Genomic DNA, 57,671 nt, shown 5'->3' with positions numbered 1-57,671 from the left:
CCGCAGATGATACGATCGTTCCGCTTGCCGACCCAGTAAGCCTGGGAAGACATGACGATATGACGCACATCTTGCATCGTCCCTCCGTAAGAACAGATCTGTCCGCGTATGGGATGGATCGGTATGCGTATGCCGATCCAGCGTTCATACTGGCCGGACCAGGCGCCGGAGCAGACAACAAGCTTGTCGCATGCGACCGCATTGTCCAGCAGGCGCATCTTCACGGTTGCGCCTCCGCTATCATGAAGCTCCAAGCGTTCCAGCTCTCCCGCGTCTTGACGAATGTCGACGCCAAGCCGACGGCATGCCTTCAGCAGCGCTTCAACCAGCTTGGGAGCGTACACATGGCTTTCTTCCGGCGTATAGACCGCCGCGATCGCCTTGTCCGTCAGCTTGGGCTCCAGCTCCCGCAGGGCTCTCCCCGACACAAGCTCAGCCTCCGCTCCCCATTGATTGTGCATCCGGATGCGGGCTTGCAACGGAAGCAGGTCCGCCTCATGCTGGAACACATTCAGACTGCCGCTGCGCACCCATTCCACATCTGCCGCCGAGCATTGCTCCACATCGCGCACCCAATCGGGATACAAGCGCAAGCTTCGCACGCACAGCCGGAAGAAGTCGTCCGGCTGCTCCGTATTCTCGGAATAGGGGGCCAGCATGCCCGCTGCAGCACCTGACGCTTGCCCGCCGGGCACATACGGCTCCAGCAAGGTTACCTTGTAGCGGCGCCTTGCGGCTTCGAATGCGCAAGACAGCCCGATTATGCCTCCTCCGAGCACAATGACCGAAGCCGTCATGCCAATCCGCCTGCTGCGCCGCTTGCAGCTGCCGACTCATCCGCATGGCGGAACAGTGCGCCCGCTTCGTCGCTGCTGGCCGATGCGTAGCGCTTCTTCGGTATGCGTCCGGCATAGCGTGCCAGCATGCCCGCTTCGATCGCCAGCGAGAACGCTCTTGCCATCGCGACAGGGTCCTTCGCCTTCGCCACCGGCGTATTCGCCAAGATGGCTGAAGCTCCAAGCTCCATCGCCTCCGCAGCATCCTTCGGCGAACCGATTCCCGCGTCCACGATAACCGGAACCTGCGCTTCTTCCACGATCATGGACAGATTGTACGGATTAAGCAGTCCGAGCCCCGTTCCGATCGGTGAAGCCCCGGGCATGACGGCGGCGGCGCCGGCTTCCTCCAGCCGCTTGCACAGAATGACGTCGTCCGACGTATAGGGCAGTACGGTGAAGCCTTCCTCCGCCAGCCGTGAAGTTGCCCTCAGCGTCTCCAGCGGATCGGGCAGCAGCGTAAGCGGATGGCCGCTGATCTCCACCTTGATCCAATCGCCTAACCCCGCCGCTCTCGCCAGTCTGGCGATGCGGACGGCTTCTTCCGCAGTGCGCGCACCGGACGTATTGGGCAGATAGTGATAAGGCCTGTGAATCACATGCTGCAGGATGGAATCTTCCTCCACACTGTCCAGATCGACTCGCCTGACGGCGAATGTGATCACTTCCGCGCCTGACGCGTCAAGTGCCGCCTGCATGACAGCAGGACTGGGGAACCGCCCCGTTCCCAGCAGAAATCTGGAGGTCAGCTTCTTGCCGCCGATGACCAGCGGCGCCTCTTCCCAATTAGCATCCATTCCCATCGCCATTACCCTCCACCTACAAATTGCACCAGCTCGATCTCCGCTTCGGACGACAGCGCCGTATCGCGCCAAGCCTCCCGAGCGACAATGCTTCCGTTCAGCTCCACGACGATCCGCTTGTTCCCTTGACCCAGCTCTTCTATGAGATCTTCCATCGTCGAAGCCGACGAATGGACCATCTTGCCGTTCACCTTCAGCGCAAGACTTCCATCGCATCCCGGACCCGCGCCTTGATCGGCCGTCAATATTTTCTCCTTCATCGCCCGGCATACGGCAGCCGGGTCGTCGCTTCCGACGATGGCGGATACAGAGCAGATTCGGGTCGCTCCCGCCTTCAACACCGCATCTACATTACTTAGCGTAATCCCGCCGATCGCGACGAATGGAATCGCTATTCGGCTTGCCGCCTCGCGAACGTAAGAGGTCGTCACCGCTTGACGTCCCGGCTTCGTATCCGTCGGGAAGACGGGGCCGACGCCGATATAATCCGCTCCGTCCGCTTCCGCCGTCAGCGCTTGTTCCAGGTTATGGGTGGATTTCCCGATAATACGCTCTGGACCGAGCAGAGCTCTCGCCTCGGCCACCGTCATATCCTCTTGCCCCAGATGCACACCGTCGGCATCCGCCTGCAATGCGATATGAGGATAATCGTTAACGATAAGCGGAACCCCGTACGCCCGAGTCAGCTCCCTAAGCGCTATAGCCTGCTCCAGCACTTGCCGCTCCGATCCCGTCTTGTTGCGCAGCTGCACGATATCGGCTCCCCCGATCAGCGTCTGCTCCATGACGGCGATCATATCCCTGCCGGGATGATTGTTCTCGGCCGTTATCGCATAGAGCCGGAAGTCGCGCCAGTCTCCCTCCCTCATCTCTTCATCCCTCCAATGCTGTATTCCGTCACATAATGGCGGCATAAGTCTTCCGCTCCCGCAACGTCCGACGTTCCTTGCACCAGCACCCGGCCGTCCGGGAACAGCACCAGCCTTTCCCCCTGAGGCAGATAGGCCTTCACCAAGTACTTGTTCGCCTGCAGCCTGCACCCCCGCCGCTGCAAGGATTCTCTCAGCAGCGGCATATCCAGCTCCACGCCCAGCGTCACCTGAACGGAGTCGCGGCCGCACAGCACCGTTGCCGCAGGCTCCATGGCAGGCCCGCTCCCATATGTCTTCCCCCCTCCGATTCCCCGACGCTCTACTTCAGCGGCAACTCCGCAATGCGGGCATGAGGGCGTTCCGCCCGGAAGCCGGGATTCTCGAACGCGGTAGTCCCATAGGTCCGCGCTCAGCCATGTGCCCCTTACCGCTTCGCGGTTGCCCGTCAGCCACTTGACCGCCTCGATCGCCTGCAGCGACGCCACCCATTCCACCGCTGCCGCAAGCACGCCGACTGAGTCGCAGCTGTCTCCTTCAAGCGCAGAGGCTTCGCCGCCGATCAGGCAGCGAAGACACGCCGTCTCACCGGGAACCAGCACCGCGCTCATGCCTTGCGCTCCGACTACTCCGCCATACAGGAACGGAATGCCTTGCCGGAAGGCGGCGTCGCTGAGCAGCAGCCGCGTTGCCGCATTGTCCGTGCCGTCCAATATGAGCTGTACGCCGTCCGCGAACTTCTCCACATTATGCCGGCTCACGTCCGACACATGCGCATCGATGCGAATGGCGCTATTGATTCGCTGGAGCTTCTCGGCCGCCGCCGCTGCCTTGGGCAGCGCCTGTTCCGCATCCGCTTCGTCGAACAGCACCTGCCGCTGCAAGTTGCTGGGCTCCACGTAATCCCGATCGGCGATGACGATACGGCCGACGCCCGCCCGCGCCATATGCTGCGCAAGCGAAGCGCCAAGTGCGCCGCAGCCGACGATTAGCGCGGATGAGAAGTCCAGCGAGCGCTGGCCTTCGACGCCAATCGGCGCGAAGCGAATCTGTCTGGAATAGCGCTCCTTCCAGCCAGAACCGCCGGTCAGACTACCCATAGATTCGGCTCCCGGACGCTTTGAACACCTCCGACTTCTCCTTCATGCCTTCCTGGATCGCCTCGGTCGTCTCCAGTCCCTTCTGCGCCGCGTACTCGCGAATATCCTGTGTAATGCGCATGCTGCAGAATTTAGGACCGCACATGGAGCAGAAGTGTGCGGACTTCGCCGCTTCCGCAGGGAGCGTCTCATCGTGGTAGGACATTGCGCGCTCGGGGTCCAGCGACAGATGGAACTGATCGCGCCAGCGGAATTCGAATCTGGCCTTCGACAGCGCATCGTCCCGCAGCTTCGCTCTGGGATGGCCTTTCGCCAGATCGGCAGCGTGCGCGGCAATTTTGTAAGTAACGACCCCTTCCTTCACATCCTCCTTGTTCGGCAAGCCCAGATGCTCCTTCGGCGTCACGTAGCAGAGCATGGCCGTACCGAACCAGCCGATCATCGCCGCACCGATCGCGGAAGTAATATGATCATAGCCAGGCGCGATGTCCGTCGTGAGAGGGCCCAGCGTATAGAACGGCGCTTCGTCGCACACTTCCAGCTGACGGTCCATATTCTCCTTGATGAGATGCATGGGAACGTGGCCGGGGCCTTCGATCATTACCTGCACGTCATGCCGCCAAGCGATCTTCGTCAGCTCTCCCAGTGTCTCCAGCTCGGCGAATTGCGCTTCGTCGTTGGCGTCGGCGATGGAGCCGGGACGCAAGCCGTCGCCCAGCGAGAAGGAGACGTCATAGCGCTTCATAATCTCGCAGATGTCCTCGAAGTGCGTATAGAGGAAGTTCTCCTTGTGGTGGGCGAGACACCATGCCGCCATAATCGATCCGCCGCGGGACACGATACCCGTCACGCGCTTCGCTGTCAGCGGGATATACCGCAGCAAGACGCCGGCATGAATCGTGAAGTAGTCGACGCCCTGCTCCGCTTGCTCGATCAGCGTATCGCGGAATACTTCCCAGCTCAGCTCCTCCGCTTTGCCGTTCACCTTCTCCAGCGCTTGATAGATCGGCACCGTTCCGACCGGGACGGGAGAATTGCGAATAATCCACTCCCGCGTCGTATGTATGTTCTTGCCGGTGGACAAGTCCATAATCGTGTCCGCACCCCAGCGCGTTGCCCACGTCATCTTCTCCACTTCCTCCTCGATAGAGGAGGCGACGGCGGAATTGCCGATGTTCGCATTGATCTTCACATGGAAGTTCCTGCCGATGATCATCGGTTCAATCTCGGGATGATTAATGTTCGCCGGAATGATGGCTCTTCCCGCCGCCACCTCGTCCCTGACGAATTCCGGACTCATGCCTTCCCTGATCGCGATGAACTCCATCTCCGGCGTAACGACTCCATTGCGGGCATAATGAAGCTGCGTCACATTAGCTTCCCCCTTGGCGCGCAGCGGACGCTTCTGCACGTTCGGGAACAGCTCCGCTCCGCGAGTCTGCGCCTTCTCCTCCGTGGAGAAGCCGTTGTCTTCCGGTCGCACCTCGCGGCCATCGTACCGTTCCGCATCATCCCTTTCGGCAATCCACCGCTCTCTCAGCTTGGGCAGTCCTGCCCGCACATCCGGTTGATAAGCCTCGTCGGTATAAGGACCGCTGGAATCATAGACGCGCACCGGCTCGTTCGGGAGCTTCTCTCCGCCTCTTCCCTCGCTGTCCTCCAGGACAATCTCTCTCATCGGCACTTGAATGGACAGTGCGGAGCCTTCCACGTACACTTTGCAGCTGCCGGGCAACGGCGTTGTCAACATTGTCATAACAACAAAAAACCTCCCAATGGAATATTGGAATTCCACCTGGAGGCATACGCAGACATATGAGAAAGTAATAGGACGCTGCAGTGCAAAAAGCAGGCGCCCGGTACATCAATGCCGCGGACAAACGCTTGATTCACGGCGGAATTTCGGCGGCGCTTGTGCGGCCATGTCGAGCACGGCGCATAGATTCGCATCTGCAAACGTATAAGGCATACGCCGATTGGCGTATAGCCGTTGTCCCACTTTCCTACGCTGGCATGACCCAGATCAGGTTCAAAGGGACCAAAGCAATGCGCTTTATCTCAGCCTCGCGGCGCCCCTAGTGGATTTCCTTGTAAGACTATAACGCCGAACGGCGCTTGTTGTCAACCTCTTCCTGACACCTCTTCCTGACATGCCAGTTTCCGACGTGCGTTCACTGCAACACCGATCTGTTCCATACATGCTCCTTCGCGTTATGTGCCAAGCGGGCATCTTCCATGCAAGCCTGCTACAGCTGAATTCGCTTCTGGAACAACCCCGCCTGCCGCGCAGCTATGTAGATAATGACGACCAGCGGGCCGAGAAATACGCCGATAACTCCCACCAGCTTGAAGCCGACATATAGGCTGATAAGGGCGGGCAACGCGCCGATCCCTACCGCATCGCCCAATATTTTAGGCTCGATAATGCGACGGAAGACGGTTATGACGAGGAACAGCACGATCAGGCCGAAGCCGGTGAACATGTCGCCCGTTATGATGAGATAACTTCCCCAGGGCACCAGAACGGACCCCGTTCCCAATATCGGGAGGATGTCCACGATAATGATAAGGAAGGCGATAGCCATCGGATATTTAATATCCAGAATAAGCAAGCCGACGAATGAAATGATGTACGTTAATGCGCTTAAAATAAACTGCGAGCGCAGAAAGCCGAAAATCGACTTGCGCAAATTAACCAGCACTTGATCCACTTGCGGCCGGGAGTTCTCCTCGAACAGGGACAGCACGGAAGCCTTCAACGTATTCAGACTGAAGCTGAACATGTATACCGCGACAAGGAATACGATAAAGAAGATGAACATATTCGGCAGACCGGTGGCGAAGGCAAGAAGCGTCTTGGACAACGTACCGATGAGCTGCTCGATATACTTGGTCAAGCCAACCAGGAAGTCTTCGATCGTTGCAACCGCGTCCGGCGGAAGCGACTGGTACAAGCTTCTTCCATCCACCATCAGCTTGTCGATGAAATCATTGCCGTCGGTAAAATATTTCGGAACGCGATCCAGGAAAGCAATCAGTTCCGCAACGATTTTAATCCCAAGCAGCACGATCAGACCGAGAAAGCCCAGTGTAAACAGGGAACTGGAAATCGTTGAAGCAGCCAACCGGTTCATTTTAAATCTGTTCATCAGCAGCCCGCTCAGCGGCTCCAAAAAGATGGCGATAATTAATGCCAGCAGGAACGGCAATCCCACAGTAAACATTAAATACAACAACAGCAACCCAAGCCCGATAAATATAACCGATCGTATGGACACTCCAGTTCCCTCCTCTAGTCCAAGTGTATGTCAGGACTACTCTATTATTGCCTTTCTCTTTAGAAAATTGACATTCTTATAGTACATGTCCTTCACCAGCAGATTGGGACCGCAGCACGAGGCGGCGGGGCAATGGCAGTTCACGCTTCTTGCAAGGGGATGAGACAGCCATCGCTTGAACAGATCGTCCAGCTTCTCCTGCTTCATGTTGCCGAAGGAAGGCACGTCGGAGAAGTCAGTTACGAACACCTCTCCCGTAAACAAATTGACGTTAAGACGGTTCCGCCCGTCGGGATCGTTCCTTACCGTGACGTTCGGCTCCCCTGCAATGCGCTTCAGCAAGGCGCGCTCCGTCTCGTTCTCGCTGCAATGGTAGAACGGCAACGTTCCGAACAGCATCCATACCGACGGGTCCCGATGCTTCAGCAGCAGCGCGATAGCGTCCAGCATTTCATCCCTGGTGATGATCGGCAGATCCTTCGCGAACGAGCTGGGATACATGGGATGCACCTCATGCCTGGTGCAGCCCATCTCGACAATCAGTTGGTGAATTTCGTGAATGTTCCGGTGAGTGCGGTAGTTGATCATGGATTCTGCCGAGACGAGCACGCCTGCCTCGCTAAGCCTTCTCGCGTTGTCGATCATCGTCTCGTACAATTTGGCCGCAGCCTTCAGAGGCACCTCATGACCGGCCTTCGCGAAGCCGATCGCGTGGAATTGTTCCGCAGACGTATAATTGAATGAGATGTGCATGACGTCCAGATAGGGGGCTAATTGCTCATATCGGCTATAAGGCAAGGTGACATTGGAATTAATTTGCGAGCGAATGCCCCGCTTGCGGGCATATTGGAGCAGAGGCACCATATACTCTTTCACTGTCTTGTCCGAGAAGGATGGCTCTCCGCCCGTAATGCTGATCGTCTCCAGCGCCTCGACTTCATCCAGCCGTTGCAGCATCAGCTCCAGCGGCACCTTCTCCGGTTCCTTCAGGACCAGTGTATCTCCGACCGCGCAGTGCTCGCAACGCATGTTGCAGAGATTGGATACGGTCATCTCCACGCTTGTCAGCCGGTGTTCGCCGAATTTCGGAAGCGATCGGATGGGGTCCCAGGGATCGTAGTCCGGTGACAGCGGCATAATCGAAGCGTCATCTATTTGTTGCTTTTGCAATACTTTCATTGAATTCAGCACCTTACTTCTTGTTCTTCTAGCGCTCATCAGGCGCATCTTTTATTGTAATGTCAATGGCCGATATAAGCAAACAGAAGCCTCCAATTCCGCCTTGCGGCGGCTATCGGAGACTTCCCGGTCCATTATCTTATTGATCAGCAACTGTGTACAACTCATATGCCCGACACAAGCTGAACGCTGCCTCCTTCGTCGTTCACCCCGACGATCATAATCGTCAGCTGCTTGGACAAGTCAATCTCATAAGGAACGGATATCTCCTCGCCCGCTTCATTCGTCAGTATCCGGACGATCGGCCGATGGGGATAGCTGTGATTGAAATCGACAACAACGCCGCTCTCCCCCGTATCCAGCCTGACGGTGATGCCGATAGGATAGATGGCGACCTTATCGCGGAACAACTGCAGCATATGCTGCTCATATAATATGCCGGAGCCGGCATACAGCCGTTCCATCGCTTCGTGGGGCAGCATGGGGGCGCGATAGATGCGACTTGTCGTCATCGCATCATAGGAATCCACAATACCGATCCACTTCGCATAATCATGGATATCCGTTCCCTTCAAGCCGCGCGGATATCCGCTTCCATCCAGCCGTTCATGATGCTGCAAGGCGCAATGAGCCGCCAGCAGCGGCATATTCGGCTCATCCTTCAGCAATTCGAAGCCGATCATGGCATGCCGCTTCATCTTCTCATACTCTTCATTGGTGAGCGAGTCCGGCTTCTTGAGCACATTCATGGATATTTGGGTTTTGCCGATATCATGAAGGAGCGCTCCCATTCCCAGAGTCATCGTCTCTTCGCGGGAATAGCCGTTCGCCATCCCAAGCAACGTAGAGTAGACGCATACGTTCAAGGAATGCTGATACAGATAATGATCAACCGTGCCCATATTAATCAGCATAATCATCGCGTCGCTGTTGCCGGACAAATCGTCGATAATCCGATTCATCATGCCCTTGAACGGCTGGGCGATGTACGGGAAAGCGACCCCGCGCTTTCGCTTGGGGCGATCCATCATCTCCCGGAACCTCGTCTTGATCTCCTTCACAGATTCGCGGAAAGTCTCCTCCGAGATGAGCGAGGGCGGCATAATGCCTTCCGTTCGAGCGTCTTCTATGTATACATATTGCACACCGCATTGCTCAAGACGCGTAATGAGCCTCGCTGTAAGCTCCATATGATTCCCCAGAAGAACGACACCGTCCTCGGAGAATATTTTTTTGGCCAGCCTCATTCCAGGTACGCATTGCGAGATCGGTAGCAATCGCATTTTCTCGGTCCTTCCTTGCCCTAAGTTCTAATACTACGTTTATCGGAAAAACCAGCTCGTATAGTTAATTTACGTGAAAATGCACAAAATCGCAACCATTAAATCCTAATTTTTCGACAAAGTCCGTCATTTTCTTTCACGTGCTCGGTTATTCTATACTGGTTTCCAACGAAGCGCACGGCAATCCGTCCGCGCCTCCTCACGAAGAAGCTCGTGCTCCAGCACATCTCTTAGAAATTCCGGCAAATAAAACTGAAAGCTCTCCGCTTCGGCGAGCGTCTCATAACCGATCCGGAAGCTGAACATGTCAATCGTGCCGACCGTATACAGCCGTTCGTTGCAAAGCGGCTGCCCGTTCACCTCGACGCGAATCAGCTTCTGCATATCAGGCTTGCTGCCGTCAAAGGTGATCGCAACGCCGTCTACCGCCAGCGTACCCAGCACTTCCCCCCGAAAGCCGAAGCCCTTAATGTGCTTATCGGCATATTGCGGCAGAAGCGACTGTTCAAGCGCTGTACGCAGATGCTCTCCCCTTATCTTCATCAGGCAAGGATTGATGGGCGAAGGGCATAACGCATGCAGCTCGCCAGCCGTTACATCGCCCAGGGCAAGACCGCCCAGCAGTTGGCCTGCATTCACGAGGCCAATCTCCGCATCCGTCCATCTCCGCAGACCGGCAGCGAGCAGATTGCCGAGCGGCGATTCGACATCCGTCGACAAGGGCAACGGTTCCGCCAGGAAAGTAATGACACGGCTCATTCGCTTTTCGGCGACAGCTCTGTATTGGCTAATAATGGATGCCGCTTCACGCTGCTCTTCATATGCGGCAGTCGGAATGACCGATGCGTTGAATTGGGGACGTTCGCCTCCGCTTCCCCATACGATTTCGACGCGGCCTGCATACTCTCCGAACTTCCCTGCAGCGCAGATCGCCGTCTCTCCTACGTATAACGCCTCATGCAGCAGATGATGGGTATGCGCCCCCAGGATGAGATCAATGCCCTCAATCGAAGCCGCCATCTCCTTGTCCCGCGACAAGCCCAGATGGGACAGAACGACTACGATATCCGCCTCCTCCCTCAGCTTGGCGACTTGCTCCCGTATCGCCGCCAGAGGCTCGGTGACTTCCCAACCAAGCAGTTCATAGAACGCTGAAAAATTGGCCGTCGCTCCGACAATTCCGATTCGCTTGCCCTGCTTGGCAATGACCGCTCTTGGAAGCAGCCAGTCCGGCCGCTTGCCGTCATCTGACTTCAGCATATTCGCACATACGACGAGAAAGCCGGGATTCCCGCCGTAAAGCTCCTCCAGCACGTCCATGCGATAAGTAAGCCCTTCATTATTGCCCAGCGTTATCAGATCATAACGTGCTGCCTGCAGCAGCTTCCGATTCACGAATCCGTCGCTGCCTTCCGTCTCCAGCCGCGCGCGATCCATGTGATCCCCGCAATCTATCACGAGAACAGCGGCATCGCCCAGTCGCTGCCGTTCCTCATCTATAATGGAAGCGATCCGTGCCGCATTCTCGAGACGGCTATGAATGTCGTTGCTGTGCAGCAGCACGACGGATGCTGCCTCGGAGTTCATCATCAAGCGCTCGCCTCCCCTTCGCTATTCCAATGGCCGCTAGCCGCCTATTTGCGACATTCTTCGGCTTGTGGGCGTATGCGACTGCCCTTCGCCGGCCAGCTTCATGGCCATTTCGTGATTCTCAGGCTTGATCGCCATCGCCCGATAGAACAATTGCTTCATATCCTCTTCGCTGCCGAGCGCCTGCTTCACATTCAATTCGTCGACCCAATACAGGCATGGCTTCAGATGACCGTCTGCCGTCAGCCGCAATCGGTTGCAGCTCCGGCAGAATTGATCGCTGACGGGATGGATGAGACCGAATGAGCCCTGCGCCCCCTCCATCTGCCAATTCTCGGAAGGCCCGCTTCCTGTCACCCCGTCCTCCCTCGTCAACCTATATCCTTGCTGCCGGGCAATGTCCATCACCTTCTGTAGCGGCAAATAGTGCTTCTTCCACCCGTCGTCCGCATGCCCGATCGGCATGTATTCAATGAATCGCACATGAAGCGGCTTCTCGTAAGCCAGCTCCAGGAAAGCGGCAATCTCATCCTCGTTCAAGCCCTTAAGCAGGACGCAGTTCAGCTTAACGGGGTGAAATCCGGCATCGCAAGCCGATTCAATTCCTTCCAGCACCCGCTGAATTCCGCCGCTTCTGGCGATCAGGCGAAATCTCGCGGGGTCCAGCGTATCAAGGCTTATATTGACCCGGTTCAGACCGGCGGCCTTCAAGGCATGCGCTTCCTTGGCGAGAAATATCCCGTTCGTCGTCATCGCGATATCCGTTATGCCCGGTATCCGGGACAACCGCTGGATAAGCTCCGCCAGCCGCGGCCTGACCAGAGGCTCTCCTCCTGTAATTCGCAGCTTGCGGATGCCAAGCGACGCACCCGCACGGACAACCTTCTCAATGTCGTCATACGAAAGCAATTTGTCCGATTCCGTGAAGGACGCCCCTTCTTCCGGCATGCAATACAGACACCGCAAGTTGCATCGGTCCGTCACCGATATGCGCAGATAATGATGAGCGCGTCCGAATCGATCCGTTAGCTCCTGCATGCCGCTCACTTCCTTCACGTTATATTGGTGAGGATTTTCTTATTCACTATACAATGCATCATAACATTTTTTCGGCCTTTATGGTAATGTAGAGACATACTTGAACGCACTGAAGGGAGGCTGGGCACGTGACTTACGTGTGGACTGTCAAACTATTCGCAGGCTTGCCGGAGAGGCTGGGAGACAGCGTGATTAAGCTGGAATTGCAAGCCGGGGAAATGCATGCTGCCCGGCTAAAGCAATATATTGCCGAAGCTTATCCGGAGCATTCCGGACTCGTGAACATGTCGTTCATCGCCCGCAATCATGCCTATGCACCTGATCAGGAGCTGCTGCATTGGCAAGACGAGCTTGCGCTGCTTCCGCCCGTATCCGGGGGACAATCCGGAGAACGGGCGGCAACGAATGCGGACTTGGGAGGACGAGAGGAGCTATACGCCATAACGTCTCATCCCATTCATGCCGATGAGGTGCTTCGCAAAGTCGTTGCCAAAGAGCATGGCGCTACTCTTCTATTCATCGGCACAACCCGGGAATGGACCGGCGACAAGCGTACAGTGCTGCTGGAATACGAGGCCTACGAGCCGATGGCAATCGCGATGATGAAGCAGATCGGCGAGGAATTGCACGGCAAGTGGCCCGGCTCACACTGCGCGATCACACATCGCATCGGCCCTGTCGGCTTGGCTGAGACAAGCGTCGCTATCGCTGTATCTACCCCGCACCGGAACGATTGCTATGAAGCAAGCCGTTACGCCATTGAGCGCTTGAAGCAGATCGTACCTGTATGGAAGAAGGAAGTGTGGGCGGACGGTTCGGAATGGAAAGGGTATCAAGGGGAACGGTGGAACCCTGCAAGTCCGGTTCAGCTTTCGGAACGCAGTCGGACAGGAGATAGCTAGGAAAGGTGGAGCGGCCCATGAATAAACACAATGAATGGAATGAGCAGGATGAGCCGCAACCATCGTCGATTGCAGCGGCACCTGGTCCGGAGTCGCGCTACAGCCGTCAAATTCGCTTCCGGCCTATTGGCATGGAGGGACAAGCTGCTCTGTCGGCAGGGCGGGCGGCCGTCGTCGGCATGGGAGCGCTGGGCTGTATCATCGCGCAGCACCTGGTCAGGGCCGGTATCGGCTACATACGCATAATCGATCGGGACATTGTCGAGCGGAGCAATCTGCAGAGACAGTTGCTGTATAAAGAGCAAGATGCCGACAATGGTCTGCCCAAGGCGGAAGCTGCCGCCTCCAGATTGCGGGCGATGAACAGCTCCGTAGCTATTGAGCCCGTTATTGCGGACGTGTCCCCGTACAATACGGAGCGATGGCTATCCTCCGTTGATGTCGTCCTCGACGGCACGGACAACTTCTCGACGCGTTATCTGTTGAACGATTACTGCGTCAAGCATGCCATCCCCTGGATTTATGGAGGTGCCGTCGGTGCCTCGGGCATGACGATGAGCATTATCCCGTCGACCACCCCCTGCTACCGCTGCTTATTCCGCGACCCACCGTTGACGGGAACATCGGATTCCTGCGAGACGGCGGGCGTCATCTCTCCTGTTGTCGATGTGATCGGCTCTATCCAAGCGGCCGAGGCGATCAAGCTGCTCTCGGGACGTGCTTCGGCTATCAGCCGGTCACTCATGCAGGTCGATCTGTGGCATAATGTCTGGATGCCGCTGACGATACCGGAAGCGCCGGTTCCGGACTGCCCCTGCTGCGTCAAGAGATCGTTCACCTTCTTGAACGGGGATACGGCCGGCCAGCCGTCAACTGTCTTATGCGGCAGGAACGCCATACAAGTCGCTCCTCCGATGCCGCTCGAGCTGAATCTGGATGGAATAGCCGCCAAGCTGGCGCCGACGCACACGCTGCGGCAAAATGCTTATGTACTGAAGGTTCAGCTGGAGCAAGGCATTACTTTCGTGTTGTTTCACGATGGACGCGCTATCGTACAAGGGACGGATTGTTCGACTAAGGCAAGATCGATTTATTCTGAATTATTAGGTATTTAGTACCAATTATCACTTCCTCATATTGCCATCACTATCTTTGGTTGTTACTATGGAATGTATATATGCACAGGTACATATGAATAGCGCAGCGTTTTCCAATAACCATATTTGAGGTGTCTCTATTGAGGATTCATGTAACAGAAATTATAGACGGCGACCAATTGATCAATGACATCTTCAACAATTACGGATTGCACGTGTTATCCAAGGGTACAAAACTATACAGAAAAGAAGTTTCGCGATTGCTTCAGCATCAAATCGACTTCGTCGAAATAGCGGACCGGGAAGCCGGGACTGATGACGATCAGAAAAACCGTACATTGGAATCCACTGTAACGCCTAAATGGCTTCCTACTGTAGGCCCTATTTACGAAAACGCTGTCAATACCTTTCAGCAAATATTCGAACAGGCATTGGCAAGCGGCACGGTAGACGACCAGCAAGTTAAGGCCGTCACGGAGCCGCTTCTGAACAACCTGCAACTGGAACGGGATGTCGTATCCATGCTGCTGCTTCTCAACTCGCACAGCAGCTATACTTATCAGCACTCCGTACAAGTATGTATGCTATCCTATTACCTGGCTACGTGGCTGGGTTATTCACAGAAGGATGCGGCGCGGATCGGTCAAGCCGGCTTCCTGCACGACATCGGCAAATGCCGCATCCCGGAGTCCATCCTGAATAAGCCGGCGAAGCTGACGGAAGAAGAATTCGAGGAAATCAAGCGGCATACCGTATACGGCCATGAGATCATCATGAGCTCATTCCAGGATGAGCTGCTGGCGAAAGCGGCGCTGCAGCATCATGAGAGAATGGACGGCAGCGGCTACCCGCACGGGCTGAAGGGCGATGCTATTGGTCCCATTTCCATGATTATCGCCGTCGTTGACATTTACAGCGCTATGATTTCCGCACGCGTCTATCAGAAGGAACGGGATTTGCTCTATGTGCTTCGCGAGCTATATCGCCTCAGTTTTGAGCAGTTGGACCCGCACACGACTCATACATTCATCAAGCACATGATTCCCAACTTCATCGGCAAGAAGGTACGCTTGAATAACGATCAGTACGGCATTATCGTCATGACGCATCCAACCGACTTCTTCCGGCCTCTCATTCAGATTGGCGATACGTTCCTCGATCTGACGCAAGAGAGGGAGTATGAGATCGTACACGTCTATATGTAACAGCTGACAACAACGAGAAAGGGCTGCAGCGACAAGTCTTGGCATTGACTTGATCGCATGCAGCCCTTATAGATTGATATCGGATTACCCGATGGACCCTTCCATCTCGAACTTGATCAGACGGTTCATCTCTACCGCATACTCCATCGGCAACTCCTTCGTGAACGGCTCGATGAAGCCCATGACGATCATCTGCGTCGCTTCGTCTTCCGACAAGCCGCGGCTCATCAGATAGAATAGCTGCTCCTCCGACACTTTCGATACCGTCGCTTCATGCTCCAGTATAATGTTGTCGTTGAAGATCTCATTGTACGGGATCGTATCGGATGTCGACTCGTTGTCCAGAATGAGCGTGTCGCACTTGATGTTCGACTTCGCTCCATCGGAATTACGGCCGAACGAAGCCAAGCCGCGATACGATACTTTGCCGCCATGCTTGCTGATCGATTTGGATATGATCGTGGAGCTTGTATCCGGCGCCAGATGCGTCATCTTCGCGCCCGCATCCTGATGCTGGCCTTTGCCCGCTACGGCGATGGACAACACATTGCCCTTCGCTCCCCGTCCGCGCAGGACGACAGCGGGATATTTCATCGTCAGCTTGGAGCCGATGTTGCCGTCCACCCAATCCATCGATGCGTTCTCATCCGCTACCGCACGCTTCGTCACCAGGTTATAGATGTTAGGCGCCCAGTTTTGAATGGTCGTGTAGCGAACCTTGGAATCTTTCCGGCAAATAATCTCGACCACTGCGCTGTGAAGAGAGTTCGTGCTGTAGATCGGAGCCGTACAGCCCTCGACGTAATGCACGGAGCTGCCTTCGTCGGCGATGATCAGCGTACGCTCGAATTGGCCCATGTTCTCGGAATTGATGCGGAAGTAAGCTTGCAGCGGAATCTCGCACTGTACGCCCTTCGGCACGTAGATGAAGCTTCCGCCGGACCATACAGCGCTGTTCAATGCCGCGAACTTGTTGTCGTTCGGAGGAATAACCGTGCCGAAGTATTCCTTCATGATCTCCGGATGTTCGCGAAGCGCCGTGTCAGTGTCGGTGAAGATAACGCCTTGCTTCTCCAGATCCTCCTGCATGCTGTGATAGACAACCTCGGATTCATATTGCGCCGATACGCCGGCGAGGAATTTCTGCTCCGCTTCCGGAATGCCCAGCTTGTCGAACGTTTCTTTGATTTCCTGAGGAACCTCTTCCCATGTCTTGCCTTGCTTCTCGGAAGGCTTGACATAGTATTGAATGTCGTTGAAGTCAAGCTCGCTCAGATCGCCGCCCCAGGTTGGCATCGGCATTTTGTTGAATTGCTCAAGCGACTTCAGTCGGAATTCCAGCATCCATTCCGGCTCGTCTTTCATCTTGGAGATCGTGCGGACGACCTCTTCCGTCAAGCCTTTGCCCGATTGGAATATCGCCTTGTGCTCGTCGCGAAATCCGTATTTGTATTCTTCCATTTCCGGCATTTTCTTTGCCATCGGGATTCACTCTCCTTCTTGTATTGTTAATGCTTCCCGTCTTGTGTCTCAATGCCCTTGCGCAGAGCGTTCCATGCGAGTGTGGCGCACTTGATGCGGGCCGGGAACTTGTTCACGCCGGACAGCGCCTCGATATCCTCAAGCTCTTCGAACTCCACATCCTCGCCCTTCATCAGGCTGGAGAACTTCTCCGCCATCCGAAGCGCCTTCTCGAACTCCATCCCTTTGACGGCTTCCGTCATCATGGATGCGGAGCTCATGCTGATGGAGCACCCCTCGCCTGTGAACTTGGCATCCAGCACCTTGCCATCCTCCACCTGAAGCTGCAGCGATATGCGGTCGCCGCAGGTAGGGTTGTTCAGGCTGACCGTCACCGCGCCTTCTTCCATCGTACCGCGGTTGCGGGGATTTTTATAGTGGTCCATTATGACTCTGCGATACAAATCATCCAATTGCATGACCGAAGAACTCCTTTGTTTGTAGTAATGCATCAGCCAACAGATCAATCTCATCTTCGGTATTGTATATATAAAAGCTTGCTCTAGCTGTAGCCGATACATTCAGCAGACGCATAAGCGGCTGGCAGCAATGATGGCCTGCCCGAATCGCAATGCCCTTGGAATCCAGAACGGTCGCCACGTCATGCGGATGGACATCCTCCAGATTGAAGGTGATCAATCCCGCTCGGTCGCGGCCCGGACCGTAAATCCGCAGTCCTTCCAGCGCCGACAACTTATCATAAGCATATGCGGACAGTTGCTTCACATGACGATCGATATTGTCCATTCCGATATCCTTCAGGAAGTCAATAGCGGCTCCAAGGCCTACGGCGCCGGCAATCATCGGAGTGCCGCCTTCGAACCGGTAAGGCGCTTCCTTCCAGGTCGCATCGTACAGATCGACGAAGTCGATCATCTCGCCGCCGAATTCGATCGGCTCCATGCCGTTCAGAAGCGACTTCTTGCCGTACAGCGCACCGATGCCGGTAGGTCCGCACATCTTATGGCCGGAGAACGTGTAGAAGTCGGCATCGATATCCCGAACGTCTACCGTCATGTGCGGAACGCTCTGCGCCCCGTCCACGACCATGACCGCGCCATTGCGATGAGCGATGGCGGCAATCTCCTTGACGGGATTCACGACACCGAGCACATTGGATACATGTGTGAGCGATACCACCTTGGTATTCGGCGTAATCGTCCGCTCTGCATCCTCCAGCGTGATCGTTCCGTCCTCTCCCATCGGGAAGAACTTCAATGCCGCTCCGGTCGCTTTCGCAACCTGCTGCCACGGGATAAGATTGGCGTGGTGCTCCATCTTGGAGATGACAATCTCGTCTCCTTCGCCGCATACGGCCCGCGCATAGCTGGAAGCGACCAGATTAAGCGCAGTCGTCGTGCCGCGGGTGAACACGATCTCTTCCGGCGAGGAAGCGTTCAGGAATTGCGCGACCTTCTCCCGCGCTCCTTCATAAGCGTCAGTCGCTCTGGAGCCCAGCGTATGGACGCCGCGATGGACATTGGCGTGATCCAGCTCATAGTACCGTTTTACCGCATCAATGACGGAACGCGGCTTCTGAGAAGACGCCGCGCTATCCAGGTAAACGAGCGGATGCCCGTTTACCTCTTGATGCAATATCGGGAATTGCTCCCGTATCGCATGTATATTCATCCCTGGAGCTTCCTTTCCAGCAGACGCTGCAGCTGCTCCCGTACCGCTTCCACCGGAATTTCCGATACAACCGGGGCTAGGAAGCCGTAGATAATGAGCCGTTCAGCATCCTGCTTCGTAATGCCGCGGGCCATCAGATAGTAGACCTGTTCCGGATTCACTTGGCCTACGCTCGCCGCATGGCCTGCGGTTACATCGTCCTCGTCGATCAACAGAATAGGGTTGGCGTCGCCGCGCGCTTTCGGGCTGAGCATCAGCACCTTCTCCGCTTGTACGCCGTTCGCTTTCGTCGCGCCGTGTTCAATTTTGGTCACGCCGTTGATGATCGCCGATGCCGAATCCTTCATGACGGCGCGTGTAACCATGTTGCTGTCAGAGCTTTTGCCGAAGTGCTGAGCGGCTGTCGTCAAGCTCATATTCTGCGACTTCTGGCCGACGCTGATTACTTTCGTGTCGGAAGTAGAGCCTTGACCGTTCAGCACCGACTTGGTCTCCGACATAGTGTTCCCGTCGTTCAGATCGCCGATGATCCATTCGATTCGTCCGTCGTTCTCTACGACTGCGCGGCGAACGCTTAGGTCTGCACCTGTCTCGCCGAGTGCATGAATGGTACCGAATCTGACTTGCGCGCCGCCTTTCACGAACACTTCCACGATGGAAGGATGCGTGAATTCGGCAGCAACCGCACTCTTATCCGTAACGACCGTATCCACATAAGTGACGCGGCTGTTGCTCTCCGCTACGATCAGAATATGCGGCGCGAAGGTTGCTTCCTGATTGTCGTTGAACAGGACGGCCTGCAGCGGCACTTCCACATCCACGTTTTTAGGCACATACAAGAAGATACCGCCATTCCACAGTGCTGCGTGAAGCGCAGTAAGCTTATCCTCATCTTTCTTCACCGCTTGGAACAAATATTGCTGTACGAGCTCGCCATGCTCGCGGCATGCCGTCTCCAGGTCGGTAAAGATGACGCCCTTCGCAGCCAAGTCCGCCGACAGACCGCTCCAAACCACGCCGGAGTTACGCTGTACGACCAGATTCTCGGTCCCCTTCGCAATCAGTTCCCCGGCAATGGCTGGCAGCTCAGAGACGGATTCCGCCTTGACCTGAGCCTCGTAATTGCCGACTGCTGTCAAATTCCAACGCTCGATCCGCATCTTCTCCGGCTTCGGCCATGGAAGCGTGCCTGCAAGCTCCGCCGACTCTCCGCGAAGCTGAACGAGCCAATCCGGTTCCCCCTTGCTCCGAGCGAGCGATATAGCCGATTCGCGGTCGGTCGGAGTCGTTAGTTGTATGCTCATGAATATATGCCTCCTTCTCCGATTAAGCCTGGCCGACCGTTTCGTCTTCGATGCCCAGCTCTTCTTTTACCCAATCATAGCCTTCGTTCTCAAGCCGCTGCGCCAGCTCCGGACCGCCCGACTTCACAATGCGGCCTTGCATCATAACATGGACATGATCCGGCGTAATATAGTTAAGCAGACGCTGATAGTGCGTAATGATAAGGAAGCTGCGCTCCTCGGAACGCATGGCGTTAACGCCGTTCGCTACGATGCGAAGCGCGTCGATGTCCAGACCGGAGTCGATCTCGTCCAGTACGACGACCTTCGGATCAAGCAGCATCATTTGCAGAATTTCATTCCGCTTCTTCTCGCCGCCTGAGAATCCTTCGTTCAGATAGCGATGTGCGAATTCCGGATTCATCTCCAGTTCCTTCATCTTGCCCTCCATCTGGCGGATGAACTTGATCAGCGAGATTTCGTTGCCCTCCTCGCGTCGTGCGTTAATCGCGCTGCGCAAGAAGTCGGAATTTGTCACCCCTGGAATTTCACTGGGATATTGCATGGCCAGGAACAGACCTGCGCGAGCGCGCTCGTCCACTTCCATCTCCATCAGATCTTCGCCGTCCAGCGTCACTTTTCCGGATGTCACTTCATATTTGGGATGGCCCATCAATGCGGATGCCAGCGTACTTTTGCCCGTTCCGTTCGGTCCCATGATGGCATGGATTTCGCCGCCGTTCATTTTCAGGTCGATGCCTTTCAGAATTTCTTTCCCTTCGATTTCGGCTTTCAAGCCCTCGATGACAAATTGTGTTGCCATTGTATACTGATCCCTCCAAGGTAAGTATGCTTCATAGAGTATTGCATTCTCGATGAGCCGTTGATTCTCACTGATTCTCAATAATTATTTTAATATAACTGTAGTTATAAATCAATGCAGCGCGAAACATTGTCCGTTCCAATCCCCACCAGCTCTTGACAACTGCCTCACGCCGACGAACTACGACAGTGCGGCCATCAATTTTTCCCGCATTCGGGTAAATTGTTCATCCGTCAGTACCGGCGCCAATTCCCGCTTTGGAACGTCATCCTCCAATTTTACCCATGATTTGCACCCGTTATAAGCGGGCCTCATAGGGATTTCTATCGTATCCTGCAGACGGTATACCCGTAGGATCAACAAATGCAGCGGATTTTTCCGCTTCCATCTGAGCCGCTCCTCGGCGAAGGCGTCCTCCCATATATGGCATTCACGCAGTTTGTCCAGCGTATCGCCATCGAATATTTCGATATCGTCAACTACCTCCGCATAGCCCTGCAAGCGGACCGTCTCCCAGTCCGGCGACCACTCCGTCAACGTGGCGGCCAGCTTGTTGCGGTACGGAGACTTCAACAGATGTTCCTTCTGATGTTCATACGCGGGCATGAGATAAAACCGGTTGTCCATCAGACGGAAGTCTCTTGTTTCCTCCGCAATGCCCCCTTTGCGCATGATCATGATCAACTCGCCCTCCAGCAGCGCCTTGACAGATACCGCCCATTCCTTCAGCGCGACCGCTTCACTCTGTATTGCCATAACCCAACTCTCCGCCCTTCCTGCAAGTGCTTTTCTTCTATTGTGAAAAAAACGGCGAATGAAGTCAATGATTGCGATAAAAGGTATTCCAAGGCGATTTCATTTCTATTATACTAGTAGGAATAGTGCCAATGAACGATTATACAATTCGGAGGGGAACGAAATCATGAGTGCATACCATCCTTTGAACGAAGGGGAAGCCATCTCGATCGCGAGCGGCATAGACGGATTTTTCCCGTCGGGCGCTTCGCTGCGCTGCCGGGAGATCGGTGACGGCAACCTGAATCTCGTCTTTCATATTATAGATGACGCCAGCGGCAAAAGCCTGATTATGAAGCAAGCACTGCCTTATGCGAAGGTTGTCGGCGAGTCCTGGCCGCTCACGCTCGACAGAGCCCGGATCGAGAGCCGGAAGCTGCTTCTTGACGGCAGGCTTGTTCCGGAATTGGCTCCAGTTGTCCACCGATACGACGCGGATCTCGCGCTCACGATTATGGAGGACCTCAGCGACCATGTCATTATGAGGCAAGGCTTGATGGAGCGCGCGCGCTATCCGCATTTCGCGGATCATATCTCTACGTATATGGCGCGCACCTTGTTCTTCACATCCGATCTCGGCTGCAACCAACAGGAGAAGAAGCTGGATGTGAAGGACTATATCAATCCTGAACTGTGCAAAATAACGGAGGATCTCATCTTCGACGATCCATATACCGTGTCGCCCAACAATAATATAGAAGCATCGATCGAAGACGCTGCGGCACTGCTGCGAACGGACGGCGAGCTGCAGCTTGAGGTGGCTATTCTGCGGGACAAGTTCCTGACGAAAGCCGAAGCGCTGCTGCACGGCGACCTTCATACGGGAAGCATCTTCGTGAGACCGGATTCCACGAAGGTGATCGATCCGGAATTCGCTTACTACGGCCCGATGGGGTTCGATATCGGCGCGATTATCGCCAACCTGCTGCTCAATTATGTCGGGCAGGAGCATTGGTCCTCGGACGAGGCGGCTCGGACAGAATATCGCAGCTATCTGCTGGACACGGTCAGCGGAATCTGGAACGGATTCCATGACAAATTCGTTGGCCTGTGGGAAGAGCACGGCGTAGACCGCCTGGCCTCGACTGCACCCGGCTATCGCGATTATTATATGAAGACGCTGCTTCAGGACGCAACCGGCTTCGCGGGCTGCAAGATGGTTCGCCGAATCGTCGGCCTCGCTCATGTCGCCGACATCGACCGGATTACGGATGGCGCGACAAGGGAACGTTGCCAGCGTCAAGCACTGGCAATCGGGACGGCGCTCATCCGCGGACATCGGAACATCTCGTCCATCGGGCAGTTCATCGATATCGTCACGGCTCCTATAGCGTAGATGCATTGAAATGCAGGATTACGATCAGAGAGGAAGTAGCAACATGAGTGGAAATGACAACAGCTTGCAGTCCCTAATATGGAAAGGAGACCGGCTTGATCTGCTGGATCAGCGGCTTCTGCCGGAAGAGATTCTCTACCTCCCATTAACGACTCCTGAGGAAGTATGGGAAGCGATCTCTCATCTGAAGGTACGCGGGGCCCCTGCGATCGGTATTGCCGCAGCATACGGCGTTGTGCTTGGCAGTCGCGACGCCTCCACCAAGGATGATTGGCTCGCGGCTGTAACCAAGCAAGCGGAATATCTCGCCACCTCCCGACCGACTGCGGTGAATCTGTTCTGGGCATTGGATCGTATGAAGGCCGCAGCTTCTGCGATTGCTGGCAATGAATCGGAGCTGGAACGCTGCAAGGCGGCTCTGGAGACGGAAGCCGTCACAATTCAGAGCGAGGATGAAGCGACGAACAAGGCAATCGGCGAGTATGCGCTGACGCTGTTCAAGGATGGCATGGGCGTATTGACGCATTGCAACGCTGGCGGACTCGCCACCGCGAAGTACGGTACGGCTCTCGCTCCCTTCTATTTGGCTCAGGAGCAGGGCATGAAGCTGAAAGTATTCGCCGATGAGACTCGTCCTGTATTGCAAGGCGCTCGCTTGACCGCATTCGAGCTGCAGCAAGCCGGAGTCGATGTCACCCTCATCTGCGACAATATGGCTGGACACGTCATGTCCAAGGGAATGGTGGATGCTGTTATCGTGGGTACCGACCGCGTAGCTGCCAACGGAGACGTTGCCAACAAGATCGGCACGTACAGCGTTGCGGTGCTGGCCAAGGCGCACGGCATTCCGTTCTACGTCGCTTGCCCCTTGTCGACGATTGATCTTGAGACGCCGACAGGTGAGCTGATTCCGATCGAAGAGCGCATCGCTGAAGAAATTACGGAAGGCTTCGGCAAGCGCACAGCGCCTCGTGACATCAAAGTATACAACCCGGCGTTCGATGTAACGCCTCACGAATATGTAACGGCCATTATTACGGAGAAGGGCATTGTACAAGCTCCTTACGAGGAAAACTTGCGCAAGCTGTTCCAGGAATAACGCAATAACCAGCATTCATTATGCTCCCTGCCTTCACTTTATGAGGCAGGGATTTTTTTCTCCCCTTTTTCTTGTCAGCCATTTTATTGGTATCTACTCACTATCCCCTTTATTCAGGTGCGCACTATTGAACTTCTCCCAAACTCTTCATTAGATACGTTCCTGAGTCGATGGGAGACGAGAGCCTGGACGAATTCTGGTGAGGCTAATACGACAATTCCTGAGGCAAAGGGAGAATGAGCTCTTTCGATTTCATGCACATGCCAAGCTACGTAACCAGTTCCTGAGATAACGAAAAGCAAGCCTGCGAACCACTTGTACAGCTACCTGCATAAATCAAGGTGTTGAGTAAATTGCAGCGGGAGATTTCCAACAGCCTGAAGTATACAGGTATGAACTAATCATGAACTAATCACGATCAAACCATGAACTAATCATGTACAAGTAATATACAGGCAAGCCACGTATAAGATACATATAAGATACATATAAAAGCCACAGGAAAGCCACTGCCCAATGCTGCTTCATAAGATGCTTCGTCATGCCGCTTCTTCATGCTGCCTCCACACAGCTGCGTGCTTACTCCCCCAACATTTTTTGTCGGAATTTCTTACTGAGTCACAGTCGCCGCTATTGCATCTATAGATTGAAGTTGAAGCATAGCTAAAGCATTAACCGCAACGCATCCTTTCCTTTCATACCCGCCGTAATGCCAAGTGCTTCCGCTTTTATCGTGACCGACTCCAGCGGCGCTTCGAACAATTCCTCCAATGTACGCACGCCGACCGCACGACCGGCAATAATCTCACGGTCGCGCAGCCGATCATTCAGGAGCGCGACATCCAATGCGCCGCACATAATATATCCTCGATCTGTCGAGATCGACAGCAAATTCGTCTTCGGTAATTTCACTTCAGCACCAAGTACGGTTTCTCCGCTTTCCAGCTTAAAGGGAATCATCCGCATCATCCGCATCCACCTCCCCGAGCTTCCAATTCATATTGCAATATGTCACTGCATCATCATTATATGCGCCTCCCCTGTATCAGTGTGGTCAATCGCATAGATGAAGAGAGCCTCATTATTCCCTCCATCTCATACAAAAAGTGCCATAAATATGAATATTTAGTCCTATAACGTTTTTGCGATTAGTGGTATATTTAGACTATATCATTTGCAGTTGAAGGGCGGGGAATGACAGGCATGAGCATTTATACAAATAGAGAGAAGAAGAATACATATGTGTATCAACTGGAAGTCATGATCGAAGACGATAGCCATACAGCCGCTCTGGAGCAGCTCATTCGGAGAATGAATGGAAGCGGATTCCTTGATTATAAGATTACGTCCGGCATTCAACTTGGACAACTCATTGAAGAGAGAAAGTCCGATGCCTCATCGACAATACCCATCCCGATCGAGCCGCAGTCCGGCGAGGTTAGTCAGCAAGGTGATCAGTCACATGCACCGGCTGATCCAGCCGTTCATGACACCTTTCACAGCTTCCGGAAAGTGATGAGCAACAACACATTAATTCGTCTCATCGTGAACAGAGGTCTCGGCATCAAGATGAGCATTCCTTGCCGGATCATTAATATAAATGAAAACGAGCAGCTGCTGACGATATACCATGTGGACGAAAAGCAAGTGTACACCTTCCGTATGAATGAGATCGAGGACTTTCAGGAGTAAGCAGAATCAGAGCCCCGGGTATGCTATGCCCCGGGCTCTGACTGCGTTAACGATGTGGATGGAAGAGGAATTCTCAAGGTAATCCGCGTACCGGCCCCTGATCGGCTTTCAATGGCAAAACCGTAATGATCGCCCCAGCACAGCTGAATACGCTTGCGAACATTCACGAGCCCGTAGCCGCTATGACCGCCTTTATCCGGCACTGCATCATTGATGCGTCTCTTTTGCTCCTCCCCTATTCCAATACCGTCATCCTCAATGAGGAACTGAATAGCGTTGTCGACCTTCCTTCCATGCACCTTGACGTGTCCCTGTCCCTTCTTAGGCCGCAATCCGTGAACAATCGCATTTTCAACAAATGGCTGCAGCAGCAGATGAGGAATTTTACATGCTAATAATTCCTCTGCAACTTGAATATCTTCGTGGAAATCGAAATGATAAGTAAAGCGGAGAATTTTCGTATATTCCTTGATCATCGTCAATTCGCTGCCAATGGTCGTCATATTCTCTCCGCGATTCAGAAAGTGCTTGAAAAACCGGATCAACGCCTCCGTGACGCCGCTAATTTCCTCCGCTCCAGCTCTCTTCGCTTTCCATCGGATTGTAGCCAACGTATTGTAGAGCAGATGGGGATTAATTTGCGCCTGCAGCAGTTCCACCTGGAGCAGTGATTTCTGCAGCTGCAGTTGAATCCGTTCCTCGCTCATCGTCTTCAACGATTCCACCAGCTGGTTCAAGGCACTGTCCAATTGGCCAATATCATCATGACCGGGGATAAGCGGAAGCGGTTCGTTCCAGTTGGATTGGATACGGTTCATCTTACGAGTCATACGATGCAGCCTTCTTGTGGACAAATGTGCGATAAAGAGAATTGTAACAAAGCACAGCACCAAGCTCAGCGTTAAAATGATCGTGACAACAAGTCCGATCGGTTTAAGCTGATCCGTAATAATGGCGTAAGGCATCATGGCTACGACGTCCCACCCCGTTACTTCAGACTTTACCGAGGCAATGAAAAACGGCGTCCCGTCTATCCACGTCTTCTTCACATGATGCCCAAGCTGGTTATCGCTTCTCAGCCGCTCCACCACGTTGCCGGACCATGCTTCACCTGAGCCGGAACCGCCTCTAAGCATAGCCTCAGTATCGCCTGCCAGCACAAGCTCTGCCCTCGTGTCCTCATTGCTGGTCTGCAATATTTTCTGAAATACTTCTTCCGGTATGTTGATAGTCAGAACGCCCAGTTCCTTCAGATCGCTGAACGATATTAGAAGATGATCGATCGAGATGTAGCGTCTTCCGCTTTCTTCGTAAAGCCAGCGCCACTGATGCTTATCGGGAGAGAGGCGCAGCTCGCGAAGCCACTGTTGCCCTTCGACTTCCCCGATATTGCGCAGCAGTCCGCTATCCTTCGCCAAAGTCTCATTATGCACATACATCGTGACATTCAGCATTTCGTTCCCTGCAGTGGATTCGGAGGATGATGAATACGTCATCTCGGACAATACCGGCTCCAGCACGCCCATGACATTCATATAGGCATTATACAGGCTATAGAAATCGCCATGCTGTTCTTTGAGCAGAGCCTGCAGAGAAGGATTGGCAAAGATGATTTTGGATTTCAGCAGATAGGAATCGAGCCTGTAATCGATCAAGGAAGCCGTCTGAACCAAATTTTGCTGCAGCAGCTGCTCGCTCATGCTTTCAAGGCGGTTTTTGGCGATTTGATAAATGACCAGTCCCGATCCCAGCACAACCATGCTGATGAGAGGCGTAAAGGCAATGATCAATTTCTGCTTAAGGCTTAAGTTTTGAAACCAGTTCATCAGCCTAATTAGCATGGATATGGCCTCTATTCTGCGAACCGCCCATCTTCTCGCGATACTCCTTCGGGGACATTCCCGTATACTGCCTGAACACATTGCGGAAATACGTCTCGTGATGATAGCCGACTGCGAGCGTAATATCATGAATTTTGCGATCTGTCTCCAGCAGAAGCTTCTTCGCTTGCTCGATTCTGAAGCGGGTTAAGTACTCCAGAATCGTCTCTCCCGTCTCCCCTTTGAACACGTTGTTCACGTAATTCGGGCTGTAGTGCAGCTCCTCGGATATTTCTTTCACCGTTACGGTTCCAGCGTAGCGTTCACTAATCAATGATTTCACCTTGTTGGCAATAATAACGGTCTGCGCTACGCTTCGCTGTTGAATGAAGGAACGGGCGTCCAGCAAATATTGAATGAGCCAATCCTTCGCCTCAGCCAAGCTCTCGAATCGCAACATCTTGTCCCAAGGGAGCTTGCTTGCGCTAAATTGTGACGACAAATCCTCATTCCATTCGCTTATCAGCTGCTGTCCGTAAAGTGCGGCGGCATAGCATAGATTGCAAGCCGCCGCTTGCGACAATATCCGATTGGCGGGAAACCAGTTCTCCAGGTAACTGGCCGCATCGGGGGAATCATCGGCAAACAGCAGCTTCTGCATATCCCTACGGATGACGGACAACAGGCCTGCATCGTCTTCCCATAAAGCATCCGTCTCTTCCACTTCCGATGCGCTTATCATCACTCCACGGCCAACATGAAATTTATGCCTCAGCGCCCTCTTCGCTTGCTCGTACTTCCTATCTACCTCCGCCAGCAGGGCGATAGGCTCGCTAATCCCGATCGATACGCTTAGATTCTCCCTTTCGAACCGCACCATTATATCTTCGGCTGTCTTGTAGCTCTCCTCCAGCGCTTGATCCGATTCCACTTCGGGGTTGAAGGACAGCAGCACCGCCCATTGCCCTTCGCTTGTCTCGCACCAAAGGAAAGAAGCAGAGCCAAGCAGCTCTGCGAGCCAATCTTCCCATCTCAGCTTGAACAACTCACGCTGTTCAATCGACATGTCGGACAAGCATGTCTCCACTCCATTCATCTCCACTGCCAATACGACATACATGCCTCGCTGCAGCGGGAAGCGGTAATATTGCACACAATCCCACAGCCACTTCTCGTCCAGCGCCTTATGCAAGCCCATGAACAGTTCTTTCGTCCACTTGGTTGCCATTAGCGGCAAGCTCTCCGCCAACAGCTGCTTCAGCCGGTACTCCTCCGCCTCACTCTCCTGCTGCCGCTTGCGAAGCTCAATGATGCGGTCCAGCTCGGTGAGGAATTCCTCCTCCACGATCGGCTTCATAATGAAGGAAGCCGCGCCTAGCTGAACGGCTTGCTTCGCATATTCGAACTTATGATAGAATGTGAAAAAAATAATATGAATCGACGGATAGAGCCGATTAATATGCTCTGCCAGTTGCAATCCGTTCATAAAAGGCATCTCAATGTCCGTCAGGACGAAGTCGGGCTGTACTTGCCGAATAAATTCAAGCGCATCCGCCCCGTTGCTTGTCTCACCGATAATTGCCACATCCAGCGAAGATTGCTCGACAATGTCCTTCACGCACTCTCTCTCCACGAAAAAATCGTCCACGATCAACAGCTTGTACGGCTCCATAAACGCCCTCCTGTCACATGTGTGTTAGCAATTGGAACAGTATCGTCTCGTATTGGGCCATGTGGATAGAGAACGAGGCGCACCTCCTTCCATCCATCATGTATTCACCCGTCATCGCGTCACGTACGATTCGGGGATCGGGCAATGTAATGATCTTTACGCCTGCCGATGCCGCATGCACGCACAAGAAATGTGTATTGGCATAGACGACATCCTCCGTATCCGTGTAAAGATGAACTCCCGCTCTCGCAGCGACGGTGCGCAGCACTGATGAAGGGAGGTCTGGAGCAACAGAATAATAGGATAAGCTCTTGCCGATGCGCTTCATCGCCAGTCCGCAATAGTCAGTTCCGGCCAGCTTGCCAAGCGCTGTCGCAGACTCGTCGCTTATCGCCAGAATAGGAGACACATGCTCCTCAACACCGTAGGAAACGCTTTCACCATCAACTTCCACGACTAACTTCAGCTTCTCCGCTTGAAGCTTGATTGCCTTAAAACCAGTTAACTTCCTAATTGTCGAAATGTCAAGTGCGGTGCCTGATACAATGCCTGGCGCATACGTCCAGCAAATGGAGCCGCCTCTCTCGCGTAATCCTTCTGCCAACCGATCAAGCTCCGGCGAATAGACGGCAACATTAAGCATCACATACAGCTTATAAGGCCGATTCTGCAGTCTGGACAAATCCGATACATCGTATACATGATAAGGGGCTCCTATCGAGCCGAGCCCCAGTCTTTGCCGATAAGTCCAGGCGTACGTTACGGCCGACTCCGGCCTCGTCCAGGCAAAAGATCGCTCATCCACAATGACGGCAACTTCCGCCGTCGAGGCGCGGCTGTCTAACGTTAACGCCCCATTGCCTACGGATGAGAATCGTGCCATGAGCTGCATGATTTCCGGATGGTCGTACCAGCCGCCCCACATGTCGAACCACCACATGCCGGAGCCCTCCGCCAGACATTTTCCGAAGTTTTTCAGCAGCAGGCTCTTCGTCACCGCCATGGATTCAGGCCCCTTCCATACGCCGCCTTCATACATGCCTGGAGGGCAGATGTCGGGACGCGCCTCCTTCAGCGGCTTGGTCAGACACGTTCTCGTGTCGCACTCCGTCCAGAGCATCTTCCCATGCAGCCAGATAGAGTGCGCTGCGGACATATAAGGCCAGTCAATGCCGGGCTGTCTGACGCCTAGATAGCTGTTGGGACTGCAGAAGAAGTCGATTGCCTCTTCATGCAATAACTTGGCCATATTGTGATGGCCTGCTCTCGCATCTGTTATCTCCAGTGCGTAGCCATAGAATACGCCTACCAGCAGCTCATTGTTGACCTGCCGCTTCACCAGACGGCTGAAGTGCACGATCGCATCGCCGGCCGCCTCGCTCAAAAATCGCCGATAATGCATAAGCAGCTCCTCGCTTGAAGGATCAAGAAACACTTCTCCTTCGTTCCGTTCCGACCTTCTGGCCAGCTCCAGCACACCGTCGGGAAGCTCCATCGCTTCCGCAGCGCCTTGGCTTCTCATTCGCTCCCGGAAAGCCCGGCTGGCCGGCTGGCCGAAATCCGCATAGGGCCAGCCGTGATAGGCCCATTCCTCCGTGCCTCCTGCACAAATATGAATGCCGATCAGATGAGCCCCATACTTTTGCCGCAAGTAAGACACTGTCTCTTGCAAGGCCCAGCCCGCATCATTCAGCCACCGCAAGGATGAGAACGACTGACGCCTTGTATCCCCGTCCAGCAGCGCGTTCAGCTCTTCAGGATACCGTTCATCCCACCAATGCGGCATATCCATATGAATGCGAGGGAACACATAAGCTTCCGGCACGGCCTTCAGCAGTCTCTCCATATCTTGATCCAGCGGTTCGAAGCAAAGTCCTTCGGGATTGTCCCATAGCCCTTGACGGAATGGGCCGATGCCGCTATCCGAGTTAATGCCTCTTCCCGCGAAATAGACCGGGACAGAGAACAAATTGACCCCCGCATCCGAGAAGGCCCGATAACAGGCGCGCTCGTCGAAATAAGACATATAGGCATGGACATCCCGGGGGATTCCATTGATGAACATAGTAGGAACCCCGCCGAATGGCTTAATCTCCGCTATCAACCGATTGTCTTGATCATTGTTGTCCACATTGTTCATAATCCTCACCTTGTCACGATTACAGGGTCCCCGATGAGAAAGGAATCAAAGGCCGTCGTTGCATCATCCCCCAACATCTCCTTGCCCCAACCGACCTTGAACGTAAGTTGAATGCTCTTGCCTGCATACGCCGACAAGTCGATCTTTACCTTCTCCTTCCAACCCGCTTCGCCGGTTATCCACTGTACATCCAATTCGTTGCCGTCCACAACGATTGCTGACGTAATGCCGTCGCTGGCGTTATTCACCTTTCCGGGATAATATTCCAGAGACAGCTTGTTCTCCTGCGGCAAATCCAATTGGACTGTCCCTTCTGCCCAACCGGGCACATTCAACCAAGCGGGATGCACTTTGAAGCCCTTTCGCTCGATGCGATCGTTCTCTTCTTCCAGCTGTTCGAACATGGGAGACAAGTCAGGTCTCGTTATTTCCTTGAATTCCGCGCCGTTCATCAGCCCTTCGGCCCGTTGCCCGTCTTCCAGCGTCGTTCCGTAGCTCCAGCCGTCACGTAATCCTTTAAAATCATCCACCCATGTCTGGAATACATCGATTACAACCTTGTTATTTTTATTCTCGCGCTTCTCCTCATAAGGCTTTCCCGTAAAGTATTGAGCGGGAATGACGATGACTGGCTTGCCTGCGGGCCGCTCCTTCCGCTTCACCATCTCGCCGTCCATGAATTGATACAACTGCCGCTTCCCTTCAACCCGATAGTAGTATCCTTCGAGGAAGCCGCTGCGCAAGCTGGCATATCCCTTCGTAATCTGCTCATACCAGTCCGGAGTCTCGTTCCCGTAAGCGTCCACCCAAGGCTCGGCAGTCTCGTTGCGAGGTGAGATGGCTTCGATGCCTGTCTCTTCCGCATGATCGTTGAAGGAAGAGATGACGATCATCTCCGGATTTCGCTTGACGGCTTCCGTCCACATCCTTATATAGTAATCACCGTTATCGCGGTCAATCGGGACAGTGCTGCGGCCTTGATGGGCCGTATCCCAACCCGGCATAACGCCGAACACCTCCGTGCTTGGCACATATTGATCGAACACCCATCCCCACAGGCCCGTCTCCGGAGCGACATGCACCCCTTCAGATGCGGAGCCCGTTGCCCAGCGGACGGTGAACCTGTCGTCATCCCACTTGTAGAACCATTCCGTCGTCGTGTAGTCGATAAGCAGCGGCTTGCCTTTCCAATGATAGTAGGAAGGTCGGTGAGCATAATCCTCGTAGATCAGATTAACCTCTGCCATATGCGCCTCCAGGCTGCCCGCCGCATACTGGCCCGCTCCGATCGCGAAGCAGATCTGCGGCGCTGTTCCTTCCTCCATGCTTTCCACCACATCGAATATCGCTTCAATGTTGTGCGCAATGTTCCCATTGTCTGCGAAGTGGCTGTTCGTATCATCCAATATGATATAATCGATTCCCGCAGACTTGATCCATTCCATATGCTTGCGTATAACGTCGGGATCGTCCGACGCATAGTCGCCGAGCACCGGCTTATACCGCGTCCATTCCTCCCAATGCTCGTCGTATGGCGCTTTATCGTCCCACCAGACGGTATACCATATCCCAATCTGAGGCCGGAACGCCCCATCCTCTTTCACTTCCGGAAATGCCGCTGCTTGCACAACATTCTCTCCTCTCCCGGTCCCATCGATGCAAAATGTGAATATGCAACAGCATAAAGCTATGACGAAAGACTTGACCATCGTAAATCCTCCCCGCTTCATCCGTATCATTCAAAACATTATGGTGAAGATGTTAACCAGCTATTGATATACTGCACTGTCATATCCCAATACATATCCGCGTCCAATGCCCCTTGTGCATTCAGCCACTTCTCGCTTGGCGCGTCAAGCTGGCTCGTATCCGCCGGCTGTATCGCCGTCTCTTCCGCAAATTCGTTGAATGAATTGATCACGACAATGCCAGGGTCCTCCTGCAGAACGCGATCCCACCCCAACTGACTGTAAAATCCGCCTCTAACGCCGTTGTATGTTCTGGATATCGTATATCCGACATTGTTGTTCTGTCCCGGCATAACGACCATAACGTCGGAATTCGGAAGTGATCCTTGCGGATAGCTCCACCCCATATAGAGACCGTAGTCGCTTGCCGGAGGCGTGTTCTCATAAGCGGAGCCGGCTTCCCAAGGCACCTTGCCCTGTATCCATCTGACCGTGAACGCGTCCGAAGCGGACTTGTCGCCCGTCCATTGCTCCCACTGTACTCGGTCGGTGTATTCGGCGTAGGATACGATTAACGGCTTGCCGTTCAAATGGTAGTAATGATCGCCGCCATATACAGGATGATTGGCAAATTCATTCCATACGATCGCGCTCTCCCCTTCCATCGTAGCCGGCTGATGCGATGTCTGCATTGCGCCGATGGCAATGGCATACCGTATTTTCCGGTTGGCGGGATCAGAATTCCAGACGGCTATCCGCTGGGCAAGGGCTACCGCTCTCTCCTTGATGTAACCGTTATCAACATTGATTCCATTGGTCTCATCCAGCAGCAGGAAGTCAATTCCCGCAGCTGCCAGCATGGCCAGATGCTCGTCAATCACCGCGGGATCGCCGCTATCGTAAGTATTATAGCTGCCGCCTGTTCGAGGCAAATACTTGATCGGCCTGCTATTCGGCAGAAGCCCGCCTTCCCATGTATTCAGCAGGTTCGGCTTGAAATAGTAATCGTCCGCAGGCATCGCTTTCCACAATCCCGTCGCGCCAGCGAACGCAACCGGCGCCTCCATGCCGCTTCCATAAATATCAGCCAGCCATTGCCGCGATGAACCGGCACCGTGGCGATACTTCCATACTGTGCCGGATGGCGTAAAGCTCCCCCCTGTCGATTCCGCCTTATACCAATTGCCGGCAGGACTGCTGTCCTCTTGATAGACAACGGCATCCGCTTTCCCATCGCCGTTCACATCTCCGGCGAAGACCGCTTCGGCGCCAGCTCCGAACCCGCTGGACCATTGCGTGTAAGCCGAGAAGCCGCTGCCGTTCGACAGGGCTGCCCACCATTCCCCCGTATCGCCGAAGTACACGATCGCATCGTCCTTCCCGTCTCCGTTCACATCCGCCAACAGACGGCTGTGCGAACCGCTGCCGTGTCCGGTTATCCAGCGGGACATGCCGCTGAAGCTGCTTCCGTTAGACAATGACACCCACCACTCTCCCGTCTGCTCGAAATAGACGACGGCATCGTCTTTCCCATCACCGTTCACATCCGCCATCAGTTGTTGTGATGAGCCCGCGCCATGTCCGACCGTCCACCGGGAATACGCGTTGAATCCGCTGCCGTTCGACAGCGCCGCCCACCAGCTGCCGTCTTGCTGGAAGTATACGATGGCATCATCCTTCCCGTCGCCGTTCACATCCGCAAGGAACTGGGCATGGGACCCCGTCCCATGTCCAGCGATCCATGCCGACGGTGAACCGAATCCGTCCCCGTCCGATAACGCGGCGTACCAGCCTCCGCTGCTGTTATCGAAGGTGACGGCATCCGACTTCCCGTCGCCGCTCACATCTCCCACGAGTTGATTGGAGGAGCCTGCTCCCAGCGATTGCGCCCAGAAGTAAGAACCTTCCTTCGCATACCAAGTGCTGTACCAAATGCCGATTTGCGGTGCATTCGCCACGGCCGCGGCATCATTGACAGTCCCATTTCCGTTCCCAACCATAAGCAAGCCAGCCATTGCTGCTGATAACATCCACTTTGCATATTTGCCGATACGCACAGACATTTTACCATCTCCAATCTACTCATTTATGAAAGCGGAATAAGCGGAGCACGATCATTTGCCATCGCCAGCATCACTTGCCAAGCGAAATTTTGAAGAAAGGCTTCATCTCTTCGATCGCCGCCTCATAGCCGCCCTTCTCATTGAATTCCGTCAGAAGATCGTCCCACATCGTATTAAACTGCGTCTCATCTTTGGTCATAAGCAGCTGTGCGGTTTTCGTCGTGCGGAAGGTATTCCAGTAATATTGCGACGTCTTATTGGATTCAATGCCGCTGGAAGGCAATACCGTTCCATCCGGACTCAGCTTGCTCTTGCCAGCCTCGATTCGCAAGTCTCCCCACGCGTCGAACTTTGGCGGCGACTTTCTGTACAGCTTGTTGTTGTAGAACGTCGCAGGAGCAGTCAGGAATGCCTTGCTCGTGTTATTGATGCCATAATACTCCGCATTCCGTGTGCCGGGCTCCACGACATCGCCGTTCAGGGAAGCAAGCAGCTCCTCATCCTTGAACATGCGCTTGCCGTCCTTCTCTTCATACAGCTCCGCACTGGCCGGTCCCCATGCCGTCAGCTCCATCGCTTCCTCTGTCTGGAACCAATCGAAGTATTTCAACAACCGTTCAATGTCTTTAAAGCCCTTCTTGATCAAAATGTTGGAGAAACCTGCAGGATAAGCGGCGTCAATATAAGAAGGATTGCCTGTCTCCAGCTCATATTGCGACTTCGGCCACGGAATCGGCCTCATCTCATAGTCTGGATTAATCGCTTTCATATTCCCCCTCGCCCCCGGCCAATCTGGTGTGAAGAAGGTAACGGCCACGCGTCCCGAAGCGGTTTTCTCCTGAAGCTGCTCCGGCTTCTGGATCAGATAATCCTTGTCCAGAATGCCGTCCTTGAACCATTGGCGAAGCTTGGCATAATAATCCTTCATGTACGGATTATGAATCCATCCCGACACCTCTCCCGATTGAGGGTTGGCATAGAAGCCTCCGGTCGGCGCATAGATCTGGCTCAGATGGTAGGCTCCCCAATCCGGCAGCTCCAGCGGAATGACCGACTTGCCGTTCTCCTTCAGATCAAGCGCTTTAATGTCGTACAACAGCTTCTCGAATTTTTCCGGCGTGTCCACAGGAGGGTCCAGCACCAGATCTTCATAAGTCAGCTGACGCGGGTTCTCGTCCAGCTCCGCTTGAAGCTCCTGCACCCCTTTAAATTGATAACCCAGCTTCTCCAATATATCTTCTCTTACGAACAAGTTCTGGGCGTATGGGGAACGGTAATGAATATCCCCTTCCATCAGCGCTTTCACTTCCGGATTGGACTGGTCTGGCATCGCATTCGTCGGAAGCGCAATCAGCTTGCCGTCTTGGGTCAGCATATTCCATCCGGTATCGGATACGAACTTATCCATATTGACAAGCAGGTCCTTATAAGGCGTCAAATCCTCGAATGCACCTGTCGCATACAGCACGGACAAGTTGGGGTTATCCGCCAATACGACATCGGGCAAGTTGCCCGCCGCGATGAGCATGTTGATTCGCTCGACCGGGCTCGTGCCGGCAGAGAAGATGACATCCTTCACTTGAATGTTGAATTTCTCTTCTACGACGGGCGTAACGACATCGTTGGGATTGTTGTAGCCGAACGGAGCGGTCGGATGCACCGTATCCAGGAACGTGTATTCAAGCAGCGGCAGTTCCTTCTCGCCTTCTTCCTTATTGCCGTCGCCGCTTGCTTTCCCTTGATTATTGCCGGAAGAGGATTGGCTGTTTCCCGGCTCGTTGCTGCTGTTCGAGCAAGCTGATGCGACGGACATGACAAGCAGGATCACAACAATCAATAAGCTAACACTGCGCATTTTCATAGCATTATGACCTCCAATTGGTTGATTTGTTCCATATATGACTAACCTTTCACTGCTCCCAGCATCATGCCCTTCACGAAATAACGCTGCATGAACGGATAGATGAATAGAATAGGCAGCGTTGACACCATCAACGTTGTCATCTTGATCGATTCGGATGAAATCGTCGTCTGCTGATCCGTCTGCGACATTCTCATAATCTGCTCCACCGTTGACGCCTGCGATTCCAATATAATCTTGTACAGCAGCGTCTGAACCGGCAGCAGATCCTGCTTCGTCACGAACAGGAGAGCATCGAACCAGGAATTCCATTGGGCAACCCCTGCGAAGATCGACAAGGTAGCCAATATCGGCAAGCTGGAGGGCAATATTATCTGGAAGAATATTCTTCCCGGTCCCGCCCCGTCAATGCTGGCCGATTCTTCCAGCGACTTGGGAATTTGATCGAAGAACACTTTCGCCAGAAGCATATTGAAGGTGGTGAACAATGCGGGCAGAATGTACACCCAGAAGCTGTTGGAAAGCCCCAGCTTTACAACGACTACATAGAAGGGGAGCAGTCCTCCGCTAAAAAACATAGGGATCATGAAAAAGACAAACAGCGTCTTTCTTGCGACCAGATAAGGCTTGGACAGCGCATATGCGACCATGGTCGTTACGATGACATGCGCCAGAGTGCCGACGAGCGTACGGGCTACAGAAATATAAAACGCATTCATAATGCCGCTGTTCGTCAGCACGACTTTATAATTGTAGAGCGTCGGCTTTACCGGGAAGAAGGTAAGCGTTCTTCCGGATGCGGCAACGCTGTCGCTTATGGAATAAAGAAAGACGTAGAAAAACGGATACATCATGACGACGCACAGTATGGCGAGCAGCAAATAATTGACGAAAGAAAACGCTTTCTCTCCCCGCGAGTAAGTCTCCATAGTTACCTCCTAACCCAGTAAGCGCGTCTCGTTTATTTTGTTCGATATGATGTAACCAATAACGACCAGTGTTGCCGTTATAATCGATCTTGCGAATCCGATAGCCGTAGCGTAGGAGAAATTGGCCATCTGTACACCGGTGCGATAAATGTACGTATCGATAACATCCGCCTTGGACTGGACAAATCCGTTCATCAAATTGAAAACGGCTTCAAAATTAACGGTGAACAGCGAACCCAGCGACAAGACGAACAATATGGCGACGGTCGGCATGATGCAAGGAAGCGTAATGGATATCATCCGCTGGAATCTGCTTGCTCCGTCAACCATGGCTGCGCTGTGAAGCTCGGGATCGATGCTCGTAATTGCAGCCAGATAAATAATCGTATTCCATCCCACGCTTTGCCAGATGGATGTGACGACGAGAATGCCCCAGAAGTAATCCGGATTTTGCATGAAATTTACCGCGGGCAAGCCGAGCTCCATGAGCAGTAAATTGACAATCCCGCTCTCGGATTCCAGCAAGCGGTAGACAAGGCTGGATATGAACACCCATGTAATAAAATGCGGCAAATACGTGATGGATTGAATGAGCCGCTTCGCCTTTGTTTTCCTGACGGCGTCAATCATGAGCGCCAGCACGATCGGAGCCGGAAAGCCAAATAAAATCATCAATCCGCCCATCACAAGCGTATTGCGCAGCGCATTAAAAAACTCCGGGTCCGACAAAAAGGTGCGGAAATGCTCCAATCCTGCAAAATCGCCGCTTAGAAAACCGTCCGTTACCCGATAATCCTGAAATGCAATGACTAGCCCGATCATTGGCGCATAAGCAAAAACCAGAACTGCAGCCGCACCTGGCAGCATAAACAAAAACAATACTCGCTGTCTCCAAAGTTTGCGCCATAACTTCAATCCCTTGTTCCCTCCTTCTTCTGACTTGATCAGCATGCTTACACATTTATTATAGGTTGGGAGCGCCAAGGGAAGACAGTCGGCATATCACCGATCAACAGTCACATTTCCACACAAAACGGATACACGGGAATAATGCAAACAGGGCGCAGCGGAACCCTATGGTTCCGCTGCGCCCTGCTTCTGCACCTGTTAACCCGCTCGCAGCATAAGCTCCAAACTGTCGCTGGATACGGGTGGGCTTCGGTAATAGCCCTGCATCTCGTCGCATTGATGCGCCTTCAAAAACTCTACCTGCTCCAGCGTCTCTACGCCTTCGGCAATGACTTGAATATTCAGGTTGTGAGCCATCGCAATAATGGCCGCCACAATCTCCGCATCGTTGGGGTCCTGCTGGATATCCCGGACGAAGGAACGGTCAATCTTGAGCCGATCAATCGGGAAGTTCTTCAAGTAGTGGAAGGAGCTGTAGCCGGTGCCGAAATCGTCAACGCTAATTCCGACGCCGAGGTCTGTAATGGCAAGCAGGCACTTGGCGACCAGGCTCACATCGATCGTCATTGATTCCGTTATTTCAAGATCCAGATATTTCGGTTCCAGTCCCGTCACGTTCAGGACTTCCTGAATTTTGCTGGCCAGATCATGCTGCAAGAACTGTCGAATGGACAAATTCACTGAGATGGGTACCTTCGGCAATCCCGCATCCTGCCAGGCCTTGTTCTGACGACAAGCCTCCAGCAGCACCCAATCGCCGATCTGGACGATCATCCCGCTCTCCTCCGCAAGAGGAATGAACGTTCCGGGTGACAGCTCTCCGCGCACGGGATGGTTCCATCTGACCAGCGCTTCGATGCCGACGATGCGGCCCGAAGCCATTTCGTATTGCGGCTGATAGTGCAGGATGAACTCCTGCCGCTGTATCGCGCGGTACATCTCATGTTGCAACGTCAGACGCTCGAATGAAGAATTGCTCCATGTATCGGAATAAAGCATGCAATCGTTTTTTCCCGTTTCTTTCACTTTGACAAGTGCCATATCCGCCTTCTTGAACAGAGAATAGCCGTCGTCTTGATCGTTAAGATTCGTCACGGCCCCCATGCTGGCTGTAATGTGCAGCGGGAAGCCCTTCAGCTCGTACGGCTCTTCAATCGCCTTCAGAACGTCTCTGGCCCTCTCCAGCAATTGGACTTCGGATTCCACATCATGCAGGATAATTGCGAATTCGTCACCCTCCATTCGCGCTACGAAATCCTGCTCAGATAATCCCCGGTTCAATCGGTCAGCCACCTGCATGAGCAGCATATCGCCGAATTCCCGTCCGAACGATGCGTTAACCAGCTTGAAGCGGTCCAGATCCAGATAGCAGATGCCCAGCAGCTTCTCGTCTTCCTTGGCGCGAATCAGACTCTCCGTCAGCCTGGTCTGGAATAGTGTGCGGTTGGGCAGCCCCGTCATATCGTCGTAATAGGCCATGTAGCGAATCCGCTCCACATTGCGTTTCCTGTCGCTTAGATCGTGACAGATCATCAGCATGCCGATCACTTCATCGTCCTGCACCATCGGCGCACATACGGCCTGCAGCTCCAGCGGGAAGCCCGTCCGGTGCATCATATGAATGTTGCTCTGTATCGTACCGCCCTCAAGCGCTTGTTCCAGGCATTGCTGGAAGGCGATCCGGCTAGCGGGATCAATCATGCGCATGATGGGCGCTCCGACCATATCCGTGCGTTGATGGCCAAGCATGCGGACAGAAGCTTCGTTCAGCTCGACAATGTTGCCGTCCCGGTCCAGCACCGCAATGGGCACCGCCTCCGAGCGAAGAATCGTCTCGACAATCGGCGTATGATATTTGTGGAAGCTTGCAAAAGATATGCGTTTAAAGTAAATGACGATAGCGCATGCCAGCAAAGAAGCGGCAATCGCCAAAGAAATCCAGCGGTACAAGGCGTTGGAAACGAGTAGAAACGAAACGACTACCCATAGTATCGCCATGACGGTCATCATTGCGCTGATGAACCAAGGATCGTTCAGTGCCAGCCATCGATTCCCTTCCATTTCCGATCCGGGAGAATTATCCTTATCTTTCGCCACACGCAAACTTCCTTCCTCTGAATTCGAGTCAAGTGACAACTAGTACCATTATAAACGATATTAAAATTTTGTCATAGAAATATTTGCTAATGCAGCTTGTTTTTTTGCAGGAAAAAGACGAATTGTGTCGAATTACCTCGTTTTTGCCGCGCCCGCAATAACGAACACCCAGCCGGCAAGCATCGCTACACCGCCTATCGGCGTAATCATTCCCAGCTTGGAGAAGCCGGTTACCGCCAGAATATACAGGCTTCCGCTAAAGATGACGATGCCCGTCAGCAGCAGCCTTCCCCCTGTCCGAACATGCTTGCTGCCCTGGATCGCCTTGTCCAGCAAAGCGATCAGCATCAGTCCCAGCGCGCCGTACATATGATAGCGAACCCCTGTCTCGAATACGTCCAGGTAATGCTGAGTGAGCTTGTCCTCAAGCCCGTGAGCGCCGAAGGCGCCAAGCGCGATTGCAATTGCGGCGTTGACCGCGCCAATGATAAAATATTTTGGAAACATTTGTTTTCAACCCTTTCGCATGTTGTGTATAATTGAGCGTAGTCCATAAAGGAGCGAGATCATATGAACAATGACCAAAACCAATACGAAAACAAAACGCCGGACGGCGGCTTCTCCACCTTCGAGCCGGTGCCGCCCCCGCCCGGCATGCACGGCGCCCCCGAGACGCTGAAGCATTCAGGACTGGGGATCGCCTCCTTCATCATCGCGCTGCTCGCCATATTGGCAGCTATCGTCACGGTCGTACTGGCCGTGTCCTTCACTGCCGAATTTATCAACATGGGTACGCTGGACCCGGAATCGCTGGAAGCCCAAATATTAGAAGGCGACTCCGCTATAGCCGGAATTATGGCTGCCGGCCTGTTGTTCATCGTATCGATCGGCTTGTCGGTCATCGGGCTTATTCTGGGAATTGTAGGCGCGGTGATGAAGAACCGCAAGAAGGTGTTCAGCGTGCTTGGCATCGTATTGAACGCTCTCATAGCCGTTGGCGTAGTCGTGCTTGTCATCATCAGTATGATGGCGGGTGCGGCAGGCGCCATCTAAAGTATCTTGTGCCCTGTCTGTCCAGCCGGCTTGCTCCGGAGTTTCCTTATAGGAAGCTCCGGATTTTTTTGTACATAATCGCCGATAAACTCCGGGATTCCCGCAAAGTCCCTCAATAAGCTTCGAAGCAGAACTCACATTATCGGGTGATTCTGTAAACGCTATTGCTATTGCCTCAGTACAATCTCCGTTCGGCTGAAGCCTTCTCTCGACTTGGTCACCTCCAGGCATGCAGGGAAGGCTTCCTTCAAGTCGCCGACGTGAGAGATGACTCCGATCATCCGTCCCGCCCGCTGCAGATCGACGAGCGCGGCGATCGCATTGTGCAGCGACTCCTCGTCAAGGGAGCCGAACCCTTCGTCGATGAACATCATCTCGATGGATACTCCGCCTTGATGGGACTGGATGACGTCCGACATGCCGAGCGCCAGACAGAGAGATGCATTGAACTTCTCGCCGCCGGACAATGTCTTCACATCTCTGTTCTGGCCTGTATAGGCGTCGTATACATCCAGCCCAAGACCGCTTTGCTTCCCTCTCGCCTCCAGCCTGTCGCTGCGCACCAGTTGGAACTGGCCGCCGGAGAGTCCCTTCAGCCGCTCATTGGCCATCGCCAATATTTGCTCCAGATATTCAATCAGAATGTATCGTTCGAAGGACATCTTCAGCGCATTGTCGCCCTTCAACATCGCATAGATGTCGAGCACGCTCTCCAGCTTGCTCTCCAGCTCGGCGGCCTTGCCCGCTCTGGCCCCGATGGCCGCTTCCAGCCGAACGGCATCCCGCTCGTACCGGAGCGCGGCGCCTTCGCCGGCGATTGCCGCCTCATGCTCCCGCTTGCATGCCGCAATCTCCTCCCTGAGCGGCTCCGGATCAATCCTCGGCTTGTCGTGAAGCTCCTGCCGAAGCGCTGCCTGTGCGCTCTCCAGCGCATGCACCGCGGACCGGTAGCTCTCGATCCCCGCTTGCATCGCTGTCATCCCTTCTTCAGACTTCACTGCCGCACGGTATTCATCCAGAGAAGTGAAGCCGGCCAGCATCAGCTTGTCCGCCATCAGCGCTCTGTATTCCTCCGCATCCTTCGCCGCAGCCTTCTGCGACAGGTCCGCCTGCTCCGAATAAGCCTTCAGCTCGGCGCCGCGAGTGGACATCCGCTGCATAGCTTCCTGCGCTTCCTTCCACGCCTGCTCCATGGCGGAAGCCTCCGCTTGCCGCTTGCGAAGCTGGAGGCGCAGCTGCTCCGGCGATCGCAGCTCCTCCGGTATCCGGTCTAGCTCCTTCGCCAGCGCAGATTCCGCACCGGCACGCTGCAGCATAAGCTGCTGTCCGTCCCCCTGCAGCGTTTCTCGTGCGCCCTCCAGCCGGACAAGCTCCGCTTCCAGCTGCAGCAGACTCGCGCGCTGTTCCTCCAGTCTGGCGGCATCTCCCTGCATGGCGTCCGTCTCCGCCTTCAGCGTGCGCCACTGGGCGCGCAGCCCGCCTTGCGCTTCCTGCAGCCTGCTCATCAGCCCCGCAGCGTCGCCGCCGCTCAAGGACTCCATCCCATACTCGGCAAGCTCCGCCATGCCTGCCTCCTGCTGCTGAAGGGCAGCTGCCGCCTGGGCCTTCACGGCGAGCAGCTCGCGCTCTACGGCGGACAGATATTCCTTCGCTTCCTGCAATGATTCCTTCGACGGCATATCCGTCTGCAGCTCCGCCTTCCCGGGATGCGATTCGCTGCCGCATACGGGACAAGGCTTGCCATCATGCAGATGGGACGCCAGCAGGCCGGCCTGTCCTTCAATCCAGCGCCTCTCCAGCTCCCCATATTGCGAGCGAAGCTCATCCAGCTGCCGCGCAGACTTGCTCTCCATCTCGTCGTGACGGCTCAGCTCTTCCGCGAGCTGAAGCTGCCGCTTCACTTCCTTCCCTTGCAGCTCTACCTGGCGAAGCTGCTGAACCGTCTCCGGAAGCTTGGCCACGCTCGCTTCCAATCCGCGAATGGCGCCTTGCAGCGTCGCATGCTTCTCCTTGCCAGCCCGGTAGGCCCCCTCCGCCGTTGCAAGCTCGGCCGCCGTCTCTCGCTCCTTGCGCTGCAGCTGCTCCAGCTCCCGCTGCTGATCGGCCAGCGAGTCGACGGCCGGCAGCAGCTCCGATAGCCGGTGAACTGCAAGCCTCGCCTCCTGACGGATCTCTTCGCGCTCCGCTTCCCGCCGGTAGCGGGCCGTCGCCGCTTCAAGCGCGCGTTCCGCCTCCTGCCATTGCTTCAGACTCCTCGCGTGCTCTTCCCGCTTCATGCGCGAACTCTCTTCCGCACGGCGGGCTTGCTCCTCATAGGGCGCCAGACCTGCGGCTCTCCGGGCCAGCTCCAATTCCCGTTCTTGCTGCTCCACATCCGGCTTTCGCTCCAGCAGCCGCCGCTGCTCCTCCTGCTTGATCGCCCAATCGTCATGACGCCGGTTCAGCTCCAGCGCTGCCTGCAGCCGCAGCTGCCGCTCGTCCAACCGCTCGCCAAGCTCCTTCTTCCTCCTGCTTGCGACAGCCGCCTCTGCTCTGTAATGCTCCGCCTCGCGGCGCAGTCCTTCCTTCACCTGAGCCGCGCTATAGACGTCTTGCCGGAATGTCTCATGCAAGCTGCTGTCCTCGCGTGCCGGAAGAGCTTCCTCCGCCTGCCGCATCAGCGCATCCACTCCCGCGCGCTCTTCCTTCAGCGTATCCTGCAGGCTCCGCACTTCGCCGTGAAAGCGTCTCTCCAGCCGCTCATACAGCTCCGTCCGGAATATGCGGCGCAAGATGTCCTCCTTATTGTCCGTATCGGAGGTAAGCAGCTTGCGGAATTCCCCTTGCGGCAGCATGACGATCTGGCTGAATTGCTCCTTCGTCAAGCCGATAACGGCTTGCAGACGCGCATTCACCTCCGTCGCCATGAACCGGTCCGTCGCGGGCACCGCCTCATCGCCGACTATCTCGTACAGCTCCGTCTTCTCGCCGGTCTCGCTCCGGTTGCCGCTCTTGCGATGCTTCATCTGCCGGAAGACGCGGTAACGCTTGTCACGGATGACGAAGTCAAGCTCCACGGACGTATGCGTCTCTTCATCGGCGAAGTGGCTCCGCAGCATCCGTACGTCGGAGCGGTCTTCACCGCTTGCCGAGCCGTAGAGCGCGAAGCAGACAGCATCGAAGATCGAAGTCTTGCCTGCGCCTGTATTGCCGGATATAACGAATAGACGATGATTCTCCAGCTGGGTGAAATCAACCGTCTCGCTGTCCCTGTACGGCCCGAACGCCGTCATCGTAAGTCTCAGCGGTCTCATCTTCCGTCGCCCTCCTCCCGCAGCTGATCGTCATAGGCTGTTGCGAACAGCTCCCGCTTCTCTTCCGACAGCGAGGCGCCGTTCACTTCCTCATAGAAGGCCGCGAACAGCTCCACAGGGTTCCGATCGTGTCTGCCGACTGCCGCAAGCGCGGCGCCATTCTCCCGATCTCCATCGTTTGTCCTGACCGGCATTCTCCGCTCCACATGCATCGCATTGGGATAGACGGCCCTTACCTTCTCCATCGGGAACAGCACGGGATGCTCGTTCAACAGCGTCACATATACATAATCCTCGTTCACCGGATGCTTCTCCAGCTCTTCGATGAGGGCCTCCACTCTGCGCATGTCGCGCAGCGGCTTCAAGGAACGCTTCTCCAGAGCAACTTCTCCTGCCGCATCCAGATGAACGATGTAGTAGCCCTTGTCGTGCCGCTCCTCGGAGATGGAGTACTTCAGTGGCGAACCGGCATAGCGGATACGTTCATGCCGTACATAATGGGCCTGGTGCAGATGACCGAGAGCGGTATAATGGAAGCGCTCGAAGTGGACTGCGTTCACATGCTCCGCGCCTCCGATCGCCAGCGGACGCTCGGATTCGCTCGTATTGGGCTCCTGCTCGCCGGAAGGCGTGGCGAACAGATGGCCGATCAGCACATGGCGCGCCGAACCGTCCATCTCTTCCTGAATCCGGCTTACCCAAGCTCTCGCCGCATCGTTGTGGCTGCGCACGCTCTCGTCTCCCAGCGCATGCCGTACGATGGAAGGATCGGCATACGGCATCAGATGAAAATGCACTTCTCCGTGCTCATCGCGCAGCACGACCGGCTTGCGCCCGGGACGGAGCTGACCCGCCAAATACAATCCCCTCTCCTCCATCATTCCTGTCCCGAAGCTGATTCTGTCCGGACTGTCATGGTTGCCTGCGATGGCGAGTACGGGCGTATTCAACTTCATCACGATTCTCTCCAGCACCTCGTTAAGCAGCTCCACCGCCTCGGTAGGCGGTACGCCCCGATCGTACAGATCTCCCGCTATAATGACCGCATCCGGCCGCTCATCCTTAATGGCGGCGATGAACTGCTCCAGCACATGGCGCTGGTCTTCTGTCATGTATACTCCCTGAACAAGCTTGCCCAAGTGCCAATCCGCGGTATGGAATAGCTTCACTTGCGTCACGTCCCCTCTTCCGAAACACTATTTATCTATTCTACCATCTGTTGCGCTGCAAGCCTATTCCCCTGGTGAAATAGAGAAAACATCCGTCCCGCCAGCTTTACGCTAGATTTGGACGAATTTCGTTCACATAACCTCTCCCCGCATGAATATATTGATTAACAACGGTCCGTATAGTTGTCGCTACGCTATACAAACTAACGGGAATGAGGTGGAATGAATGAGTTCGCATCCGTTATTTATCGTTTCCCGGGAAAATTGGTCGCTGCATCGCAAAGGCTATACCGATCAGGCCAGACATCAGGAGAAGGTAAGAGAAGCGATCAAGCAAAATCTTCCCGATCTTGTCTCGGATGAGAGCATTATATTGTCGGACGGTCGCAAGACGGTAAGAGTGCCGATCAAAAGCCTGGATGAATCCCACTTCGTGTACAACTACAACAAGAAGCAGCATGTGGGACAAGGAGACGGCGATTCCCAGGTAGGGGATGTGCTGGGGGTCGACCCTCAAGCGGCGAAAGGGGCGGGCAAAGGGAAAGAAGCCGGCGATCAGCCGGGAGAGGATATTCTGGACAACGAGATCAGCATCGATCAGCTCGAGGATATGCTGTTCGAGGAGATGGAGCTGCCCAATCTGGAGCAGAAGCAGAAGGAGCAGCTGCAGACGAGGGAGGTCGTATTCACCGACATCCGCAAGAAGGGGATCATGTCCAACATCGACAAGAAGCGGACGCTGCTGGAGAACTTGCGCCGCAATGCCAATGCAGGCAAGTCCGGCATCGGCGGCATATCGCCCGACGATCTCCGCTACAAGACATGGACAGAAATTGTGAAGCCGCAATCCAATGCGGTTATTCTTGCTCTTATGGACACTTCGGGCAGCATGGGCTCCTTCGAGAAATATTGCGCGCGCAGCTTCTTCTTCTGGATGACCCGCTTCCTGCGCCGCAAATACGAGCATGTCGATATCGTGTTCATCGCCCATCATACGGAAGCCAAGGAGGTGACGGAGGAGGAGTTCTTCACCCGCGGCGAGAGCGGCGGCACGATCTGCTCTTCCGCTTACCAGAAGGCGCTTGATATTATTACGAGCCGCTATCCGACGGAATACTGGAACATCTACCCGTTCCACTTCTCCGACGGCGACAACCTGACGTCCGACAACGAGCGGTGCGTGAAGCTCATCAGCCAAATGATGGAGCGATGCAATATGTTCGGCTATGGCGAAGTGAACCAGTACAATCGAAGCAGCACGCTTATGGCCGCCTACAAGCATATTAACCACAAGAAGTTTATGTATTCCATCATTAAGGACCGGAGCGAGGTTTACACGGCGTTGAAAACGTTTTTCGCCGCACAGCCGAATGAAAGCAAGCTGTCCTGACAAACATACATCCGGAGCCGCCGGCAAGCCTGCTTCCCGAAAGCAGGGCTTGCCCCGGCTTGCCCTTATTCCAGAGCCAGCTCATCCAAGCATTTGAAATCATAGCCTTGCCGTCGCGCCTCATCGATGATTCTGCCAAGCGCTCCAGCATTGTCCTTCGATACGGAGTGCAGCAGAATAATAGCGCCAGGGTGAAGCTGCTTGATCACTTGCTCGTAAGCATATTGCGCTCCGCGCTGCGCATTCACATCCCAATCCTTGTATGCGATCGACCAGAAGACGCTTGTGTAGCCGGCGCTTCTGCTGGATGCCAGCACATGCTCGTTGAATATCCCTCTGGGCGGCCGCAAGTAATTCATCGCCTGTTGGCCGGTTATCGCGGTTACCTGCTCCTTCACCTTATTCAACTCTGTCCTGATCGCTTCCGCGGACAGTGTCGTCATATCGGGATGGCTCCAGGAGTGATTGCCGATAATGTGCCCCTCCTCAGCCATGCGCTTCAGCAGCTCCGGCTGATCCTTCACATAATGGCCCGTTACGAAGAACGTCGCCGGCACTCCTCTATCTTTCAGCACGTCCAGAATTTGCCCCGTCAGCCCATTCTCATAACCGTTGTCGAACGTCAGGAACAGCTCCTTCTTGCTGGTATCGCCGAGGAACATCGCGCCATGCTTCGTGATGATCGGCTTGAAGCCTTCTTCGTCTATAGATGGCAGTTGGCCTCCGACGCTTCTCTTGAAGCCGAAGTGATAGACGCCGGGAGAAGCGGCCTCAGCAATGCCGCCACACATGGCGACAGTCATCATTAATGACGCAAGCAGCATCAGCCCTATTCTTCTTCTCATTTCATGGTCTCCTCTCATCCTGTCATATGCAGCAGTCAAGAGTACTTTGCCCATGATGTGCGGAATTATTCTTCCAGGCTACCCTGCCCTTATTTAGAAATTCAATGCTCCCTGTAGATTGAAGCAATCGCCTCTCCCGGCTCCACCCCGTACTCCTCGCGCAGCAATGTCTCCACATGCCGGTAATGCTCTTCCACAGCAGCTTCATCGCCTGACAGCCTTAGCATCCGAAGCAGTAGCGCGTGCAGTTCCTCGAGCTCGGGCTGATGATCGGTTGCCTCCCGCAGCAATGCGACGGCTTCGCTATACCGCCCCGACTGCTCATAGCACCGGGTCGTATTCGCGACCATATCCTTATATATGGATCGCAGCTTCTGCTGCCGCGGTATGGCCCATGCGTATCCTTCCATAGCCAGATAATCTCCCCGGTACAGACGCAAGGCGGCTTCCATATGCTCTATAGCGTTCGGCATCGCATCCGAATCAAGCTCTGCAGCCATGAGATAGCGGTTCACATCGCATTCCGCATTTTTCATCATCATTTTATAGCAATCATTCATATACGATACAATCAAATTTCTATCCAGCCCGAATTCCTTAATCATCTTGCGTATATAGTATACGCTGGTATGAATGTTCGCCAAGGCGCGTTCTTCATCGATATCGGGCCATATATCCCGAATGATGAGCGACTTGTGAATCGCATTCCCCTGATGATGAATGAAGTAGGCGAACAGTTCCTTAGTTTTCTTTGTACGCCACCTGATCGTCTTCTCTCCGTCCGAACCATGATGCAATTGGAAGGAGCCGAAGCAGGTCAGTTCGCACACCCACCGCTTCTCCTTCACAGAGCTGCCCGTCAATCGCTTTCGGTTATGGCTCCACTTCCGGACCGTCTTCGCCAATCGTTCCGGCATGACGGGCTTAAGCAAGTAATCGATCGCATTCACCTCGAACGCCTCAATGGCATACTGATCATACGCCGTAATGAATACGATATCGATAGCGGAATGAGCCTCCATTATTTCTTCCGCTGCCTGAAGGCCGTTCATGCCAGGCATCTCAATGTCCAGAAATACGATATCGATGCCAGTCCCTTCCGCCCTCAGCATCTGCATGGCATGCAGCGGATTCGTATACTTTCCGGCAATAACAATATATTCATAATCCGCAAGCTCGTCCTGCAAAGCGTCCAGCGCGCTTTCTTCATCGTCAATCAGTACGACTCTTATCATAAGCTGCTCCCGACTCCTTCCCCGCATAGGGAATATCCATCATGACTTTTGTCCCTTGGCCATATTCGCTTTCCATTTGCAGGCCGTGTCCGTACATGTTCATTAGACGCTGGTGAATATTTCGCAATCCCACTCCCCGGCTCTTATTCTCACTTAGAAGAAGAGTGGACAGCACCTCGCCGGAAATACCGACACCGTCATCCTCCACCGCAATGCGAATATACGCCCCTTCCCTCTGAATAGATAAGCGCACTGTTCCTCCCTCCAGCCGTTTCATTACACCGTGGCGAATCGCATTCTCGATAAGCGGCTGTATGCTTAACGGAGGTATGCACGTACCAGCCAGCTCATCGCAATCGTATCGGATGTTCAGCCTGTCCTTGAAGCGCGCTTTCTCGATATGGCAATACGATCGGATCAGTTCCATTTCTTTATCGATGGGAATCAGCTTCTCCTTGTTCTGGAAGTCGAAGCTGCCGCGAAGATATTGGCTTAACTGCTTTAGCAGGAGACTGGCATGCTTCGGATCTCTAGGGCATATGCCGATGATCGTATTCAATGCATTGTAGAGGAAATGCGGTTTTATCTGCGCCCTTAGAAAATCCAGTTCCGCTTCTACCGCCTGATTAACCGAATTTTTCAGCTCCAATAGCGTGCGAACTCTAGCCCTTAGTTCATAGGAGTGAAACGGCTTGGTCAAGAAGTCGTTCGCCCCGGCTTGAAACCCCTCCAGCATGTCCTCCCGGCCGTTCTTCACCGTCACCAGCAAGATCGGCAGCTCCGTCAGCGAATGTGTATGCCGAATCGTCCTAGCCACTTCTATACCGGTTATTCCCGGCATCATCACATCGAGAATGACCAAATCGATCCGTTCTTCACTCGCCAATATGCGCAACGCTTCATTTCCGTTGCCTGCAGTTATAATTCGGTAAGGCTCCTTCGCCAGTACGCCAGCGATAACTTGAATATTCGTAGCATCATCATCAACCGCCAAAATCGTATTCACATAGCTTGCCGGCTGAACGACTAGTTCATTGGCGACGCCAAGACGATTCGCCACCTGTTCCGTCGGTATGCGTGAAGGATGTTGCGCACGCTCCGCTTCTTCCTGTACCGCAATAGGCAAGGTGAATGTGAAGGTGGAGCCTTGTCCGGGTATGGACCGGACGTGAATCTCTCCGCCGCTTAGCTCGACTAGCCCTTTCGTAATCGACAAGCCCAGTCCCGTTCCCCCGTATTCGTTCGCTACTGCTTTGCCCACCTGCTCGAAGGATTGAAAGATCTGTTCATGCTTCTCTTCGCTAATGCCGATGCCTGTATCGGAGACGGTAACCTCCAGCATGCCGTTGCGTTCGCAAGCGGCTACTGCGATCCGGCCTTCATGCGTAAATTTTGCCGCATTGCCGATCAAGTTGTATAAAATTTGCTGTAGTCTGTCTTCATCCGCATAAACATGAGGCAGCGACTCTGGTACATCGATGTGCAGCTCTACCGGCTTGTCGTCAATCAAGTGGAGGAATACATCACCGTTGGCCCGCATGATGGCATGAAGCGATACATTCCGCTTGTTCAGCTTGATGTCATCGTTTCTCAGCTTGGAATAGTCCATAATATCGTATATCAGCTTCGTCAATCGTCTCGTCACGGACACGACCGTTGTCAGGTTATGCTGCTGCTCCTTGTTCATCGGCCCCTTTGCGCCTTCCAGCATCGCTTGCGACAAGTTCATGATGCCGTGCAATGGCGTAATTAATTCATGCGATGTATTGACGAGAAATTCATCCTTCATCTTGTTCTGCCTGATCAGTGTCTCGGACATGGCTTCAATCGTATGGAATGCGCTGGAATACCGGTTAGCCAGCACGATAGCCTGTACGAATACGAGCACGAACAGTCCCATCAGAATCATTTGACGGTCCAGCATATAGAAGAGCAGCGTGTTGCGGAATATAGCGCCGGCGTAGAACGCATTGATCGCAATATCGATGATAAAGGTCAGAATAAAAAAAATAATTCCGAAAAACTGCAGTCTCGCTCCCGGACGCTTCCGCTTGACGGAAAGCCAGATAACATGAATCAGCTTCACATTGACAATCAGCATTATCAAATGGTAGTAGAGGATACTATCCGTATAAAAAGACATCGGCGATAGCCATACGGAGAGAATGAACAGGATGCATATCGATACGACAATTCCCGTGAATCTCTTCGGCATCTCCTCTGGATACAGCTGACGCAAGTACAGGATGAAAAACATAATACCGCCGTAATAGGTGAAATACGATACCATTGTCAATATGGAAATTTCCAGCTGCGGAAAAAGCTCCAAAACAAAAATTTCTCCCGACACCAGCAATCGCATGCTGCCGATCAGACAGCCGACACCGAACAGCAGTGCCGTCTTCATGTCACGCCGCTGCGAAAAAATAAAAATATGATACAACCCCATGAACAGAAAGATGCCGAACAGCGTCATATCCAGACTTAGGCCTATATCGCGGTAAGCGCTTATTTGCTCCGGCAGCCCCAGATTCATCGCATACCACATGCCGCCGCTGTTATAGGAATAGTTCGAAATCTGCACAATGATATCCAGCCTGTTCGATTGTACCGGAAAGCTTAACGACTGCGGTGCGAACCTGGGGCTTGCCGACTCCTTGTCCCTTGATACGGTGCCGCATTGGGCAAGCTCCTCCCCGTTCACCCATAGCCTGCATGCCGTCGACATCGTGGGGAGCTTCAATGCCAGTTCCTTCGGTATGGCGGAAGGGTTCAACCGAACGCGAAGGCGATACGTCGCATAACCTTCACCGGACAGAGGCTTGCCGTCTCTATTATACGATGACCATATGTTGGGCACATTCGCATACATCGGCTCGCGACGACTGACATCGAGCTTCTCGAAATCATGAGGAGTCAACAGCTCTTCCCAATACAAAGCCCACTGCCCGTCCAGCCTGACCGCACCATCGCTGCCGAATCGCCAATTCGACAAGTCCAGCTCGCCATGCTCTGCCATCGGCTTCACCGGATTGTCGTCCGGTCCCGGCTGTATAACGATCCATAAGGCGGCAGCCACCGCAAAGGCAATACCGACTAGCAGAATGGCCTTGTTCTTCACTCTCCATTGTCTTCGCATGGCATTCTCCTTCTCACCCTTGCCGTGATGATCAACGCAATTACCTAACAGTATAGTAGATATCCCCTTCGACCGGAACCGGCAGCAAGCAAATAGCTTCGACAGCGCTCGTCAATCGAGAGCCGTCGAAGCTTGAAAGAGGGTTATTCGTTATGTCTCTTCTACGTGCTTCTCGCCGCCATTGTCTAGTCTCTCGTAACTGTGATCGATAGACGCTTCCTGAATATAATGGAACGCCCAATGGCTGATCGGAACGTCCTTCCACTTAGGCTCCATACCGTAAAGCGGTCCTCTGCCAACAAGCCTGTTGATCATCATGACGGCTTGCGCTCTCGTCAAGGACTGATCCGGACGGAACGTGCCATCGTCATAACCGGCAATTATGCCGGCCGCTTGCGCCTTCAGTATCGCCGCTGCTGCCCAATGGCCCCGTGTGTCGTTGAAATGCTGCCCATCGCTCTCTTCAGCCTCTTTGATATAACGAGTGATTATGCTGGCCATCTCCGCTCTCGTCATCGGCTTCATCGGCATGAAGCTGCCATCGCCATATCCGCTCATCAAGCCTGCGGCAGACACTTGAGCGATCGCCTCCTTCGCCCAATGATCATGCTTCATATCCGTGAATACCTTGCCATTTTTCGCCTCGCCGAGTTCCAGTGCCCGGCTTAGCATGACCGCCATCTCTGCACGCGTCACCTGTTTGTCCGGCTGGAACAATCCGTCATCATACCCATTCATATAGGCGGCGTGTCGAGGCGCATGAGCCTGCTCCTCGATGAAGTAATCTTGCAATTGATGACCATATACGAGCGAGAAAGTGCTGAACTTGTTCACAGTGAAGGCGATTCCTTGTCGATCCGTACCGTCAATGTTGACAAGCTTGCCTTGCAGCCATTGCTTCGAGCCGTCGCTATGTTCAATATAGATCGCGATATCCTGCTCTGCCGCACCGGAGATGTCATCGATGTCAATCGGTAGAACGAGATCGACCGGCGTCTTCTGCATATTCGTCTCAATTATCACCGGACGGCCCAGCAAGCTTATTCCGCCTGGACCAACCGCCTGTATGACCGCCTCATTCGCACCGGCACGCGTCATCACTTCCTGCTGCTTGCCGCTATCCCGCATAGGCGCAATGCGGAAGTAGATATCGTCGTCGCGTTCCGTCAACGATTGTTGGGGAATGCGTATGATCGCATGCTTCGTATCGATTTCAAGATCAATCTCCTGCTCACGCAGCTTCTCAGCCGCATCCTTCGTGAGCAGCACATGGGCTGCATATACTTCATCCTTCTTATCCGGAAGGACAAGCTTCGCCGTTCTCCGCTTCGCTTCAACCAACTGCTTCGTTATCGCTTCCGCTTCTTCCATAGCGATCGTCACTTCGTCTCTCCTCTTGCCGCTCGCGTCCGTCGTTCGCTTGATAGCCGCTTCGAAGAGTGAAGCACCGCTCGGGTCCACGATCTCCGCATCAATCTGTTGTTCGTTGGATGGAGGAACAACAGAGCCTCCCGACGATGGTGGACTCCCATGTATAAGCTTGCTTCCGTCCGTTGTAGACGTAACTTGCTCTCCTGCGATTCCGGCTTCAGAGATGACATCGACCGAGAATTTCAATTCGCCCCGGTCTTCGCTTCCATCAAGCGTATAAGCCGCCGTAAAGCGCTGATTGCCGTCATCTGCCACAGACGCTGTCTGGCCTGCGATCGTGACTATCGGCAGCTGCTTCAGCTGCAGACTGGACACGAACGTTAGCGTAATGTCGTCTCCCTTGCTGACATAAGTCCGGGATGAACCGCTGCCGGCGATGCTGACATAAGGCAAGACTGGAACTGCCAGCGAAAGCGGTATAAGCCTGATTTCATTAGACGGCATGCTTGTCCCGTCATCGTTGGCCGCCTCAACCTTGAAGTAATACGGCAATGAATTCGTCAAGCCCGTCACTTCATAAGTCGATTCGGTCACGGTAGCCATCTGTTCGTATTGCACATCTTTCTGAGGGTCTTTCATGAAGACATGATAACGTGTGGCCCCTTCTGCTTCACTCCATGACAGCAATACACTGCCATCTCCCACAACACCGCTAAGAACGGGAATCTCTGTCGGACTGTTGCTATACGTTAAGTTGCTGCCGTCTGTGGTCAGAGTTACTTGCTTCCCTGCCTTGCCCGCTACACTGACGAAGTCGATCGTGAACGTAATCTCTCCTATGCTCTCGACTCCGCTTAATGTATACGCTGCAGTATAGCGCTGATTGCCGTTATTCGTCACAACTGCGGCTTGTCCCGCAATCGTAACGACTGGCAAGCTGCTCAGCTTATGGCTGGATACGAAGGTTAAGGCAATTGTGTTCCCCCTTCTTGCAATCGGGTCCGTCGAGCTGTTGCTGGCGATGCTGACATAAGGTAATGTCGGCTGCTCAGCGGACAGTGGAATGATCTTCACTGCATTGGACAAGCAATCTCCTGCTCCGTTGCCGTTGGCGGGCTCTATCAAGAAATAATAGACGGAGTCATTGACCAGTCCTTCGGCTGTGTAGGTTAGTTCCATTGTATTATCAAGCCATGTGTAGCTATAATCCGTCTCCTCGCTCTTCACGTATATATTGTAATAGGAAGCACGGTCTATCGCATTCCATGTCAGTTCAGCGCTGCCGTCTCCTGCGCTTGCTTCCAGCGTCGGCTTGTCGGTAGGCGGATTAAGCTTCCAATTCGCATAGAGATGAACATCTTCTTGTCCTATTCTTAACTCGTCCCAGGAGTAGTACACACTGTCGGTTACGACAGGTGATGGCGTTAACGTCCATCCGTCAAAATAATGGTCTTCCTTCTTCAGATCATACCAGTTGCCCTCAATGGTAACCAATTCACCTTCCGTGTAGACGTTGTCATTAATCGGCAAGTCGCCTGAATCGGCTCCATTATCATGGTAAGTGACAGAGTAAGTCGTCATTAAGGTAGCCACTTTCACTCTGAATGCATTCGCTGCGCTGCTATATGCGACGTAAGGCTTATTGCTGCTGCCGATCATTAAAAACAGGTGATAGATTTCGCCGTTTGAGAAATTCTTCGTCCCTAGCGTTTCCCAGTTCGTCCCCCTCTTCATAAAAACATTTGCTTTCTTCGTTACTGCGTCCTTATACAATAGATACAAATCATGATTGGAAGTAGCTTCAATGTCGAGATCCAGCACTCCCCCGTCTGTAAACCCTTTGTTGCCTATGATCGTCCATTGGCTGCCGTCATACAGAGATGCCACCGCCTGATCATTAGTGTCGGTATAGGCTACAACCGGCACGGAAGTGGCTGTGACCGCCACGTCGAATGTGTTGACTTCCTCATTCGTAAACCCTCTGCTCCCTACATATTCCCACGAAACTCCAGAATATTTCATCGTGGATAGCGATCTGCCAGCTCCTTCATCGATGAAAGTTGCATATACGCTTCCAGTTATGTCGACCTTGAGCTCGATTTGATCTGCAGCGCCAGGCAACTCGCCGATCGTCTCCCAAGTTATGCCGTTATATTTCATAACGATGGCTTGCTGCGATCCGAAGCTGCCGTCGATATATGCAGCATATGGCGTATCTCCATTGAAAACCAGCCGCGGAGCCTTCACCGCATGATCGGAAAATCCTGCAGCCCCCACATAACTCCAGCTTGATGGAGTAATCTCGATTACACTTGCCTTGCTGCCATGATCATAATCAACATAGACGGCAAAGGCTTTATTCTGACGACTCATAGCGAAATGGTAGGGACCGGTGGATACCTCCGCTTTCCCTGCATCTGCCCAACTGTTGCCAGCCAGATTTTTTACGACAAATTCACCGCTCATGGAATCTTGGAACATTGCATGAAGCACGCCGTTACTATCTTCTGAGAGAACGGGATTGTACGAATACACCTCGGATATGCTGCCGTCGCCCACATTTCCCCATGACAATGTCGCAGCTGTAACGGATGTGTACATGCTGGGTATAGGCATGCTTGTCATAATCAGCATAAAGGTAAGCATGCATATTAGCGTTTTCATCATATGTACTTTGAATTGCTGCACGATTCATTCTCCTCCTGTGACCTGATTTAATGATGCCATCTTGCATAAATTTACAATATTCATTGTATCAGGACATTCTCGGCAAATTCTCGACAAAAAAGGGGCGCCCGGTAGGTAAGCAAGCTGCTTCTCCTTAACAGTGCTTCAACTCTCCAACCGAGGTCACCTCGCTTACAGCTCGTCATTCGCACACTTTTCTCTCTCAAGCCGAGCTCACATTGCTTACAAGTCGCCATTTCTACAATTGCCTGCCTCGGACCGAGGTTACATCATCTGCAAATGTACGTCTTTCTAAATTTCCTGCCGAAATTTCAAAAAAGCTCTGTAAAAATAAAAAAGCCGTCTACCCGGCTAAATTAGCTTCAGGCAAACAGCTTCTATATGTAGTAGTTATATTTTTGACTGGTCGGGATGACACGATTTGAACATGCGACCCCCTGGTCCCAAACCAGGTGCTCTACCAAGCTGAGCTACATCCCGAGACTGGAGCGGAAGACGGGAATCGAACCCGCGACCCTCGCCTTGGCAAGGCGATGCTCTACCGCTGAGCCACTTCCGCAAGTGGTGCCGGCGAGAGGACTTGAACCCCCAACCTACTGATTACAAGTCAGTTGCTCTACCAATTGAGCTACACCGGCAAATGCCATGCTATCTTTCATTTCATATTTTTGGTTGCGGAGGCAGGATTTGAACCTGCGACCTTCGGGTTATGAGCCCGACGAGCTACCGAACTGCTCCACCCCGCGATAATAAGTTGGTGACCCGTAGGGGATTCGAACCCCTGTTACCTCCGTGAAAGGGAGGTGTCTTAACCCCTTGACCAACGGGCCATATGTAATTGTGAGAATGTTACTACGGAGAAGGAGGGATTCGAACCCTCGCACCACTTACGCAGTCTAACCCCTTAGCAGAGGGTCCCCTTGAGCCACTTGGGTACTTCTCCAGGAA

Annotated in this window: 41 protein-coding genes, 6 tRNA genes and 1 riboswitch (1 of these 48 running past the window's edge); of the genes, 8 read left to right on the top strand and 39 right to left on the bottom strand. The window is 53.8% G+C overall.

What is annotated here, in order from left to right; translation table 11 throughout:
- The 10 genes from thiO to moaA all read right to left on the bottom strand — a co-directional run.
- Nucleotides 1-797: the 5' portion of a glycine oxidase ThiO gene (gene thiO / locus M6D81_RS17020; protein WP_262678113.1), read on the bottom strand. 370 nt of this gene lie to the left of the window's left edge; 797 of the gene's 1,167 nt are visible here — the first part of the coding sequence; the start codon lies at nt 795-797; its stop codon lies beyond the left edge, outside the window.
- Nucleotides 794-1,639, bottom strand: a complete 846-nt coding sequence (locus M6D81_RS17015; RefSeq protein ID WP_410795751.1) for a thiazole synthase — start codon at nt 1,637-1,639, stop codon at nt 794-796. The genes thiO and M6D81_RS17015 overlap by 4 nt, the downstream gene beginning before the upstream one ends.
- Nucleotides 1,640-1,644: 5 nt before the next feature.
- Nucleotides 1,645-2,508 carry a thiamine phosphate synthase gene (gene thiE, locus M6D81_RS17005; RefSeq protein ID WP_317259139.1) on the bottom strand — a complete coding sequence of 288 codons (864 nt, stop codon included), beginning with the start codon at nt 2,506-2,508 and terminating at the stop codon, nt 1,645-1,647.
- The gene (locus M6D81_RS17000) at nt 2,505-3,608 is read right to left on the bottom strand and encodes a ThiF family adenylyltransferase (RefSeq protein ID WP_262678112.1); all 1,104 of its coding nucleotides are present in this window, start codon (nt 3,606-3,608) and stop codon (nt 2,505-2,507) included. Before M6D81_RS17000 ends, thiE begins: the two co-directional genes overlap by 4 nt.
- Nucleotides 3,601-5,364, bottom strand: coding sequence for a phosphomethylpyrimidine synthase ThiC (thiC, locus tag M6D81_RS16995; protein ID WP_262678111.1), 1,764 nt, complete (start codon nt 5,362-5,364; stop codon nt 3,601-3,603). The genes M6D81_RS17000 and thiC overlap by 8 nt, the downstream gene beginning before the upstream one ends.
- Nucleotides 5,365-5,591: 227 nt before the next feature.
- Nucleotides 5,592-5,695: riboswitch (TPP riboswitch) on the bottom strand.
- 159 nt (nt 5,696-5,854) lie between these two features.
- The gene (gene ytvI / locus M6D81_RS16990) at nt 5,855-6,886 is read right to left on the bottom strand and encodes a sporulation integral membrane protein YtvI (protein WP_262678110.1); all 1,032 of its coding nucleotides are present in this window, start codon (nt 6,884-6,886) and stop codon (nt 5,855-5,857) included.
- A 36-nt stretch (nt 6,887-6,922) separates the two neighbouring features.
- On the bottom strand, nt 6,923-8,065 hold the full coding sequence (gene yfkAB, locus M6D81_RS16985) for a radical SAM/CxCxxxxC motif protein YfkAB (protein ID WP_262678109.1): 1,143 nt from the start codon (nt 8,063-8,065) through the stop codon (nt 6,923-6,925).
- A 164-nt stretch (nt 8,066-8,229) separates the two neighbouring features.
- Nucleotides 8,230-9,348: an HD-GYP domain-containing protein gene (locus M6D81_RS16980; protein ID WP_262678108.1), complete on the bottom strand. Its 1,119-nt coding sequence runs from the start codon at nt 9,346-9,348 to the stop codon at nt 8,230-8,232.
- Between the two features lie 153 nt (nt 9,349-9,501).
- On the bottom strand, nt 9,502-10,938 hold the full coding sequence (locus M6D81_RS16975) for a bifunctional metallophosphatase/5'-nucleotidase (RefSeq protein WP_262678107.1): 1,437 nt from the start codon (nt 10,936-10,938) through the stop codon (nt 9,502-9,504).
- 36 nt (nt 10,939-10,974) lie between these two features.
- Nucleotides 10,975-11,976 (bottom strand): GTP 3',8-cyclase MoaA, encoded by a 1,002-nt coding sequence (gene moaA, locus M6D81_RS16970; protein WP_262678106.1) that lies wholly within the window; start codon nt 11,974-11,976, stop codon nt 10,975-10,977.
- Nucleotides 11,977-12,104: 128 nt separating this feature from the next.
- Here moaA and M6D81_RS31715 point away from each other — a divergent pair, with 128 nt between their 5' ends.
- The 3 genes from M6D81_RS31715 to M6D81_RS16950 all read left to right on the top strand — a co-directional run bounded on the left by M6D81_RS31715 (nt 12,105) and on the right by M6D81_RS16950 (nt 15,180).
- Nucleotides 12,105-12,878: a molybdenum cofactor biosynthesis protein gene (locus M6D81_RS31715; protein ID WP_317259138.1), complete on the top strand. Its 774-nt coding sequence runs from the start codon at nt 12,105-12,107 to the stop codon at nt 12,876-12,878.
- A gap of 17 nt (nt 12,879-12,895) precedes the next feature.
- Nucleotides 12,896-13,993, top strand: a complete 1,098-nt coding sequence (locus M6D81_RS16955; RefSeq protein WP_262678105.1) for a ThiF family adenylyltransferase — start codon at nt 12,896-12,898, stop codon at nt 13,991-13,993.
- 113 nt (nt 13,994-14,106) lie between these two features.
- Nucleotides 14,107-15,180, top strand: a complete 1,074-nt coding sequence (locus M6D81_RS16950; protein ID WP_317259137.1) for an HD-GYP domain-containing protein — start codon at nt 14,107-14,109, stop codon at nt 15,178-15,180.
- An 84-nt stretch (nt 15,181-15,264) separates the two neighbouring features.
- On the opposite strand, the gene sufB is transcribed toward M6D81_RS16950, so the two are convergent.
- From sufB to M6D81_RS16920, 6 genes are all read right to left on the bottom strand, one after another.
- Nucleotides 15,265-16,662 carry a Fe-S cluster assembly protein SufB gene (sufB, locus tag M6D81_RS16945; protein WP_262678103.1) on the bottom strand — a complete coding sequence of 466 codons (1,398 nt, stop codon included), beginning with the start codon at nt 16,660-16,662 and terminating at the stop codon, nt 15,265-15,267.
- A gap of 26 nt (nt 16,663-16,688) precedes the next feature.
- The gene (sufU, locus tag M6D81_RS16940; protein ID WP_262678102.1) at nt 16,689-17,120 is read right to left on the bottom strand and encodes a Fe-S cluster assembly sulfur transfer protein SufU; all 432 of its coding nucleotides are present in this window, start codon (nt 17,118-17,120) and stop codon (nt 16,689-16,691) included.
- Nucleotides 17,107-18,333 carry a cysteine desulfurase gene (locus M6D81_RS16935; RefSeq protein ID WP_262678101.1) on the bottom strand — a complete coding sequence of 409 codons (1,227 nt, stop codon included), beginning with the start codon at nt 18,331-18,333 and terminating at the stop codon, nt 17,107-17,109. The genes sufU and M6D81_RS16935 overlap by 14 nt, the downstream gene beginning before the upstream one ends.
- Nucleotides 18,330-19,637 carry a Fe-S cluster assembly protein SufD gene (sufD, locus tag M6D81_RS16930; RefSeq protein WP_262678100.1) on the bottom strand — a complete coding sequence of 436 codons (1,308 nt, stop codon included), beginning with the start codon at nt 19,635-19,637 and terminating at the stop codon, nt 18,330-18,332. Before sufD ends, M6D81_RS16935 begins: the two co-directional genes overlap by 4 nt.
- Nucleotides 19,638-19,659: 22 nt before the next feature.
- Nucleotides 19,660-20,439: a Fe-S cluster assembly ATPase SufC gene (gene sufC, locus M6D81_RS16925; RefSeq protein ID WP_262678099.1), complete on the bottom strand. Its 780-nt coding sequence runs from the start codon at nt 20,437-20,439 to the stop codon at nt 19,660-19,662.
- Nucleotides 20,440-20,619: 180 nt separating this feature from the next.
- Nucleotides 20,620-21,195 carry a DUF1802 family protein gene (locus M6D81_RS16920; protein ID WP_262678098.1) on the bottom strand — a complete coding sequence of 192 codons (576 nt, stop codon included), beginning with the start codon at nt 21,193-21,195 and terminating at the stop codon, nt 20,620-20,622.
- Between the two features lie 166 nt (nt 21,196-21,361).
- Here M6D81_RS16920 and mtnK point away from each other — a divergent pair, with 166 nt between their 5' ends.
- Together mtnK and mtnA are read left to right on the top strand one after the other, a co-directional pair.
- A complete protein-coding gene (gene mtnK / locus M6D81_RS16915; RefSeq protein WP_262678097.1) occupies nt 21,362-22,570 on the top strand; it encodes an S-methyl-5-thioribose kinase in 1,209 nt (402 codons plus the stop codon).
- Between the two features lie 43 nt (nt 22,571-22,613).
- Entirely contained in the window at nt 22,614-23,669 is a 1,056-nt protein-coding gene (gene mtnA / locus M6D81_RS16910) for an S-methyl-5-thioribose-1-phosphate isomerase (protein ID WP_262678096.1), read from the top strand.
- Between the two features lie 663 nt (nt 23,670-24,332).
- Here the strand turns inward: mtnA and M6D81_RS16905 are convergent.
- On the bottom strand, nt 24,333-24,638 hold the full coding sequence (locus M6D81_RS16905) for a YunC family protein (RefSeq protein WP_262678095.1): 306 nt from the start codon (nt 24,636-24,638) through the stop codon (nt 24,333-24,335).
- Between the two features lie 234 nt (nt 24,639-24,872).
- Here M6D81_RS16905 and M6D81_RS16900 point away from each other — a divergent pair, with 234 nt between their 5' ends.
- Nucleotides 24,873-25,361: a hypothetical protein gene (locus M6D81_RS16900; RefSeq protein ID WP_262678094.1), complete on the top strand. Its 489-nt coding sequence runs from the start codon at nt 24,873-24,875 to the stop codon at nt 25,359-25,361.
- A 23-nt stretch (nt 25,362-25,384) separates the two neighbouring features.
- Here M6D81_RS16900 and M6D81_RS16895 read toward each other — a convergent pair whose 3' ends face one another.
- The 10 genes from M6D81_RS16895 to M6D81_RS16850 all read right to left on the bottom strand — a co-directional run bounded on the left by M6D81_RS16895 (nt 25,385) and on the right by M6D81_RS16850 (nt 41,047).
- Entirely contained in the window at nt 25,385-27,202 is a 1,818-nt protein-coding gene (locus M6D81_RS16895) for a sensor histidine kinase (protein ID WP_262678093.1), read from the bottom strand.
- A complete protein-coding gene (locus M6D81_RS16890) occupies nt 27,192-28,853 on the bottom strand; it encodes a response regulator (protein WP_262678092.1) in 1,662 nt (553 codons plus the stop codon). The genes M6D81_RS16895 and M6D81_RS16890 overlap by 11 nt, the downstream gene beginning before the upstream one ends.
- A gap of 13 nt (nt 28,854-28,866) precedes the next feature.
- Complete coding sequence (locus M6D81_RS16885; protein ID WP_262678091.1) at nt 28,867-30,993, bottom strand: hypothetical protein; 2,127 nt, start codon at nt 30,991-30,993, stop codon at nt 28,867-28,869.
- A gap of 5 nt (nt 30,994-30,998) precedes the next feature.
- Entirely contained in the window at nt 30,999-32,621 is a 1,623-nt protein-coding gene (locus M6D81_RS16880; RefSeq protein WP_262678090.1) for a glycoside hydrolase family 71/99 protein, read from the bottom strand.
- A 119-nt stretch (nt 32,622-32,740) separates the two neighbouring features.
- On the bottom strand, nt 32,741-34,744 hold the full coding sequence (locus tag M6D81_RS16875) for an FG-GAP-like repeat-containing protein (RefSeq protein WP_262678089.1): 2,004 nt from the start codon (nt 34,742-34,744) through the stop codon (nt 32,741-32,743).
- A gap of 70 nt (nt 34,745-34,814) precedes the next feature.
- Entirely contained in the window at nt 34,815-36,605 is a 1,791-nt protein-coding gene (locus M6D81_RS16870) for a type 2 periplasmic-binding domain-containing protein (protein ID WP_262678088.1), read from the bottom strand.
- Nucleotides 36,606-36,646: 41 nt separating this feature from the next.
- Nucleotides 36,647-37,534, bottom strand: coding sequence for a carbohydrate ABC transporter permease (locus M6D81_RS16865; RefSeq protein ID WP_262678087.1), 888 nt, complete (start codon nt 37,532-37,534; stop codon nt 36,647-36,649).
- A gap of 9 nt (nt 37,535-37,543) precedes the next feature.
- A complete protein-coding gene (locus M6D81_RS16860; RefSeq protein ID WP_262678086.1) occupies nt 37,544-38,449 on the bottom strand; it encodes an ABC transporter permease in 906 nt (301 codons plus the stop codon).
- 192 nt (nt 38,450-38,641) lie between these two features.
- Nucleotides 38,642-40,540 (bottom strand): putative bifunctional diguanylate cyclase/phosphodiesterase, encoded by a 1,899-nt coding sequence (locus tag M6D81_RS16855; protein WP_262678085.1) that lies wholly within the window; start codon nt 40,538-40,540, stop codon nt 38,642-38,644.
- Between the two features lie 132 nt (nt 40,541-40,672).
- Nucleotides 40,673-41,047 (bottom strand): DUF423 domain-containing protein, encoded by a 375-nt coding sequence (locus M6D81_RS16850; RefSeq protein ID WP_262678084.1) that lies wholly within the window; start codon nt 41,045-41,047, stop codon nt 40,673-40,675.
- Nucleotides 41,048-41,110: 63 nt separating this feature from the next.
- Between M6D81_RS16850 and M6D81_RS16845 the strand changes: the two genes are divergently transcribed.
- Nucleotides 41,111-41,593, top strand: a complete 483-nt coding sequence (locus M6D81_RS16845) for a hypothetical protein (protein ID WP_262678083.1) — start codon at nt 41,111-41,113, stop codon at nt 41,591-41,593.
- Between the two features lie 167 nt (nt 41,594-41,760).
- On the opposite strand, the gene M6D81_RS16840 is transcribed toward M6D81_RS16845, so the two are convergent.
- Entirely contained in the window at nt 41,761-44,886 is a 3,126-nt protein-coding gene (locus tag M6D81_RS16840; RefSeq protein WP_262678082.1) for an AAA family ATPase, read from the bottom strand.
- On the bottom strand, nt 44,883-46,055 hold the full coding sequence (locus M6D81_RS16835; RefSeq protein ID WP_262678169.1) for an exonuclease SbcCD subunit D: 1,173 nt from the start codon (nt 46,053-46,055) through the stop codon (nt 44,883-44,885). The genes M6D81_RS16840 and M6D81_RS16835 overlap by 4 nt, the downstream gene beginning before the upstream one ends.
- A gap of 226 nt (nt 46,056-46,281) precedes the next feature.
- On the opposite strand from M6D81_RS16835, the gene yhbH reads away from it, so the two are divergent.
- The gene (yhbH, locus tag M6D81_RS16830) at nt 46,282-47,445 is read left to right on the top strand and encodes a sporulation protein YhbH (protein WP_262678081.1); all 1,164 of its coding nucleotides are present in this window, start codon (nt 46,282-46,284) and stop codon (nt 47,443-47,445) included.
- Nucleotides 47,446-47,510: 65 nt separating this feature from the next.
- Here the strand turns inward: yhbH and pdaA are convergent, their stop codons facing one another.
- The 10 genes from pdaA to M6D81_RS16780 form a co-directional block, all read right to left on the bottom strand.
- Nucleotides 47,511-48,251 carry a delta-lactam-biosynthetic de-N-acetylase gene (pdaA, locus tag M6D81_RS16825; RefSeq protein WP_486187833.1) on the bottom strand — a complete coding sequence of 247 codons (741 nt, stop codon included), beginning with the start codon at nt 48,249-48,251 and terminating at the stop codon, nt 47,511-47,513.
- 140 nt (nt 48,252-48,391) lie between these two features.
- Entirely contained in the window at nt 48,392-49,525 is a 1,134-nt protein-coding gene (locus tag M6D81_RS16820; RefSeq protein ID WP_262678079.1) for a response regulator, read from the bottom strand.
- Complete coding sequence (locus M6D81_RS16815; RefSeq protein ID WP_262678078.1) at nt 49,503-52,664, bottom strand: ATP-binding protein; 3,162 nt, start codon at nt 52,662-52,664, stop codon at nt 49,503-49,505. The genes M6D81_RS16820 and M6D81_RS16815 overlap by 23 nt, the downstream gene beginning before the upstream one ends.
- 150 nt (nt 52,665-52,814) lie before the next feature.
- The gene (locus M6D81_RS16810) at nt 52,815-56,723 is read right to left on the bottom strand and encodes an S-layer homology domain-containing protein (RefSeq protein WP_262678077.1); all 3,909 of its coding nucleotides are present in this window, start codon (nt 56,721-56,723) and stop codon (nt 52,815-52,817) included.
- A gap of 403 nt (nt 56,724-57,126) precedes the next feature.
- Nucleotides 57,127-57,203, bottom strand: a tRNA-Pro gene (locus M6D81_RS16805).
- A 4-nt stretch (nt 57,204-57,207) separates the two neighbouring features.
- Nucleotides 57,208-57,282, bottom strand: a tRNA-Gly gene (locus M6D81_RS16800).
- 3 nt (nt 57,283-57,285) lie between these two features.
- A tRNA-Thr gene (locus M6D81_RS16795) sits at nt 57,286-57,361 on the bottom strand.
- Between the two features lie 31 nt (nt 57,362-57,392).
- A tRNA-Met gene (locus M6D81_RS16790) sits at nt 57,393-57,469 on the bottom strand.
- A 9-nt stretch (nt 57,470-57,478) separates the two neighbouring features.
- Nucleotides 57,479-57,553, bottom strand: a tRNA-Glu gene (locus M6D81_RS16785).
- 25 nt (nt 57,554-57,578) lie between these two features.
- Nucleotides 57,579-57,666 (bottom strand) — tRNA-Ser (locus M6D81_RS16780).
- Nucleotides 57,667-57,671 lie beyond the last annotated feature (5 nt).

Origin of the sequence: Paenibacillus sp. J5C2022 (genome assembly GCF_025567625.1) — a bacterium.
Lineage (GTDB): Bacteria > Bacillota > Bacilli > Paenibacillales > Paenibacillaceae > Pristimantibacillus.
The sequence above is the reverse complement of the archived record's forward strand: the minus strand, read 5'-3'. Positions and strand labels throughout refer to the sequence as shown.

What these genes read in the sequence shown, in the direction of transcription:
- M6D81_RS17015 (WP_410795751.1), bottom strand. Translation starts at nt 1,639, where the DNA reads ATGGGAATGGATGCTAATTGGGAAGAGGCGCCGCTGGTCATCGGCGGC.
- thiE (WP_317259139.1), bottom strand. Translation starts at nt 2,508, where the DNA reads ATGAGGGAGGGAGACTGGCGCGACTTCCGGCTCTATGCGATAACGGCC.
- M6D81_RS17000 (WP_262678112.1), bottom strand. Translation starts at nt 3,608, where the DNA reads ATGGGTAGTCTGACCGGCGGTTCTGGCTGGAAGGAGCGCTATTCCAGA.
- thiC (WP_262678111.1), bottom strand. Translation starts at nt 5,364, where the DNA reads ATGACAATGTTGACAACGCCGTTGCCCGGCAGCTGCAAAGTGTACGTG.
- yfkAB (WP_262678109.1), bottom strand. Translation starts at nt 8,065, where the DNA reads ATGAAAGTATTGCAAAAGCAACAAATAGATGACGCTTCGATTATGCCG.
- M6D81_RS16980 (WP_262678108.1), bottom strand. Translation starts at nt 9,348, where the DNA reads ATGCGATTGCTACCGATCTCGCAATGCGTACCTGGAATGAGGCTGGCC.
- M6D81_RS16975 (WP_262678107.1), bottom strand. Translation starts at nt 10,938, where the DNA reads ATGATGAACTCCGAGGCAGCATCCGTCGTGCTGCTGCACAGCAACGAC.
- moaA (WP_262678106.1), bottom strand. Translation starts at nt 11,976, where the DNA reads ATGCAGGAGCTAACGGATCGATTCGGACGCGCTCATCATTATCTGCGC.
- M6D81_RS16955 (WP_262678105.1), top strand. Translation starts at nt 12,896, where the DNA reads ATGAATAAACACAATGAATGGAATGAGCAGGATGAGCCGCAACCATCG.
- sufB (WP_262678103.1), bottom strand. Translation starts at nt 16,662, where the DNA reads ATGGCAAAGAAAATGCCGGAAATGGAAGAATACAAATACGGATTTCGC.
- sufU (WP_262678102.1), bottom strand. Translation starts at nt 17,120, where the DNA reads ATGCAATTGGATGATTTGTATCGCAGAGTCATAATGGACCACTATAAA.
- M6D81_RS16935 (WP_262678101.1), bottom strand. Translation starts at nt 18,333, where the DNA reads ATGAATATACATGCGATACGGGAGCAATTCCCGATATTGCATCAAGAG.
- sufD (WP_262678100.1), bottom strand. Translation starts at nt 19,637, where the DNA reads ATGAGCATACAACTAACGACTCCGACCGACCGCGAATCGGCTATATCG.
- sufC (WP_262678099.1), bottom strand. Translation starts at nt 20,439, where the DNA reads ATGGCAACACAATTTGTCATCGAGGGCTTGAAAGCCGAAATCGAAGGG.
- M6D81_RS16920 (WP_262678098.1), bottom strand. Translation starts at nt 21,195, where the DNA reads ATGGCAATACAGAGTGAAGCGGTCGCGCTGAAGGAATGGGCGGTATCT.
- mtnK (WP_262678097.1), top strand. Translation starts at nt 21,362, where the DNA reads ATGAGTGCATACCATCCTTTGAACGAAGGGGAAGCCATCTCGATCGCG.
- mtnA (WP_262678096.1), top strand. Translation starts at nt 22,614, where the DNA reads ATGAGTGGAAATGACAACAGCTTGCAGTCCCTAATATGGAAAGGAGAC.
- M6D81_RS16905 (WP_262678095.1), bottom strand. Translation starts at nt 24,638, where the DNA reads ATGATGCGGATGATTCCCTTTAAGCTGGAAAGCGGAGAAACCGTACTT.
- M6D81_RS16900 (WP_262678094.1), top strand. Translation starts at nt 24,873, where the DNA reads ATGAGCATTTATACAAATAGAGAGAAGAAGAATACATATGTGTATCAA.
- M6D81_RS16895 (WP_262678093.1), bottom strand. Translation starts at nt 27,202, where the DNA reads ATGCTAATTAGGCTGATGAACTGGTTTCAAAACTTAAGCCTTAAGCAG.
- M6D81_RS16890 (WP_262678092.1), bottom strand. Translation starts at nt 28,853, where the DNA reads ATGGAGCCGTACAAGCTGTTGATCGTGGACGATTTTTTCGTGGAGAGA.
- M6D81_RS16885 (WP_262678091.1), bottom strand. Translation starts at nt 30,993, where the DNA reads ATGAACAATGTGGACAACAATGATCAAGACAATCGGTTGATAGCGGAG.
- M6D81_RS16875 (WP_262678089.1), bottom strand. Translation starts at nt 34,744, where the DNA reads ATGTCTGTGCGTATCGGCAAATATGCAAAGTGGATGTTATCAGCAGCA.
- M6D81_RS16870 (WP_262678088.1), bottom strand. Translation starts at nt 36,605, where the DNA reads ATGAAAATGCGCAGTGTTAGCTTATTGATTGTTGTGATCCTGCTTGTC.
- M6D81_RS16865 (WP_262678087.1), bottom strand. Translation starts at nt 37,534, where the DNA reads ATGGAGACTTACTCGCGGGGAGAGAAAGCGTTTTCTTTCGTCAATTAT.
- M6D81_RS16850 (WP_262678084.1), bottom strand. Translation starts at nt 41,047, where the DNA reads ATGTTTCCAAAATATTTTATCATTGGCGCGGTCAACGCCGCAATTGCA.
- M6D81_RS16845 (WP_262678083.1), top strand. Translation starts at nt 41,111, where the DNA reads ATGAACAATGACCAAAACCAATACGAAAACAAAACGCCGGACGGCGGC.
- M6D81_RS16840 (WP_262678082.1), bottom strand. Translation starts at nt 44,886, where the DNA reads ATGAGACCGCTGAGACTTACGATGACGGCGTTCGGGCCGTACAGGGAC.
- yhbH (WP_262678081.1), top strand. Translation starts at nt 46,282, where the DNA reads ATGAGTTCGCATCCGTTATTTATCGTTTCCCGGGAAAATTGGTCGCTG.
- pdaA (WP_486187833.1), bottom strand. Translation starts at nt 48,251, where the DNA reads ATGATGACTGTCGCCATGTGTGGCGGCATTGCTGAGGCCGCTTCTCCC.
- M6D81_RS16820 (WP_262678079.1), bottom strand. Translation starts at nt 49,525, where the DNA reads ATGATAAGAGTCGTACTGATTGACGATGAAGAAAGCGCGCTGGACGCT.
- M6D81_RS16815 (WP_262678078.1), bottom strand. Translation starts at nt 52,664, where the DNA reads ATGCGAAGACAATGGAGAGTGAAGAACAAGGCCATTCTGCTAGTCGGT.